The organism is Agromyces mariniharenae (assembly GCF_008122505.1).
GTDB lineage: Bacteria > Actinomycetota > Actinomycetes > Actinomycetales > Microbacteriaceae > Agromyces > Agromyces mariniharenae.
This window is the reverse complement of sequence record NZ_VSSB01000001.1, coordinates 2,780,370-2,834,498: the sequence shown is the minus strand read 5'-3', so window position 1 is coordinate 2,834,498 and position 54,129 is coordinate 2,780,370. Positions and strand designations below refer to the sequence as shown.

Annotated in this window: 59 protein-coding genes and 2 tRNA genes (1 of these 61 cut by a window edge); 33 read left to right on the top strand and 28 right to left on the bottom strand. The window is 72.5% G+C overall.

Annotated elements, in window-relative coordinates; translation table 11 throughout:
* Positions 1–176 precede the first annotated feature (176 nt).
* The 4 genes from FYC51_RS13165 to FYC51_RS13150 are packed head-to-tail and all read left to right on the top strand — an operon-like array spanning position 177 to position 4,502.
* Entirely contained in the window at positions 177–836 is a 660-nt protein-coding gene (locus FYC51_RS13165; protein WP_187432619.1) for an NADPH-dependent F420 reductase, read from the top strand.
* A 43-nt stretch (positions 837–879) separates the two neighbouring features.
* A complete protein-coding gene (locus tag FYC51_RS13160; RefSeq protein WP_148734017.1) occupies positions 880–2,283 on the top strand; it encodes a M20/M25/M40 family metallo-hydrolase in 1,404 nt (467 codons plus the stop codon).
* Between the two features lie 31 nt (positions 2,284–2,314).
* Complete coding sequence (locus tag FYC51_RS13155; RefSeq protein ID WP_148734016.1) at positions 2,315–3,763, top strand: MFS transporter; 1,449 nt, start codon at positions 2,315–2,317, stop codon at positions 3,761–3,763.
* Between the two features lie 43 nt (positions 3,764–3,806).
* Positions 3,807–4,502: a DNA alkylation repair protein gene (locus FYC51_RS13150; protein WP_148734015.1), complete on the top strand. Its 696-nt coding sequence runs from the start codon at positions 3,807–3,809 to the stop codon at positions 4,500–4,502.
* Between the two features lie 54 nt (positions 4,503–4,556).
* On the opposite strand, the gene FYC51_RS13145 is transcribed toward FYC51_RS13150, so the two are convergent.
* Positions 4,557–6,074 (bottom strand): MFS transporter, encoded by a 1,518-nt coding sequence (locus FYC51_RS13145; protein ID WP_148734014.1) that lies wholly within the window; start codon positions 6,072–6,074, stop codon positions 4,557–4,559.
* 97 nt (positions 6,075–6,171) lie between these two features.
* Between FYC51_RS13145 and FYC51_RS13140 the strand changes: the two genes are divergently transcribed.
* Both FYC51_RS13140 and FYC51_RS13135 read left to right on the top strand, forming a co-directional pair.
* Positions 6,172–7,713, top strand: a complete 1,542-nt coding sequence (locus FYC51_RS13140; protein ID WP_187432618.1) for a glycosyltransferase family 39 protein — start codon at positions 6,172–6,174, stop codon at positions 7,711–7,713.
* A 55-nt stretch (positions 7,714–7,768) separates the two neighbouring features.
* Positions 7,769–8,098 (top strand): histone-like nucleoid-structuring protein Lsr2, encoded by a 330-nt coding sequence (locus tag FYC51_RS13135; RefSeq protein WP_148734012.1) that lies wholly within the window; start codon positions 7,769–7,771, stop codon positions 8,096–8,098.
* Between the two features lie 48 nt (positions 8,099–8,146).
* Here FYC51_RS13135 and FYC51_RS13130 read toward each other — a convergent pair.
* The 4 genes from FYC51_RS13130 to galU form a co-directional block, all read right to left on the bottom strand.
* Positions 8,147–8,219, bottom strand: a tRNA-Ala gene (locus tag FYC51_RS13130).
* A gap of 91 nt (positions 8,220–8,310) precedes the next feature.
* Positions 8,311–9,354: a hypothetical protein gene (locus tag FYC51_RS13125; protein WP_148734011.1), complete on the bottom strand. Its 1,044-nt coding sequence runs from the start codon at positions 9,352–9,354 to the stop codon at positions 8,311–8,313.
* Positions 9,355–9,406: 52 nt separating this feature from the next.
* Positions 9,407–10,069 carry a GNAT family N-acetyltransferase gene (locus tag FYC51_RS13120; protein WP_148734010.1) on the bottom strand — a complete coding sequence of 221 codons (663 nt, stop codon included), beginning with the start codon at positions 10,067–10,069 and terminating at the stop codon, positions 9,407–9,409.
* A 2-nt stretch (positions 10,070–10,071) separates the two neighbouring features.
* Complete coding sequence (gene galU, locus FYC51_RS13115) at positions 10,072–10,971, bottom strand: UTP--glucose-1-phosphate uridylyltransferase GalU (protein ID WP_148734009.1); 900 nt, start codon at positions 10,969–10,971, stop codon at positions 10,072–10,074.
* A gap of 75 nt (positions 10,972–11,046) precedes the next feature.
* Between galU and FYC51_RS13110 the strand changes: the two genes are divergently transcribed.
* From FYC51_RS13110 to mscL, 3 genes are read left to right on the top strand one after another with little or no spacing between them, the layout of a single operon-like run.
* Complete coding sequence (locus FYC51_RS13110) at positions 11,047–11,625, top strand: 5-formyltetrahydrofolate cyclo-ligase (protein WP_148734008.1); 579 nt, start codon at positions 11,047–11,049, stop codon at positions 11,623–11,625.
* A gap of 34 nt (positions 11,626–11,659) precedes the next feature.
* Entirely contained in the window at positions 11,660–12,004 is a 345-nt protein-coding gene (locus tag FYC51_RS13105) for an FmdB family zinc ribbon protein (protein WP_148734007.1), read from the top strand.
* Between the two features lie 34 nt (positions 12,005–12,038).
* Positions 12,039–12,476 carry a large conductance mechanosensitive channel protein MscL gene (gene mscL, locus FYC51_RS13100; RefSeq protein ID WP_148734006.1) on the top strand — a complete coding sequence of 146 codons (438 nt, stop codon included), beginning with the start codon at positions 12,039–12,041 and terminating at the stop codon, positions 12,474–12,476.
* Positions 12,477–12,488: 12 nt separating this feature from the next.
* Here the strand turns inward: mscL and FYC51_RS13095 are convergent, their stop codons facing one another.
* Both FYC51_RS13095 and FYC51_RS13090 read right to left on the bottom strand, forming a co-directional pair.
* Complete coding sequence (locus FYC51_RS13095) at positions 12,489–12,701, bottom strand: hypothetical protein (protein WP_148734005.1); 213 nt, start codon at positions 12,699–12,701, stop codon at positions 12,489–12,491.
* Positions 12,701–16,459, bottom strand: a complete 3,759-nt coding sequence (locus FYC51_RS13090) for an AAA family ATPase (RefSeq protein WP_420797239.1) — start codon at positions 16,457–16,459, stop codon at positions 12,701–12,703. Before FYC51_RS13090 ends, FYC51_RS13095 begins: the two co-directional genes overlap by 1 nt.
* A gap of 96 nt (positions 16,460–16,555) precedes the next feature.
* Between FYC51_RS13090 and FYC51_RS13085 the strand changes: the two genes are divergently transcribed.
* The 3 genes from FYC51_RS13085 to FYC51_RS13075 are packed head-to-tail and all read left to right on the top strand — an operon-like array spanning position 16,556 to position 18,943.
* Positions 16,556–18,274, top strand: a complete 1,719-nt coding sequence (locus FYC51_RS13085; RefSeq protein ID WP_148734004.1) for an FAD-dependent oxidoreductase — start codon at positions 16,556–16,558, stop codon at positions 18,272–18,274.
* Positions 18,275–18,311: 37 nt separating this feature from the next.
* On the top strand, positions 18,312–18,629 hold the full coding sequence (locus tag FYC51_RS13080; protein ID WP_148734003.1) for a rhodanese-like domain-containing protein: 318 nt from the start codon (positions 18,312–18,314) through the stop codon (positions 18,627–18,629).
* On the top strand, positions 18,626–18,943 hold the full coding sequence (locus tag FYC51_RS13075; RefSeq protein WP_148734002.1) for a metal-sensitive transcriptional regulator: 318 nt from the start codon (positions 18,626–18,628) through the stop codon (positions 18,941–18,943). The genes FYC51_RS13080 and FYC51_RS13075 overlap by 4 nt, the downstream gene beginning before the upstream one ends.
* Before the next feature lie 78 nt (positions 18,944–19,021).
* Here FYC51_RS13075 and ald read toward each other — a convergent pair whose 3' ends face one another.
* Complete coding sequence (gene ald, locus FYC51_RS13070) at positions 19,022–20,122, bottom strand: alanine dehydrogenase (RefSeq protein WP_148734001.1); 1,101 nt, start codon at positions 20,120–20,122, stop codon at positions 19,022–19,024.
* A gap of 131 nt (positions 20,123–20,253) precedes the next feature.
* Here ald and FYC51_RS13065 point away from each other — a divergent pair, with 131 nt between their 5' ends.
* The gene (locus FYC51_RS13065) at positions 20,254–20,757 is read left to right on the top strand and encodes an Lrp/AsnC family transcriptional regulator (protein ID WP_238476326.1); all 504 of its coding nucleotides are present in this window, start codon (positions 20,254–20,256) and stop codon (positions 20,755–20,757) included.
* A gap of 3 nt (positions 20,758–20,760) precedes the next feature.
* On the opposite strand, the gene FYC51_RS13060 is transcribed toward FYC51_RS13065, so the two are convergent.
* The gene (locus tag FYC51_RS13060) at positions 20,761–21,828 is read right to left on the bottom strand and encodes an ATP-dependent DNA ligase (RefSeq protein ID WP_148734000.1); all 1,068 of its coding nucleotides are present in this window, start codon (positions 21,826–21,828) and stop codon (positions 20,761–20,763) included.
* 185 nt (positions 21,829–22,013) lie between these two features.
* Between FYC51_RS13060 and FYC51_RS19300 the strand changes: the two genes are divergently transcribed.
* The 4 genes from FYC51_RS19300 (at position 22,014) to FYC51_RS13050 (ending at position 23,633) form a co-directional block, all read left to right on the top strand.
* Positions 22,014–22,178 (top strand): hypothetical protein, encoded by a 165-nt coding sequence (locus FYC51_RS19300; RefSeq protein ID WP_187432617.1) that lies wholly within the window; start codon positions 22,014–22,016, stop codon positions 22,176–22,178.
* Positions 22,175–22,447 (top strand): hypothetical protein, encoded by a 273-nt coding sequence (locus FYC51_RS19295; protein ID WP_187432616.1) that lies wholly within the window; start codon positions 22,175–22,177, stop codon positions 22,445–22,447. The genes FYC51_RS19300 and FYC51_RS19295 overlap by 4 nt, the downstream gene beginning before the upstream one ends.
* A 59-nt stretch (positions 22,448–22,506) precedes the next feature.
* Positions 22,507–23,196 carry a TMEM175 family protein gene (locus FYC51_RS13055; protein ID WP_187432615.1) on the top strand — a complete coding sequence of 230 codons (690 nt, stop codon included), beginning with the start codon at positions 22,507–22,509 and terminating at the stop codon, positions 23,194–23,196.
* Positions 23,197–23,315: 119 nt separating this feature from the next.
* Positions 23,316–23,633: a DUF7882 family protein gene (locus FYC51_RS13050; RefSeq protein WP_148733998.1), complete on the top strand. Its 318-nt coding sequence runs from the start codon at positions 23,316–23,318 to the stop codon at positions 23,631–23,633.
* Positions 23,634–23,666: 33 nt separating this feature from the next.
* Here FYC51_RS13050 and FYC51_RS13045 read toward each other — a convergent pair whose 3' ends face one another.
* Positions 23,667–24,011 (bottom strand): ArsR/SmtB family transcription factor, encoded by a 345-nt coding sequence (locus tag FYC51_RS13045; protein ID WP_238476325.1) that lies wholly within the window; start codon positions 24,009–24,011, stop codon positions 23,667–23,669.
* A 16-nt stretch (positions 24,012–24,027) separates the two neighbouring features.
* Here FYC51_RS13045 and FYC51_RS13040 point away from each other — a divergent pair, with 16 nt between their 5' ends.
* The 3 genes from FYC51_RS13040 to FYC51_RS13030 all read left to right on the top strand — a co-directional run bounded on the left by FYC51_RS13040 (position 24,028) and on the right by FYC51_RS13030 (position 26,150).
* Positions 24,028–24,504, top strand: coding sequence for an SRPBCC domain-containing protein (locus FYC51_RS13040; protein ID WP_148733996.1), 477 nt, complete (start codon positions 24,028–24,030; stop codon positions 24,502–24,504).
* A gap of 267 nt (positions 24,505–24,771) precedes the next feature.
* Complete coding sequence (locus tag FYC51_RS13035) at positions 24,772–25,392, top strand: hypothetical protein (RefSeq protein WP_148733995.1); 621 nt, start codon at positions 24,772–24,774, stop codon at positions 25,390–25,392.
* Positions 25,389–26,150: a PspA/IM30 family protein gene (locus FYC51_RS13030; RefSeq protein ID WP_148733994.1), complete on the top strand. Its 762-nt coding sequence runs from the start codon at positions 25,389–25,391 to the stop codon at positions 26,148–26,150. The genes FYC51_RS13035 and FYC51_RS13030 overlap by 4 nt, the downstream gene beginning before the upstream one ends.
* A gap of 25 nt (positions 26,151–26,175) precedes the next feature.
* Here FYC51_RS13030 and FYC51_RS19745 read toward each other — a convergent pair whose 3' ends face one another.
* Together FYC51_RS19745 and FYC51_RS13020 are read right to left on the bottom strand one after the other, a co-directional pair.
* On the bottom strand, positions 26,176–27,399 hold the full coding sequence (locus tag FYC51_RS19745; protein WP_148733993.1) for a Fic family protein: 1,224 nt from the start codon (positions 27,397–27,399) through the stop codon (positions 26,176–26,178).
* Positions 27,400–27,520: 121 nt separating this feature from the next.
* Positions 27,521–27,592, bottom strand: a tRNA-Arg gene (locus FYC51_RS13020).
* Positions 27,593–27,679: 87 nt separating this feature from the next.
* Between FYC51_RS13020 and FYC51_RS13015 the strand changes: the two genes are divergently transcribed.
* Positions 27,680–28,720 (top strand): lactonase family protein, encoded by a 1,041-nt coding sequence (locus tag FYC51_RS13015; protein WP_148733992.1) that lies wholly within the window; start codon positions 27,680–27,682, stop codon positions 28,718–28,720.
* Positions 28,721–28,981: 261 nt separating this feature from the next.
* On the opposite strand, the gene FYC51_RS13010 is transcribed toward FYC51_RS13015, so the two are convergent.
* The 4 genes from FYC51_RS13010 to FYC51_RS12995 all read right to left on the bottom strand — a co-directional run bounded on the left by FYC51_RS13010 (position 28,982) and on the right by FYC51_RS12995 (position 32,635).
* Complete coding sequence (locus FYC51_RS13010; protein WP_187432614.1) at positions 28,982–29,902, bottom strand: CHAP domain-containing protein; 921 nt, start codon at positions 29,900–29,902, stop codon at positions 28,982–28,984.
* A gap of 132 nt (positions 29,903–30,034) precedes the next feature.
* Positions 30,035–30,532, bottom strand: a complete 498-nt coding sequence (locus tag FYC51_RS13005) for an HNH endonuclease (protein WP_148733990.1) — start codon at positions 30,530–30,532, stop codon at positions 30,035–30,037.
* 359 nt (positions 30,533–30,891) lie between these two features.
* Entirely contained in the window at positions 30,892–31,545 is a 654-nt protein-coding gene (locus FYC51_RS13000; RefSeq protein WP_148733989.1) for a C40 family peptidase, read from the bottom strand.
* Positions 31,546–31,942: 397 nt separating this feature from the next.
* Complete coding sequence (locus FYC51_RS12995) at positions 31,943–32,635, bottom strand: iron-dependent transcriptional repressor DtxR (protein WP_148733988.1); 693 nt, start codon at positions 32,633–32,635, stop codon at positions 31,943–31,945.
* 68 nt (positions 32,636–32,703) lie between these two features.
* Between FYC51_RS12995 and serC the strand changes: the two genes are divergently transcribed.
* Together serC and FYC51_RS12985 are read left to right on the top strand one after the other, a co-directional pair.
* Positions 32,704–33,819 (top strand): phosphoserine transaminase, encoded by a 1,116-nt coding sequence (gene serC, locus FYC51_RS12990; RefSeq protein WP_148733987.1) that lies wholly within the window; start codon positions 32,704–32,706, stop codon positions 33,817–33,819.
* A 5-nt stretch (positions 33,820–33,824) separates the two neighbouring features.
* Positions 33,825–34,091: a DUF2530 domain-containing protein gene (locus FYC51_RS12985; RefSeq protein ID WP_148733986.1), complete on the top strand. Its 267-nt coding sequence runs from the start codon at positions 33,825–33,827 to the stop codon at positions 34,089–34,091.
* Here FYC51_RS12985 and FYC51_RS12980 read toward each other — a convergent pair.
* Entirely contained in the window at positions 34,067–34,864 is a 798-nt protein-coding gene (locus FYC51_RS12980; RefSeq protein ID WP_148733985.1) for a DUF3027 domain-containing protein, read from the bottom strand. The two genes, FYC51_RS12985 and FYC51_RS12980, sit on opposite strands and share 25 nt — an antisense overlap.
* Complete coding sequence (locus FYC51_RS12975) at positions 34,857–35,237, bottom strand: cold-shock protein (RefSeq protein WP_148733984.1); 381 nt, start codon at positions 35,235–35,237, stop codon at positions 34,857–34,859. Before FYC51_RS12975 ends, FYC51_RS12980 begins: the two co-directional genes overlap by 8 nt.
* A 108-nt stretch (positions 35,238–35,345) precedes the next feature.
* On the opposite strand from FYC51_RS12975, the gene FYC51_RS12970 reads away from it, so the two are divergent.
* The 4 genes from FYC51_RS12970 to FYC51_RS12955 all read left to right on the top strand — a co-directional run bounded on the left by FYC51_RS12970 (position 35,346) and on the right by FYC51_RS12955 (position 39,905).
* Complete coding sequence (locus tag FYC51_RS12970) at positions 35,346–35,621, top strand: multidrug ABC transporter ATPase (RefSeq protein WP_238476324.1); 276 nt, start codon at positions 35,346–35,348, stop codon at positions 35,619–35,621.
* Positions 35,622–35,631: 10 nt separating this feature from the next.
* Positions 35,632–37,497, top strand: coding sequence for a helicase-associated domain-containing protein (locus FYC51_RS12965; protein ID WP_148733983.1), 1,866 nt, complete (start codon positions 35,632–35,634; stop codon positions 37,495–37,497).
* Between the two features lie 100 nt (positions 37,498–37,597).
* Entirely contained in the window at positions 37,598–39,238 is a 1,641-nt protein-coding gene (locus FYC51_RS12960; protein WP_148733982.1) for a DNA repair helicase XPB, read from the top strand.
* A gap of 70 nt (positions 39,239–39,308) precedes the next feature.
* The gene (locus FYC51_RS12955) at positions 39,309–39,905 is read left to right on the top strand and encodes a dihydrofolate reductase family protein (RefSeq protein ID WP_148733981.1); all 597 of its coding nucleotides are present in this window, start codon (positions 39,309–39,311) and stop codon (positions 39,903–39,905) included.
* A gap of 2 nt (positions 39,906–39,907) precedes the next feature.
* Here the strand turns inward: FYC51_RS12955 and FYC51_RS12950 are convergent, their stop codons facing one another.
* The 4 genes from FYC51_RS12950 to folE are packed head-to-tail and all read right to left on the bottom strand — an operon-like array spanning position 39,908 to position 43,443.
* Positions 39,908–40,621 carry a pyrimidine reductase family protein gene (locus FYC51_RS12950; RefSeq protein ID WP_148733980.1) on the bottom strand — a complete coding sequence of 238 codons (714 nt, stop codon included), beginning with the start codon at positions 40,619–40,621 and terminating at the stop codon, positions 39,908–39,910.
* Positions 40,618–41,538 carry a dihydropteroate synthase gene (gene folP, locus FYC51_RS12945; protein ID WP_420797238.1) on the bottom strand — a complete coding sequence of 307 codons (921 nt, stop codon included), beginning with the start codon at positions 41,536–41,538 and terminating at the stop codon, positions 40,618–40,620. Before folP ends, FYC51_RS12950 begins: the two co-directional genes overlap by 4 nt.
* A 22-nt stretch (positions 41,539–41,560) precedes the next feature.
* The gene (locus tag FYC51_RS12940) at positions 41,561–42,808 is read right to left on the bottom strand and encodes an NAD(P)/FAD-dependent oxidoreductase (protein ID WP_148733979.1); all 1,248 of its coding nucleotides are present in this window, start codon (positions 42,806–42,808) and stop codon (positions 41,561–41,563) included.
* Positions 42,805–43,443, bottom strand: a complete 639-nt coding sequence (gene folE / locus FYC51_RS12935; RefSeq protein ID WP_148733978.1) for a GTP cyclohydrolase I — start codon at positions 43,441–43,443, stop codon at positions 42,805–42,807. Before folE ends, FYC51_RS12940 begins: the two co-directional genes overlap by 4 nt.
* A gap of 118 nt (positions 43,444–43,561) precedes the next feature.
* Here folE and FYC51_RS12930 point away from each other — a divergent pair, with 118 nt between their 5' ends.
* The 4 genes from FYC51_RS12930 to FYC51_RS12915 all read left to right on the top strand — a co-directional run bounded on the left by FYC51_RS12930 (position 43,562) and on the right by FYC51_RS12915 (position 47,287).
* Positions 43,562–44,242, top strand: coding sequence for a helix-turn-helix transcriptional regulator (locus tag FYC51_RS12930; RefSeq protein ID WP_148733977.1), 681 nt, complete (start codon positions 43,562–43,564; stop codon positions 44,240–44,242).
* Positions 44,243–44,283: 41 nt separating this feature from the next.
* Positions 44,284–44,976: a response regulator transcription factor gene (locus tag FYC51_RS12925; RefSeq protein WP_148733976.1), complete on the top strand. Its 693-nt coding sequence runs from the start codon at positions 44,284–44,286 to the stop codon at positions 44,974–44,976.
* A gap of 31 nt (positions 44,977–45,007) precedes the next feature.
* Positions 45,008–46,867 (top strand): sensor histidine kinase, encoded by a 1,860-nt coding sequence (locus FYC51_RS12920; protein WP_148733975.1) that lies wholly within the window; start codon positions 45,008–45,010, stop codon positions 46,865–46,867.
* A 129-nt stretch (positions 46,868–46,996) separates the two neighbouring features.
* Complete coding sequence (locus tag FYC51_RS12915; protein ID WP_148733974.1) at positions 46,997–47,287, top strand: WXG100 family type VII secretion target; 291 nt, start codon at positions 46,997–46,999, stop codon at positions 47,285–47,287.
* A gap of 356 nt (positions 47,288–47,643) precedes the next feature.
* Here FYC51_RS12915 and groL read toward each other — a convergent pair whose 3' ends face one another.
* The 5 genes from groL to FYC51_RS12890 form a co-directional block, all read right to left on the bottom strand.
* On the bottom strand, positions 47,644–49,263 hold the full coding sequence (groL, locus tag FYC51_RS12910) for a chaperonin GroEL (RefSeq protein ID WP_148733973.1): 1,620 nt from the start codon (positions 49,261–49,263) through the stop codon (positions 47,644–47,646).
* A gap of 214 nt (positions 49,264–49,477) precedes the next feature.
* Positions 49,478–50,533 (bottom strand): DUF3048 domain-containing protein, encoded by a 1,056-nt coding sequence (locus FYC51_RS12905; RefSeq protein WP_148733972.1) that lies wholly within the window; start codon positions 50,531–50,533, stop codon positions 49,478–49,480.
* Positions 50,534–50,693: 160 nt separating this feature from the next.
* Positions 50,694–50,897: a cold-shock protein gene (locus tag FYC51_RS12900; protein ID WP_148733971.1), complete on the bottom strand. Its 204-nt coding sequence runs from the start codon at positions 50,895–50,897 to the stop codon at positions 50,694–50,696.
* Between the two features lie 207 nt (positions 50,898–51,104).
* Positions 51,105–51,650 (bottom strand): LytR C-terminal domain-containing protein, encoded by a 546-nt coding sequence (locus FYC51_RS12895; protein ID WP_148733970.1) that lies wholly within the window; start codon positions 51,648–51,650, stop codon positions 51,105–51,107.
* 29 nt (positions 51,651–51,679) lie between these two features.
* Positions 51,680–51,976, bottom strand: a complete 297-nt coding sequence (locus FYC51_RS12890; protein ID WP_148733969.1) for a DUF3263 domain-containing protein — start codon at positions 51,974–51,976, stop codon at positions 51,680–51,682.
* Positions 51,977–52,174: 198 nt separating this feature from the next.
* Here FYC51_RS12890 and msrB point away from each other — a divergent pair, with 198 nt between their 5' ends.
* On the top strand, positions 52,175–52,576 hold the full coding sequence (msrB, locus tag FYC51_RS12885) for a peptide-methionine (R)-S-oxide reductase MsrB (protein WP_148733968.1): 402 nt from the start codon (positions 52,175–52,177) through the stop codon (positions 52,574–52,576).
* Between the two features lie 2 nt (positions 52,577–52,578).
* The gene (locus FYC51_RS12880) at positions 52,579–53,133 is read left to right on the top strand and encodes a nitroreductase family protein (RefSeq protein WP_148733967.1); all 555 of its coding nucleotides are present in this window, start codon (positions 52,579–52,581) and stop codon (positions 53,131–53,133) included.
* Here the strand turns inward: FYC51_RS12880 and FYC51_RS12875 are convergent.
* Positions 53,130–54,129: the 3' portion of a DMT family transporter gene (locus FYC51_RS12875; protein ID WP_238476323.1), read on the bottom strand. 80 nt of this gene lie beyond the right edge of the window; only the last 1,000 of its 1,080 coding nucleotides appear in the window; the start codon falls outside the window, past its right edge; its stop codon occupies positions 53,130–53,132. The two genes, FYC51_RS12880 and FYC51_RS12875, sit on opposite strands and share 4 nt — an antisense overlap.

Below are 54,129 nucleotides of genomic sequence, written 5' to 3'. Positions count from 1 at the left end.
CCTGCCTCATCTCCGCGTCTCCATGCGTACGCATCCCACCGGAACCCCCGTGAGCCCGAGACTATTCCCCCGGCGCCCGCGCCGGAATGCGCGGCGGCGTGGGAATGCGCGGCGACGCCGGGGCGTTGCCGGTGGGTGTCGGCGTACGGATCCAGCGCGTCGGCGAGAATGGAGGCGTGGACGTGACGGACCGGCCGGTCATCGGCATCTTCGGTGCGGGGAAGGTGGGCACCGCGCTCGCCCGACTCCTCGTGGCATCCGGGTACGAGGTCCGCATCACGGGCTCGCCGCGGCAGACCGCGCTCGACCTGCTCGTCTCGGTGGTCGCTCCCGGCGCCCGCGTGCTCCCGCCCGCCGAGCTCGTGGCCGAGGCCGACGTCATCATCGTCGCCGTGCCGTTCGGCAAGGCCGGCACGGTGCCGTGGGAGGACTTCGGCGACAAGGTCGTCGTCGACGCCATGAACTACTGGCCGCCGGTCGACGGCCACATCGACTCGGTCGACGCCGACGAGCGCTCGACGAGCGAGATCAACGCGGCCAGGAACCCGCTGGCGCGCGTCGTGAAGTCGCTGAACCACCTCGGCTACCACGAGATGGAGGACGACAGCATGGACGCGGGGTCGCCCCTGCGCCGTGCCATCGCCGTGGTCGGCGACGACCCCGAGGCGCGTGCCGTGCTCGCGCGCATCATCGACGACATCGGCTTCGACGCCGTCGACGGCGGTCCGCTCGCCGCCGGCCGGGCGCTCGAACCGGGGCATCCGGCGTTCGGTCGCGAGCTCTCGTCGACCGAGCTCTCGGCGCTGCTCGCGCCCGCCGCGCACCTCGCGGCCTGAGCACCGCCCGCCGCCGCGGCATCCGCTCGAATATGGTGGAGCAATGCCCGACCCCGTGACCGTGCGGCCCGGCGCCGCCGAGCGCCTCTCGCGCATGGTGCAGCTGCCGACGGTGTCGGCCGAGCTCGACGAGCGCGGCCTCGCCGACTTCGACCGGTTCCGCGACCTCGTCGCCGAGCTCTACCCGCTCGTGCACGAGCGCCTCGCGTTCGAGCAGGTCACCGACGTCGGGCTGCTCTACCGCTGGCGCGGCTCGGGCGACGACGACCCCGTCGTGCTGATGGCCCACTTCGACGTCGTCCCGGCCGTCGACGACGACGGCTGGACGTTCCCGCCCTTCGAGGGGCGCATCCACGACGGCTCCGTCTGGGGCCGGGGCACCCTCGACGACAAGGGCCCGCTGCTCGTGATCCTCGAGGCCGTCGAGAACATGCTCGCCGACGGATTCGTGCCCGAGCGCGACGTGTACCTCTCGTTCGGCGGCAACGAGGAGAGCCACGGCGCCGCCGCCCGGGCCGCCGCCGACCTGTTCCAGGATCGCGGCATCATCCCGTGGCTCGTGCTCGACGAGGGCGGCGCCGTCGTCGACGCGCCGCTGCCGTTCGTGCACGTGCCGGCCGCCATGGTCGGCGTGGGCGAGAAGGGCATCGTGACGGTGCGGCTCTCGGCGCTCGGCGAGGGCGGCCACGCGTCGACGCCGCCCGCGACCACGGCCACCGCCCGCATCGCGCGCGCGGTGCACCGCCTGTCGCCGAACCCGTTCCCGAAGCGCACGCCGCGGTCGCTGCGCACGATGCTGTCGACGTTCGCGCCGCACACCCGCGGTCCGGTCCGCCTCGCGCTGCGCGTGCTCGCCGCGACGCCGTGGCTGACCGCGCGGCTGTTCGCACGCCTCGACGGCGAGCCCGCGGCGCTCGTGCGGACGACCATCGCCGCGACCATGCTCGAGGGCGGGTCGGCGCCCAACGTGCTCCCGGCACGCGCGGCGGCCACGCTCAACCTGCGGATCGCGGTGGGCGAGACGGTCGGCACCACGGCGGCCCGCGTGCGGCGCGTGGTCGGCGACCCGGCCGTCGACGTCCAGGTGGTCGAGGGCAGCGACCCGTCGCCCGAGTCCCCGACCGACACCGCGCAGTTCGCCGCGATCGCCGCCGCCGTCGACGCGTCGTATCCCGGCGCCATCACCGCGCCGTACCTCATGATGGCGGCGACCGACTCGCGGTGGTTCCACCGGTTCTCGCCGGCCGTGTTCCGTTTCGCCCCGATCGCGATGACGGCGGGCCAGCGGGCGGCGATCCACGGGGTCGACGAGCACGTGACGATCGACAGCCTCGAGCGTGGCGAGCGGTTCCACCGGGCGCTGCTCGAGTCGGTGAACGCGGTCGGTTCCGCGGCCGCGGTGCCGGGGCATCCGCGCGTGGCGGAGGCGGGGCATCCGCTGCACTAGGGTGAATCCACCCCCACCCGAAGGAGCCCCGATGACGCGCGCTGCCAGACTCGGACCGGTGGCCGCCATCGTCGGCTTCCTGGCGTTCGTCGAGTTCACGAGCGGCATCCTGCAGGGCTACTACACGCCGCTGCTCACCGACATCGCGCGGCACCTCGGCATCCACGACGCCGACGTGAACTGGCTCGAGGGCACGCAGCTCATGCTGTCGGCGCTCGTCGTGCCCGCGTTCGCCAAGCTCGGCGACATGGTCGGCCACAAGCGCATGCTCATGTGGTCGACGGCGATCACGGCGGTGGCCTCGACGGCGCTGGCGTTCACCGACCAGTTCTGGGTGTTCCTCGTCGCGTGGGCGCTGCAGGGCTTCTACGTGGTCTGGCTGCCGCTCGAAGTCGCGCTCATCTGGTCGCGCAGCCGCTCGGCCGAGCGCCCGGCCGCGATGACCCGCAAGGCGGCCGGCCTCCTCGTCGCGGCACTCGAGCTCGGAGCCATCGCCGGCGCCCTCTCGGCGGGCGCGCTGGCCGACGTGCTGCCGATGACGGTGCTCCTGCTGGTGCCCGCGATCGCGGTCGTGGCGTGCTTCTTCGTCGTGTGGTTCGGCGTGAAGGAGTCGCCCGACCTCGCGGGCGGCACGCTCGACACCGTCGGCCTCGTCCTCATCTCGCTCGCACTCCTGGCGCTCACGGGCGGCCTCAGCTTCATGCGCCTGAACGGCCCCGCCGACCTGCTCAGCTGGGCGCTCGTGGCGCTCGGCGTGCTGCTCGTCGTGCCGTTCGCGCGCTGGGAGCTGCGCCACCCCGACCCGCTCATCGACGTGCGCATGTTCCGCTCGCCGTCGCTCTGGCCGGTGTTCCTCACCGCGGGCCTCTTCGGGGTCAGCGTGCTCGGCGCGCAGGCGCCGCTCTCCACGTTCGCGCGCACGGATGCCGCGGAGGTCGGCTACGGGCTCGGCGCCACGAGCTTCCAGACCTCCCTCCTCGTCGGCGCCTACGTGCTCTCCCTCGTCGTCGGCGCCATGCTGTTCCCCCTCGTGACCCGCTGGATCACCCCGCGCATCGCGCTCATCGGCGCGAGCTCGCTCGTCGCCCTCGGCTACCTCCTGTTCCTGCCGTTCCACGACGGGTACGCCCAGGTGCTAGCGAACATGATCATCGCCGGCATCGGGTCGGGTGCGCTCGTGGCCGCCCTGCCCGCCGCGGCGGCCGCGGCGGCGCCCGCGCACCAGACCGGCGTCGCCACGGGACTCACCAACTCGGTGAAGACCGTGGGCGGCGCGATCGCGTCGTGCGTGTTCGGCATCGCGCTGCTCGGCGCGGCCGGCGAGGCGGCGACATCGACCGCCGGCTCGTTCGCCGGCTACGTCACCGTGTGGCTCGTGTGCGGCGTGACCGCGGCCGTCGCCGCCGTGCTGCTCGCCTTCGTGCCCAAGCTCGCGTTCTCCGACGCGCCCGCCGCCGAGGGCGCCGCCGTCGTACGCTGAGTCCCGGGGCCGCCGGCGGGGCGCGGCCGATCGGGGGGGCACGATGACCGATGCCGCGACACTCACCGCGACGCTCGAGGGCATGGCGACCGCCGAGGAGCGCGAGAAGTACACGCGGTACTTCGCGCCCGACCCCGACGCGCCGTTCATCGGGGTGCGGATGGGCGCCGTGTTCGACCTCGCGAAGACCGCGCTCGACCTGCCCGTCGCGGAGCTCGAGGCGCTGCTCGAGCAGCCGACGCACGAGGTGCGGGCGCTCGCGTGCAGCATCATGGGCAAGTCCGCGGCGCACCGCCGCACGTCTTCCGAACGGCGGGCCGAGCTCTACGAGCTGTACCTCCGACGGCACGACCGCATCGACCAGTGGGACCTCGTCGACCTCGCCGCGCAGCAGGTGGTCGGCGGCCACCTGCTCGATCGCGACCGGGCGCCGCTCGCCCGGCTCGCGGCATCCGGATTCTGGCCCGAGCGCCGCACCGCGCTCGTGGCGACGTTCGCGTTCCTCAAGCGCGGCGAGGTCGACGATGCGTTCGGGCTCGCCGAGACGCTCGTCGACGACCCCGAGCCGCTCGTGCAGAAGGCGCTCGGCTGGGTGCTGCGCTCCGCGGGCGACGTCGACCGCGACCGGCTCACGGCGTTCGTCGAGGGGCACGCCGCGACGATGCCGCGCGTCGCGCTGCGCGCGGCCATCGAGCACTATCCCAAGGAGGAGCGGGCGCGGATCCTGGCGATCCGCTGACGAGTGCGCCGGCGGAGCGACCCGGCGAGCCCGGGGCTCACCGGCGGCGCGTGGCTACTCGAGCTCCTCCGTCGCGCGCGACAGCGAGCGCTGCTGCCGGCGACGCGCGCCGAGGTCGAGCAGGCCCACACCGAACGCGATCGCGACGAAGAGCGCGACGGCGGTCATGCCGAAGCCGTACGCGTCGTGGTACACCGCGAGGTCCTGCGTGTCGGCCGTGCCCGTCTCGCGGTAGATCGTGGCGTAGAAGAGCGACAGCGCGACGGCCGTGCCGACCGCGGTGCCGATGCGCTGCCCGAGCTGGCCCACCGAGCCGGCCAGGCCGCCCTGCTTCACCGGGATGTCGGCGAGCGCGAGCGTCTGGTTCGGCGAGATCACGAGGCCGCCGCCGAAGCCGGCGATGACCATCGCACCGGCCATGGCCCAGGGCGTGAGGTCGGCCGGGGTGTACAGCGCCGCGAGCACGAGCAAGCCGATGCCGAGGAGCACGGTCGCGAGGCCCCAGACGACGAGCGGCCTGCCCAGCCGGTTCACGAGGTTGCCGCCGATCCAGGACGAGATGGCGCTCATGAGTGCGAAGCCGATGCTCACCATCCCGGCGAAGACGGGTGCGAGGCCGAGACCGTGCTGCAGGTAGAGCGTGGTGAGCAGGAACATCGACGGCGCGGCGGCGAAGTACGCCGACGCGAGCACCGTGCCGTTGCGATAGGAGCTCACGCCGAACAGCGAGAGCGGCACGAGCGGATGCTTGCCGGTCGCCGCGTAGTGGCGCTCCCACGCGACGAACGCGGAGGCGGCGAACACGAACACGACGAGCAGCCACCACCGCGCGGGGTTGTCGGTCGGCGAGCCCGTGGTGAAGAGGAACGGCCACATGAGCGCCACCACGGTGATGCCGAACAGCAGGAGGCCGACCGGGTCGAGCTGCAGCTTCCGCGTCGACGGGAGCCGTGTCTCGGGAAGGAGCCACAGCGCGAGCGCGATCGCGATGAGCGAGAGCGGCACGTTCATCCAGAAGATGCCGCGCCAACCGTCTTCGGGGCCGCCGATCGCGATGGCGAGGCCGCCCAGCGTCGGGCCGAACGCGGTCGCGATGCCGATGGTTGCGCCGAACAGGCCGAACGCCTTGCCGCGCTCGGGGCCCCGGAAGAGCTGCTGGATGATCCCGAGCACCTGGGGCATCTGGATGCCGGCCGCGACGCCCTGCAGGAGCCGCGCGACGAGGAGCACGATGCCGTTCGGCGCGAGGGCGCAGGCGAGGCTCGTGAGCGTGAAGAGGGTCAGGCCGATGACGAAGAGCGTGCGCCGCGATCGCTGGTCGCCGATGCGACCTGCGGGCACGAGCGTGAGGCCGAACGTCAGCACGTAGCCCGAGACGATGAGCTGCAGCTCGGTCGAGCTCGCGTCGAACGCCGACTCGATCGACGGCAGCGCGACGTTGACCTTCGAGAGGTCGAGGATCGTGAGTCCCGCGACCGCCACGCACACCCAGTAGGCGCGCCAGCGCTTGGCATCGGACAGCGGGATCGACAGCGTGGGCGGCTGCGGCGCGGGCGTTGGCGGTTGCGACATCCCGACCAGCCTATGCCCGGGTGCCGAGCCGCTCGGAAGGCCCGGTCCGTTCCGGACGACGACTGCTCGGCGTACGCTCGAACGAGGGGCGATGGCGATGGCCGAGGTGTTGACCTTCGCGACTCCGTCGGCGGAGTCGGCACGTTCCGCGGCCACGTGGAGTGACGCCCGCGTCGCCGCCGTCGTCGGCAGCGCCTCCGCCGCGGTCGCGCTCGCCGGCTCGTGGATCCCCTCACTGTGGGGCGACGAGGCCGCGAGCATCATGTCGGCGCAGCGGGACTGGCCGTCGCTCTTCGCGATGCTCGGCACGGTGGATGCCGTCCACGGGCTCTACTACGCCCTCCTGCACTTCTGGATCGACCTCGTCGGCATCTCGCCGTTCGCCCTTCGACTTCCCTCGGGGCTCGCCATCGGGACGGCTGCCGCGGGCCTCTACCTGCTCGTGCGCACGTCGGCGGGATGCTGGATCGCGGTGGTCGCGGCCGCCGTGTTCACCGTGCTGCCGCGGGTCGCCCAGGTCGCCGTCGAAGCCCGGCCGACGCCGTTCGCGGTCGCCCTCGCGGTCTGGCTGACCCTGCTGATGCTGCGCCTCGTCGACGGGCGGGCTCGGGGCGCGTGGTGGTGGGGCTACGCCGTCGGCCTCGCCGTCGGCACGTACCTCTTCCTGTACGTCATCCTCCTCGTGCCGGTGCACGTCGTCGCCGTCGTCGCCTGGACGCTCGACCGCCGCAAGCGCGAGATCCGAACGCCGCGGATCCGCTCCTTCCTCCTCGCATGGTCCTGCGCCGTGGTGCTGGCGGTGCCGATCTGCGTGATCGCCGTGCTGCAACGACGGCAGGTCGCCTTCCGTGGCCGCCAGCCCGCCGTGACCCTCGAGACGGTGCTGGTCGCGCCGTGGTTCATGCTGCCGATGCTGGCGTTCGCCGGCTGGGCCCTCATCGCGATCGGCGTCGCCGCCGCCGCCGTCCACCGGCACGACCCGTCGTGGCGCGGACGCACGCGCCTGCTCGTGCTGAGCGCGGCATGGGCGGTGATCCCCGCCGCTGCGCTGCTGCTCGTCACCGCGTTCGCGACGCCGGTGTACACCGCGCGCTATCTCGTGCTGACGGCGCCCGCTGCGGCCATCGCGATCTCCGTCGGCGTCTCCGTGCTGCCGTGGCGGCGGTCGCACGTCATCGCCGCCGCCCTGATCGCGGCGCTCGCGCTCCCGGCGATCGTCGACCAGCGCCTCCCCTACGCGAAGAACTTCGGCACCGATTGGCAGACGGTCTCCGCCGTCGTCGCGGAGCACTCGGTCGTCGGCGACGGGATCGTGTTCGACGAGAGCGTGCGACCGTCCCGCCGGCCCCGCCTCGCGATGTACACGTATCCCGAGGGCTTCCACGGTCTCGTGGACCTGGCCCTCGTCCGCTCCCATGACGAGACCGACGGGCTGTGGGACGTCACGGCGCCCCTCTCGGCGGTCGACCATCGCCTCGAGGGCGTCGATCGCGTCCTCGTCGTGCTGCGGAGCCGTCGCGGCGCGGACCCCGACGTCGCCGTGCTGCGCGAGCACGGCTTCGTCCTCACCGCGGTGCATCCGATCGAGTCGTCCCGCGTCGCCGTGTATGAGCGGGACGCAGCGGGAACGCGGGACTAGGCTCGGGACCAGCACCGGCGCCCCTGCGCCGTTCCCCGACGAAAGGACTTCCGTCGTGTCGAAGAAGACCATCGTGACGCTCGTGGACGACCTCGACGGCACCGACGCCGCTGAGACGATCGCCTTCGCGGTCGACGGCGCCGCGTACGAGATCGACTTGTCGGCCGACAACGCCGCCGCCCTGCGCGCGACGTTCGAGCCGTACGTCAAGGCCGGCCGCCGCACGAGCGCGTCCCGCCGCGGCGGACGCTCCTCGTCCGCCGGCTCGGGCGGCGCGACGCCGAAGGAGATCCGCGCGTGGGCCGCCGACAACGGCGTCGACGTGCCCGCCCGCGGCCGCATCCCGGCCGGCGTGCACGAGCAGTACCTCGCCGCGAAGCACTAGCCCGAAACAGTGCGAGGTCGGCTTCCGAAGAAGCCGACCTCGCGTCGGTGGACCCAGGGGGATTCGAACCCCCGACCTTCTCATTGCGAACGAGACGCGCTACCAACTGCGCCATGGGCCCGAGCCGTGAACGACTCTATCACCACTCGACGCACGGGAATGACCACCCGCCGGCTCGGGCCGGACGGGTCGCCCGGCCGCCGGTCCGACGCTCAGCCCGCCTGACGCCGACGGCGCAGCACGGCGTCGAGGTCGCCGAACCCGGGCGGCGCCTCCTCGACGATGCCCATGCGGGCATACGGGCTCACCGGCTCGGCCTCGGGCGCGCGCGGCGCCCCGCGACGAGCGCCGACAGGGGCAGCGGATGCCGCGGGCACCTCGCTCGGGCGGGCGGGACGTTCGATCGACGGCACCGCCGGCTCGAGCTCCTCGGCGCGGCGCGCGAGCTCCGCCTCCACGGAGGAGCGGCGCAGCTGCTCGGCCGCCTCGATCGACGCCATCGCGGCCGCCGCGATCGTGCCGCGCGAGAGGTGCAGCGGCTTGGGCAGCGGCTGCGGGGTCCACCCGTGGTCCTCCGCCTCCTCCTCGGCGAGGTCGATCGGCTCGAACGGCTCGGCCTCGGGCACGGCGATCGGGGCGGCGACGGGCACGGCGATGTGCACGCGAGCGAGCCCGACGAGGAACGTGAACGCGAGCGCCACGGCGAGCGCGCCGCCGGCCACGATGAGCAGGGACGCGCCGAACGCCGCCGCGACGAGTCCGCCGACGACGGTGAGCAGTCCGGCGAGCAGGAGCAGCGAACTCAGCCCACGGCGGCGGCGCAGGGAGCGGCGGCGATCCGCGGCATCCGTCGCGGTGACCGACGGCGCCGACGACGGCACCGACGCGACCGTCGGGATCGGCTCGGTGACGGGCGCGGCCGACGCGGCCAGCTCGCGTGCGGCCTCGGCCGCCTCCTCGGCGGCGCGCCGCTCGGCGATCGCGAGGTGCTCGGCCGCCTCGGCGGCGAGCCGGGCGGTGACCTCGTGCTCGTGCAGGATGCGCTGCTGCGTCGCGACCTCGCGCGCGGTGGCCTCGACGCGCACGGCCTCGGGCGTCTCGGCGGTCTCCGCGAGGATGCGCAGCGTCTGCTGCAGCCGAACCGCATTGCGCTCGGTCGCGAGGTACTGCCGACGGCGCAGCCAGCTCGGCAGGAGGTACGCGATCCAGAGCGCGGCGGCCGCTGCCACCAGCACGCCCCCGCCGATCACGTCCATGCGACCACGCTAGGACAACGCGGGCGGATGGGCCTGCTGGACGCGCGCGTGTTCAGCGATCGGCGACGTGCAGCGGGTACGCGGCGGCCGCACGGTCCTCCGCGCTGATGCGGGCGGCGTCCTCGGGCACGCGTCCCTCGTGCCAGCGGCGCAGCACGCCGCGCGGCACCTCCTCGGCCACGAGCGCGAACGAGAAGTGGTCGCGCCAGTCGCCGTTGATGTGGATGAACCGCCGCCGCAGGCCCTCGTAGCGGAAGCCGAGCTTCTCGACGACGCGCAGCGACGGGGCGTTCTCGGGACGGATGCAGATCTCCATGCGGTGCAGGCGCAGCGTGGAGAAGCAGTAGTCGGTCGCGAGGGCGACGGCGGTCGGCGTGATGCCGCGGCCGGCGTGGGCCTGCGACACCCAGTAGCCGATCGTCGCCGACGACAGCGAGCCGAAGGTGATCGACGACACGTTGAGCTGGCCGACGAGCTCGCCGTCGACCTCGATGACGAACGGCAGCGCGTGCCCGGTGCGGGCGTGGGCGAGCAGGTTGCGGATGCTCGCGCGCGTGTCGATCACCGTGCCGCCGCCGGGGTAGGTCGCCTCCCACTGGCGCAGCCACGAGCGGTTGTCGAGCAGCACGCGCTCGAGCACCTTGGCGTCGCGCGCGCGGATCGGCCGCAGAGTGACGTCCCCGTCACGCAGCGTGGGGATCGCGGCCGTCGCCATCGTCAGCTCCGTTCGAAGCCGGCGACGTACTCGGCGAGCCAGGGCTTCAGCTCGGGGCCGAGGTCGTCGCGATCGGCGGCGAGCTGGATGACCGCCTTGATGTAGTCGAGCTTGTCGCCGGTGTCGTAGCGGCGACCGCGGAACACCACGCCGTAGACGCCGCCCGCACCGTCGAGGTCGCCTGCCATCTCCATGAGCGCGTCGGTGAGCTGGATCTCGCCGCCCTTGCCGGGGGGCGTGCGCTCGAGGATGTCGAACACCTCGGGCTTCAGCACGTAGCGGCCGATGACCGCGAGGTTCGACGGCGCGACGTCGGCGGCGGGCTTCTCGACGAGGCCCGTGACGCGCACGACGTCGGGGTCGTCGGTCGCCTCGACCTCGGCGGCGCCGTACAGGTGGATGGAGGCCGGGTCGACCTCGAGCAGCGCGACGATCGTGGCATCCCGCTTGCCGTGCTCGGCGAGCATGCGCGTGAGCAGCGGGTCGCGGGCGTCGATGAGGTCGTCGCCGAGCAGCACGGCGAACGACTCGTCGCCGACGTGCTTGCGGGCACGCAGCACCGCGTGGCCGAGGCCCTTGGGGTCGCCCTGGCGCACGAAGTGCACGTCGGCCAGGTCGCTCGACTCCTGCACCTTCGAGAGCTTGGAGTCGTCGCCCTTCGTCTCGAGCGTGTACTCGAGCTCCGCAACGCGGTCGAAGTGGTTGGCGAGCGCGTTCTTGTTGCGCCCGATGATCATGAGGACGTCGTCGAGCCCAGCGGCGACGGCCTCCTCCACGACGTACTGGATCGCTGGCTTGTCGACGACCGGGAGCATCTCCTTCGGCATCGCCTTGGTCGCCGGGAGGAACCTCGTCCCGAGGCCCGCCGCAGGGATGACGGCCTTCGTGATCCGTTGAGTCATGCGGACAGCGTATCCGGATGTCGCGACGGGCCGCAGGGACGGGGCGTCACGTTGCGCCGCCCTAGGATGTGTGGCATGCCCGAGCATCCGGACGTCCAGAAGCGCGTGCTGCGCGCCGAGCTCCGAGAGCGCAGGCAGAACATGCCGGCGCACGAGCGGGAGCTCGCGACCGAGGGGTTCACCGCACGCCTCGAGGAGCTCGTCGGCACCACCGAGGCCGAGTCGTTGTCGTGCTACCTGTCGATGCCGACCGAACCGAATACGCGGCCGTTCGTGAACTGGGCGGAGGCCCGCGGCATCCGCGTGCTGTTCCCCGTGACCCGTGAGGACGGCCTGCTCGACTGGACCGTCGGCGAGGACGAGACCGAGTCGATCGGGCTGCACGGCGTGCCGCTGCCCGACGGCGAGCTGCTCGGGCCGATGGCCATCAACGACGTCGACCTCATCCTCGTGCCCGCCGCGGCGGTCGACCGCACGGGCATGCGGCTGGGCTGGGGCCGGGGCTTTTTCGACAAGACCCTCGGATCGATGGAAAAATGTCCTCCGGTGTACGCCGTCGTCTTCGACAGCGAGTTCGTCGACGAGGTGCCGCGAGAGGTGCACGACCAGGCCGTGAACGGGGTCGTGACGCCCACGCGCATCATCGCGTTCTGAGCGGCGCGCCACGATCCGGAAGAGTCAGACCCACATGCCCACGTACTCCTACCGCTGCACCGAGTGCGGCAACGCCTTCGACATCCACCAGGCGTTCACCGACGACGCGCTCACCGTCTGCGACGTCTGCGGCGGCCGCCTCCGCAAGCTCTTCAACACCATCGGCGTGACGTTCAACGGCTCGGGCTTCTACCGCACCGACTCGCGCGGCGAGGGCGGCACGGGAGGCCCGGGCGGCTCCGGTGGGTCGGGCGGCTCGGATGCCGCGTCGGGCGGTTCCTCGTCGAGCTCGTCCTCGAGCACGTCGGGCTCCTCCTCGTCGGGCGGCGGCTCCTCCTCGGGTTCGACCTCGTCGGGATCCTCCGCTAGCGTGGCCTGACGTGCCGTCGGAGACCGAACGTCCAGGAGGGACCGTGCTCAAGGGCTTCAAGGAATTCATCCTTCGCGGGAACGTGATCGAACTGGCCGTCGCGGTCGTCATCGGCGCCGCGTTCACGGCCGTCGTGAACTCGATCGTGGACAACCTGATCAACCCGTTGATCGGCGTCATCTTCCAGGCCGACAGCCTCGACACCGCACTCGTCATCGAGATCCCGACGCTGTCGGGCGGCGTCGCCGAGGTGCGCTTCGGCGCGGTGCTCGGCGCCATCATCGCGTTCGTCATCGTCGCGACGGTCGTCTACTTCGTGTTCGTCCTGCCCATGAACACGCTCAAGGACCGGGCCGAGGAGAAGCGCAGGTCGGGCGAGCCCGACCCGGCCGAGCCCGAGACCGAGCTCACGCTGCTGTCGGAGATCCGCGACCTGCTCGCCGCGGAGCGCGAGCGCGAGGGCGCCGGCCGGCGCGACTGACCCGGCCGCACGTCACCAGTGCGGCGGTCGCTCCCGGGTGATGCGATCGTCGTCGGGATCGGCCTTGCCATCGGGCTTCCCCTGCACCGGCCGCTCCTCGCCGTCCTCACCGGTGCCGGGCACGGGCGCCTCGGGCGTCGGATCGGTGCCCGGCGCGGGCGTCAGCCGTGCGCGTCGCGCGCGTCCGCCGGCGCGTTCGACGCGCTGGCGCTCCTCCTCGGCCATCAGCCGGCCGCGGCATCCGTGGGTCGTGCCTCGGGCTTGCCGAGCAGGGTGGCGACGCGCGTCGCGACCGCCTCGGGATTGCCGAACAGCTCGAAGCTGTGCACCCGCAGGTAGTGCCAGCCGAGCCGGCGCAGCACGTCGGGGCGCAGGCGCAGCGACTCGCGCAGGCTGAGTCCCGTGAACGCCTCGTCGGTCTCGACGACGACGGCCTTGCCGGCGTGCGCGGCGGCGAGGGCGAGCCGGCCGCGATGGCCGACGCTGACCCGGATGCCGCGACGCGACAGCCTGCGGGCGAGGTCGCCGAGCATCGACTCGCCGGCGTCCTCGTCGTCGTTCCCGGCGGCGCGCTCCTCGGCCTGGCCCAGGATCTCGGCGAGCGCGAGCACGCCGTGCGACTGCCGCTCGGCGTCGATGTCCTCGGGGCGGAACGCCGAGACGAGGTCCATCGATCGGCGCGCGCGGGTCATGCCGACCGCCAGCAGCCGGTCGCCGCCGGGCTCGCCGAGCGAGCCGAAGTTCGACAGCAGGCGCCCGTGCGGCGTGCGGCCGTAGCCGACCGAGAAGATCACGCGGTCACGACTCTGCGCCACGGCCTGCTCGAGCGTCAGCACCGTGAACGGCTCCGCGCGGTCCTTGAGGATGAAGTCCGAGAGGTCGGTCCGCTTCGCGAACGCGGCGAGCACCGCCTGGTGCACGCGCGCCGCGTGCTTCGCGCTCGCGGTGATGACCATGAGCGACTCGCGCGGGCGCTTGACGGCGTGCTCCATGACGAGCTCGACGACCTTCGCGACCTCGGGGTCGATGCTCTCGACGGTGCCGGTCACGGCGTCGGGCAGCCCGTTGCCGCGCACGTAGTGCAGGCCGAGGCTGCCGTGCCCGAGGTAGCTGCCCGCCCACGGCAGCGACTCGATCCGGCCCGCGTAGAAGCGGCGGTTGACGAGCTCGGCGAGGTCCTCGCCGCCGGCGCGGTAGCTTCGCGTGAGCGTGAGGGTCGGCAGCAGTTCGCCGAGCCGTGCGAGCGCCGAATCGGCGTGCAGCGCGTCGACGCCGTGCTCGGTCGCGCCGCCGTCGCCGTCGCCGTCGTCGAGGCCGGTCTCGAAGAGCGTAGGGGTCTGCGTCACCGGATCGCCGAACGCGACGACCTGCCGGGCGCGGCGGATGGCGCCGAGGTTCTCGGCGATGGTCGTCGACCCGGCGTCGACGAGCACCACGGTGTCGAACGCGATGTCGTCGTCGATCTCGGGCACCTCATAGGGCGACGTGAGCCAGACCGGCGCGAGCGTGCGGAACAGGTGCGGCGTCTCGTCGTGCAGCGCGGCGGAGCGCACGCGGTCGCCGCGCAGCATCCGCTTCAGCTGGTGGGCCTCGTCGGGATGGTCGACGAGCGCGACCTTCCAGTTCTCGGCCAGGTGCCACGCGAGCTGCGGGCCTGCAGCCGACGCGTGCGCCTCGTCGACGAGGCGGAAGTCGCCCTCGAGCCGATCGAGCACGGTCGTGTTCGCGCCGAGCAGCGCCTTGTCGCCTGCGAGCACGAGCTCGAGCACGGACTGCCACCAGGCGAGCTCGAGCTCGGCTGCGACGGCCCGCTCCCGCACGTGTCGCTTCGCGAGGTCGACGAGCAGCGGGTCGAGGCCCAGGTCGCGCAGCCGCGAGAGCACGGCCGTGCGCTCCTGCAGGTTGGTGAGCACCTCCGACTCGGCGGCGAGTCCGGCGAGGTTCGCCTCCAGCTCCCGCACCGGGCGCGCGGCGAGCTGCCGCGGCGTGCCCACGACGCCGAGCGGCGCGTCGAGTGCGGCGAGGTCGCTCGCGACGGTGCGGTAGGCCACGTGCACGTCGTCGATCCCGACGGGCACCGCGGGGATGGCCCCGGCCTCCGAGTACCGCTGCCAGAGCGTGCGCTGCTGCTGGATGCCGCGGAGCGCCCCGTTGAGGTCGCCCACGTGCACCCCGGGGCGCACGTACTCCTGCGCGAGGCGGCGCAGCCGGCGGCGGTTCGCGCCCGACATGCCCGGCGAGTCGCGCCGCGCGGACGTCGCCGCGATGAGCTCGCCGAGCGGCCGGTCGAACACCGAGGGCTGGAACCGGTCGAGCGTGTCGCGCACGTCGAGGAGCAGCCGCAGGAACACGCCGAGCTCCGCGACCGACTCGAACGCGCGGAGCCGGGTCTGCGCGATGAGCGCGCGGCCGCGCTCGAGGAGGCGCGGCAGCTCGGTGGTGCTGAGGCGCTTCGCGAGCTCGTGCGCGTGCGCCGCCTCCTCCGACGAGGTGAACGAGGCGCCGTACCAGGGCGAGTCCCCCGGTCCGTAGCGGAACTCGCCGAGCTCGGCCGCGCGCGCGAGGTCGCGCGCCACCTGCTCCCGGCCCGTGGCGAGTCCGACGAGCGCGGCGTGGTCGAGGCGCGCGGTCGTCGACGGCGGACGGTCGAGCACCGCGAGACGTGCGAGCTCGCCGAGGGCGTCGAGCACCGACGCCTTCAGCTCGGGGTCGCGCCGGGTGAGCGCCGAACGGTAGTCGAGCAGCACCTTGCGCAGGCGCACGAGCGCGTCGTCGACATCGGCGACCCGGGGCCGCTCGACCTTCTCGTTGCGCGAGATGGACTGGATGAGGTCTCGGCGAAGGCTCGCCGTCGTCACCGCCGCGCCGCCGAGGCCGACCTGGCCGAGCCGGTGCACGATGCCGTCGAGGCTCGCGCGCCGCGCGCCCACGACGAGGACGCGCTTGTCCTTCGCGACGAGCGCGCCGATGGCGTTCACGATGGTCTGGGTGCCTCCGGTGCCCGGCAGCGTCTTCACGACGAGCGACGTGCCGGCCTCGATCTCGGCGACGACCTGCTCCTGCTCGGAGTCGGCGTCGAGCAGCAGCGTGTCGGTCGACGGCGGTCGCTCGTCCTGCGGCACGGGCCGCACGCGCTCGCCCTGCTGCGCGATCGCGGCACGCGCCGCTTTGTTGCCCGCGACCGCGTCGATGATCGGGTGGTGGAGCCGAGCGACATCCGCGGCCATGGCCGGCCCGACCTCGGCGAACGACGAGACGACGAGCCGCGGCGCGACGTGGAACCAGGGCAGGTGCGAGGTGAGGCCGCGCAGCCGGTCGATCACGGGCTGCGGCTTGAACACGCCGTTCGTGATGGCGAGCGCCACGAACGCGTCCGCGTCGAGCGTGATCCGGAACTGCTCGCGCAGCTCGCGCGCGAGCGCCGGGTTGAGGAACGGCTGGCCCTTCAGCTTCAGCTCGAAGTCGCGGCCGTAGCGGCGGATCGCGAGCGGGCGCAGCAGCACGGGTCCGAGGAACTCCTCGCCGCCGTTGCGCCACGAGGCCAGCCCGATCGCGAGGTGCACCGATTCGATGCCGCGCACCGACCGCAGCTCGATGCCCTTCTGCGTGATCTCGGCGGCCGCGAGCCTCGCGTTGCGCAGGGCGAGCTCGTCGCGGATCAGGCTCGACAGCAGCGTCGACTTGCCCGTGATGAACTGCGGCAGGCCGCCCGGATGCGTCGTGGAGAGCTCGATGCGCGTGCGCGGGGTGTCGACGAAGCGCACCAGCGGCGAGCGTCCGCCGACCTCGGCGAGCTCGCCGTGCCAGCGTCGCCACGAGGGTTCGGCGACGTTCCCGGCGACGAGCTCGGGGTCGCCGAGGCTCACGCCGTCGGGGCTGGTGATGTCCTGTCGCATGGGTTCCGGAGTCGCTTCGTCGGCTGCGGCATCCGCCTCGGGACCGAGGAAGTCCTCCTCGTCATGGTTCCGATCGAGCCGCCACACACCGACACCATACGTGCGTTCGTGCGGATTCCCGGGAGCATCGCCGGGGTCGCGCTCGTTTTGGATACCCAGGGGGTATTGGGATACCCTCGGGGTATGCACCAGCGCTCCACCCCGCACCCCGTCGCCTCCGCACCCGTCACCGTCATCGTGGGCGGGGTCGCCGGCGGCATGTCCGCGGCCACGCGCCTGCGCCGGCTCGACGAGGACCGCGAGATCATCGTGCTCGAGCGCAGCGGCGCGGTGTCGTTCGCCAACTGCGGACTCCCCTACCACGTGTCCGGCGTCATCGCCGACCGGGCGTCCCTCGAACTGCAGGACCCCGCGCGCCTCGCCGCCCGATTCCGCATCGACGCGCGCGTGCGCAGCGAGGTCGTCGCCATCGATCGCGCGGCGCGACGCGTGACGGTGCGGCCCGCCGACGGGGTGGAGTACGAGCTCGGGTACGACGAGCTGGTGCTCTCGCCGGGCGCCGCCCCGCGCCTCCCCGACCACGTCGCGCCGGATGCCCCGATCCACGCCCTCCGCACGCTCGACGACCTCGACGCCATCATGGCGTCGCTCGATCGCCTGCCCGCCGGCGCCCGGGCCGTCGTCATCGGCGGCGGGTACATCGGCGTCGAGGTGGCCGACAACCTGCACCGTCGCGGCCTGGCGACGACGATCGTGCAGCGCTCGTCGCGCCTCATCGGCGGTCTCGATCCCGAGATGGCCGCTCCCCTGGCCGACCACGTGCTCGAGCGCGGCGTCGCCCTCCGGTTCGGGAGCGCCGTCACGGCCGTGGAGGCGCATCGCGTGGTGCTCGACGACGGCACCGCCCTGCCGGCCGACCTCGTCATCGCCGCGATGGGCGTGGTGCCCGAGTCGGGACTCGCCCGTGCTGCGGGCCTCGAGATCGGCGCGACCGGTGGCATCGTCGTGGACGCGACGCACCGCACGAGCGATCCCGCGATCTACGCGGTCGGCGACGCCGCCGAGAAGCGCGACCGCGCCGACGGATCCGCGCGGCTCGTCGCGCTCGCGGGCCTGGCGAACCGCCATGGACGCGCGGTCGCCGACGCGATCGCGGGTCGCCCGTCCACCGCCGCACCCGCCCTCGGCACCGCCGTCATCGACGTCCTGGGCCTCACCGCCGCGTCGACGGGGTGGTCGGAGGAGGTCGCGCGTGCTCGAGGCGTCGAGGTCCGGGTCATCCACTCGCACCCGCTCTCGCACGCGGGCTACTTCCCCGGCGCGCGACCGATGTCGCTGAAGCTCGTGGTCGACGCGCGCACCGACCGCATCCTCGGCGCGCAGGCCGTGGGCACCGAGGGCGTCGCGCGCCGAATCGACGTCATCGCCACCGCGATGGCGGCGGACCTCGCGGCATCCGCGCTCGCCGACCTCGAGCTGGCCTACGCGCCGCAGTACGGATCCGCGAAGGATCCCGTGAACATGCTCGGCTACATCGCCCGCAACCTCGCCGAGGGCGAGGACGCGACGATCCAGTGGCACGAGCTCGACGACGCGCTCGCCGGCGGCGCCGTCCTGCTCGACGTGCGCGCGGCAGGCCAGCTCGCCGAGGGCACGATCCCCGGCGCGACCTGGATCCCCGTCGAGCAGCTCCGCGACCGCGCGCCCGAGTTCGCCGGACGCCCGATCGTGGTCCACTGCCGCGTCGGCCAGGGTGCGCACACCGGGGCGCGACTGCTCGCGGCCCTCGGCCACGACGTCGTCAACCTCGACGGCGGCTACCTCACCTGGCGCGACGGCATGCGCGCCCGTGCGCACGAGCACGCCATGGATGCCGCGACCGCCGAGCTGCGCGCCGCCTGACCCGAATCACCCGACCCTGACACCCGGAGGACCCGACATGCAGACCATCTCCCCCACCGCGGCGCACGCCCTCGGCGACGCCTTCATCATCGACGTGCGCGAACCCGACGAAGTCGCCCGCGCACGGGTCGACGGCGCCGTGCACATCCCCCTCGGATCGCTCGTCGAGCGCCTCGACGAGGTGCCGCGCGACCGCACCGTCTACCTCATGTGCGCCCTCGGCGGCCGCAGCGCGCAGGCCACGCAGTTCCTCGCCGCGCAGGGCGTCGACGCCGTGAACATCGACGGCGGCATCACGCAATGGCACCGCGCCGGACTCCCCGTCATCACCGGAAGGGCAGGCACGATCGCATGAGCACCGTCGGCACCCAGCAGCAGGACGCCCAGCGACGCATCCTGAACCGCCTGAAGCGCGCCCGCGGCCAGCTCAACGCCGTGATCGACGCCGTCGAGGCCGGCGGCGACTGCCGCACGGTCGTGACCCAGCTCGCCGCGGTCTCGAGCGCGCTCGACCGCGCGGGCTTCGCGGTCATCTCCTCCGCGATGCGCGACTGCGCGACGGATGCCGCGACCCCCGAACGGGCCGGCGACTCGCGCCGCGGCGACGCCGAGGCATCCGAGCCGCTCACCTTCGACGAGCTCGAGAAGCTCTTCCTCTCGCTCTCCTGACGCGCGGAGTCGGCGTGACGACGGCGAAGCGCCGGCCCCGAGGTCGGGGCCGGCGCTTCGTGATGGTGCGGGTCGGCGTCAGAGCGCGGCGTGCAGCTCCAGGCCGTGCGCCTTCGCGACGCCCTCGTTCGTGAGGCGGCCGCGGGTGGCGTTGAGGCCCTTCGCGAGGGCGGCGTCCTCGGCGAGCGCGGCCTGCCAGCCGAGGTCGGCGATGCGCATCGCGTACGGCAGCGTCGCGTTCGTGAGCGCGGGCGTCGAGGTGGCCGGGACCGCGCCGGGCATGTTGGCGACGCAGTAGAAGATGGCGTCGTGCACACGGTAGGTCGGGTCGGCGTGCGTCGTCGCGTGCGAGCCCTCGAAGCATCCGCCCTGGTCGATGGCGATGTCGACGAGCACGGCGCCCGGCTTCATCTGGGCGACCATCGCGTCGGTGACGACCTTCGGCGCGGCCGCACCGGGCACGAGCACGGCGCCGACGACGAGGTCGGCGTCCTTGAGCTGGCGGGCGATCTCGTAGGGCGACGAGGCGAGCGTCTTGATGCGGTGCTCGTAGCGGGCGTCGAGCTCGCGCAGCTTCGGCAGCGAGATGTCGAACACCGTGACGTCGGCGCCCATGCCCATCGCGGTCGCGGCGGCCTGCTCGCCGGCGACGCCGCCGCCGATGACGACGACCTTCGCGGGCGCGGTGCCGGGCACGCCGGCGAGGAGCACACCGCGGCCGCCCTTCGACGCGTGCAGCGAGGCGGCGCCGACCTGCGGCGCGAGCCGGCCGGCGACCTCGCTCATGGGGGTCAGCAGCGGCAGCGACCGGTCGGGCAGCTGCACGGTCTCGTAGGCGATGGCCGTGACGCCCGAGTCGAGGATGGCCCGCGTGAGCGGGAGGTCCGCGGCGAGGTGGAGGTACGTGAAGAGGGTGAGGTCCTCGCGGAGGAAGCCGTACTCCTGCTCGATCGGCTCCTTCACCTTGAGCACCAGCTCGGCCGACCACGCCTCGGCGGCGGTGCCGACGATGGTGGCACCGGCCTCGCGGTACTCCTCGTCGGTGTACCCGGCGCCGAGCCCGGCACCGGCCTGGATGTCGACGCGGTGGCCGCGCCCGACGAGAGCGTGCACCCCCGCGGGCGTCATGGCGACGCGGAATTCGTTGTTCTTGACCTCTGCGGGCACGCCGACGTGCATGGTGATCTCCGAATGCTGTGGGGTGGGATTGCCTCCATGGTGACGCGTCGTTCGCAGAATGGGAAGCCCAGCCGCATTTCGTTCGGTAGAATGCCTCTGATTCATCCAATTGTTCGGAAGGACGCCGCGCCGTGACCGATGCACCGCAGATCAGCGCACCGGGTCGTGTCGAGCTCGACGACATCGACCGGCAGATCGTCGCGATCCTGCACGAGAACGCCCGCATCCCCAACGTGGAGCTCGCCCGGGAGGTGGGCGTCTCGCCCTCGACCTGCCTCGCGCGCGTCCGCTCGCTGCGCGAGCGCGGGGTCATCGTGCGCTACACCGCCGAGATCAACCCCGTGGCGCTCGGCTTCACCCTGCAGGCGCTCGTGAGCGTGCGCATCCGGCCCGGCGCCCGCCACCTCATGGAGCAGATCTCCGACGAGCTGCGTCGCGAGCCCGAGGTCGCCCAGCTGTTCTTCCTCGGCGGCACCGAGGACTTCCTCATCCACGTGCGCGTCCGCGACAGCGAGCACGTGCGACAGTTCGTGCTGAAGAACCTCTCGGCCAACCCGGCCGTCGCGCTCACCGAGACGAACCTCGTGTTCGAGCACCACACCGCGCTGTCCGCGGGCTTGCGTGCCGTGATCTGAGCGTCAGCCCTGCAGCGGCAGGATCTCGGAGAGCTCGAGGTCGTCGGGAGATTCGAGCTGCTCGTAGGTGCAGCTCTCGGGCGTGCGATCGGTGCGCCAGCGCCGGAACTGCGCCGTGTGCCGGAACCGGTCGCCCTCCATCTTCTCGTAGGCGACCTCGACCACGAGCTCGGGCCGCAGCGGCACGAACGAGAGGTTCTTCCCAGCGTTCCAGCGGCTGACGGCTCCCGGCATGCGGGTGCCCGCGTGCGCCTCCTGGTCGGCCCACTCGCCCCACGGATGCTGGGACAGGTCGTCGACGAGAAAGGGCTCGAGCTCGGCGACGAGCGCCGTGCGCTTCGCCATGGGGAACGACGCGGCGACGCCGACGTGGTGGAGTCGCCCGTCGTCGCCGTAGAGGCCGAGCAGCAGCGAGCCGATGATGCCGCCCGACTTGTGCCAGCGGAACCCGGCGACGACGCAGTCGGCCGTGCGCTCGTGCTTGACCTTGAACATCGTGCGCTTGTCGGGCTGGTACGTGCCGTCGAGCGGCTTCGCCACGACGCCGTCGAGCCCGGCGCCCTCGAACCGGGTGAACCAGTCGCGCGCCTCGGCGAGGTCGGCGGTGGCCGGCGTGATGAAGACCGGGTCGGATGCCGCGGCGAGTGCCTCCTCGAGCCGCGTGCGCCGCTCCACGAAGGGCCGGCCCATGAGGTCCTCGTCGCCGATCGCGAGCAGGTCGAAGCCCACGAAGGACGCGGGCGTGCGCTCGGCGAGCATCCGTACGCGGCTGTCGGCGGGGTGGATGCGCTGCTGGAGCGCATCGAAGTCGAGCCGGCCGTCGATCGCGAGGATGATCTCGCCGTCGACCACGCACCGGTCGGGCAGGTTCTCGCGCAGCGCCTCCACGAGCTCGGGGAAGTAGCGCGTCATCGGGCGCTCGTTGCGGCTGCCGAGCTCGATCTCGTCGCCGTCCTTGAACACGATCGTGCGGAATCCGTCCCACTTCGGCTCCACGTGCCCGACGTCGGGGATCTCCTTCACGGACTTCGAGAGCATCGGAGCGACGGGCGGCATCACCGGGAGGTCCATCCGTCCATCATGGTGCGGGCGGCGCCGTTCCGCACCCGCGGGACGACCGGCGAACGCGAGGCGGCCTCGGGTAGCACCGCCCCCGAACGGGGTCAATCCCCTGCCCGGGGCGACCCCCGCCGACGTACCGTCGGAAGCGGTCGATCCCGATGGGGGCGGTCGGCCGTGCGAGCGAGGAGTCCACGATGAGCGACCCGAACCCTACCGACCCGAGCGCGGCCGACGAGCTCGACGACGCGGTCGACGCCGCCGAGCGGCACCAGCAGGCCGAGGAGGACGCCGACGTCGACGAGCACGTCGTCGTGCGCGACCCCGACACCGGCCACGTGTCGGAGGAGCCGGCGCAATGAGCGCCATCGTCGACCAGCCGGCACACGACGACCGGCCGAAACCGCGGCACGGGCTCCCGCCCATCGGCATCTGGTGGCCCATGCTCGAGCGCCCGCTGCAGCGCGAGGTGCTCGAGAACCTCCACGCGCCGCTGCGCGTGTACGTCGTCCGCCGCATCTTCGAGCTCTGCGAGCTCGAGGGCGAGCCGCTCCCGCGCGGCGACCTCCGCCTCGGCTCGAACGAGCGGGCCTACATCGCCGGCTGGGTCCACGCCGTCGACTGGAGCTGACGGGCGCGCAACGGCGCGTCGGATGCCCCGCGGCCGCCGCGGCACGGCACACTCCTGTCGTGGGCACGGACGCGGGGGCATCCGCCGAGGAGTACGGGCGCGACAGCGTCGAGTTCTCGCGAGCGATCGCGTTCTTCGATGCCGTGTACGCGTTCGCGGTCACCCTGCTCGTGGTCAACATCGACCCGCCCGAGGCATCCGATTGGACGAGCTTCGAGAAGCTGATGTCGAGCGGGCTCGAGTGGCAGCTCCTCGGCTTCGGGATCAGCTTCGTCGTCATCGCCGTCTTCTGGCGGGTCAACCACCGGCTCGTCGCCGGGTTCCGCGGGTTCAGCTCGGCGACGATCGTCGCGAACCTCGTGGCCATCGCGTTCGTCGTGCTCATCCCCTTCACGACCCAGGGCATCGCGGACATCGAGACCTCGGGCGAGCCGCTCGCCATCGCGCTCTACGCCGTGAACATCTCCTGCGCGGTGCTCGCGCAGTCGGTCGTGTTCTACGTGGCCCGCCACGACGGAATGCTGGCGGATCCCCTCCCACGACGCGCCGATCACATCCGGTTCCTCAACACCCTGACCACGCCGGCCGTGTTCCTCCTGTCGATCCCCATCGCCTACGCGTGGGGTGCGGATGCCGCGCGCTGGACCTGGGCGCTGCTGCTCATCATCGGCCCCGTCGCCGGCCGGCTCTCGGAGCGGAAGGTCGCCAGGATCGTCGCGGAGGCGGCGAACAGCCCGGAACGCTCCTGATCGCGGGGCCCGAAGTCAAGACCCTCCCGCGATTCCGTCGCGACGGAGAGGATGATCCGGCCCGGCTCGCAGCGCACCACCCGCGCCCCACCCTCGCCGGCGCGCGGAACGGAGTGCCCATGGGCTCGCTGGTGTACGACGACGACCACGCGGCGGAGTTCGACGACCGAACGCTCGCCCACCTGCAGGTCATCATCGTGAACAAGCTGCGGCGCCTCGAGAGCTTCCCGTTCACCTGGCACGACGACCGGCGGACGATGACGGTCTGGCTCAGCCCGGCGACTCCGCTCGCGTTCGTGTTCCACGGCAATCGGCGGCCGCATCTCAACCGCGCCTGGCTCGAGGAGCTCGCCCTCGTGGCGAACTCGTCGGGCGGGCTCCTCGTCGTGCCCGAGCCGCCGATCCCGCACGCGGTCGAGGCGACGGAGCCGGCCTGACCGCCTGAGCGCCGGACCCGGCCCACCGGCAGCTCAGCCGCGCGACGCCGGCGCCGAGCCCTCGTCGAGGCGGTCGAGCAGCTCGACCGCGGCCCTGGCGTACTCGCTGATCCAGCGATCGTGGATGCGCTTGATGGGCAGCGGCGCGAGCGCGAGGTGGCGCTCCCGGCCCTGGCGACGCCCGACGACGAGCTCGGCGCGCTCGAGGACGCGCAGGTGCTGGAGCACGGTCGTGCGGTCGAGCTCGGGGAACCGGTCGCAGAGCTCTCCGGTCGTGAGGGGCGCGGCCTTGAGCTCGTCGAGGATCCGCCGTCGCGTGTGCGAGGCGAGCGCCTTGAACACGAGGTCGTCGGGCCCCTTGCCGACATCGGGTGACATGTTGTAAAAATACAACATGAATGAGCAGCAGCGACTCGACACGCTCGGCTTCACCGTCTCCGGTCGCATCGCCCGGCCGGTCGACGAGGTCTACGAGGCCGTCGCCGACCCCGAGCAGCTGTCGCGGTACTTCACGACCGGCGGCGCCCGCGGCCGGCTCGAGGCGGGAGCCGACGTCAGCTGGGACTTCCACGACTTCCCGGGCGCGTTCCCCGTCACGGTGGTCGAGTCCGACCCGCCACGACGCATCGTCATCGAATGGGAGGGCGAGTCGACCGCCGGCGAGCGCGGCACGACGACGACGACGTTCGAGTTCGAGCCGATCGACGACGGCGTACGCACCCTGGTGACGATCACCGAGGCGGCGTGGCGCGCCACGCCCGACGGCGCGAAGCACGCGTTCGGCAACTGCGAGGGGTGGACCGGCATGCTGGCCGCCATGAAGGCCTGGGTCGAGCACGGCATCAACCTGCGCGACGGCTTCTACGCCTGACGGCGCCTCCACGACGGCGCGCCGGGCGACGGCGCGCACGAGCGCACTCGTACGCCCCTCGCGTCACCCGTTCGAGGGCCGGTGGCATGGGAATTCGCTCCGAACGCTCGCACCCCGGGCGCCTTCGGCGTAGGTTTGCGTTATATCGCGTCATGGCGTCGCGTTATATCGCGTCCATGCTCGCGGTCACCCAAGCACAGGTGCTCACGAAGGCGGACCCATGGAGCTGAATCAGGTCGCACGGCTCACGGCGAGGAGCGGGCGGGGGTGGCCGGCGTGACCGGCCTCGAGTGGGTGCTCGCCGCGCTCGCGATCGTCATCCTGACCGGCGTCGTCTCGATCGTCGCGGTCGTCCTCGTCATCCGGGCGGTGTTCCGGCGCATCCGCCGAAGCCGGACCGTCAGCGGGGCCACCCTCAAGACCCGCGCGCAGTTCAGCCGCGGACCGCAGCGCACGATCCTCGCGCTCCGCGTGCGACTCGGCGAGCTCCTCGCCAGCGGCCAGGCGGCCGTCGACCTCGCGGCGAACGGCGCGGGGCCTCGCGGCGACCTCCCCCGGCTCTTCGCGCGCATCCGGCAGGAGGGCGTCGCCCTCGACGCGCAGCTGCGGCTGCTCGAGAGCGAGACCGACCCGGGGGTGCTCGCCGACGAGGTTCCCGCCGCCCGGCGACGGGTCGACCAGGTCGCCGTGCTCGTGCGCCACCTGCGTGCCGCCGTGGCATCCGGGCTCACCGGGCCGAGCGACGACGCCCTGACCACCCTGCGCGCCGACATGGACCGCGAGGTCGCGGCCCTGTACGCCGGCATCGAGGAGCTGCACGCGCTCACTCGGCCCGACCTCCATCGACCCATCGCCTCCACCGTCAGAGAGAAGGAGACCCCATCATGAGCAACACCGCACGGATGCGAACCATCTTCCGGAGCAAGACCTCCAAGGCCATGGACCGCATGGAGGATCCTCGCGAGACCCTCGACGACAACTACGAGCAGCAGGTGAAGCTCCTGCAGCAGGTGCGCCAGGCCGTCGCCGAGGTCGCGACCGCGAAGAAGCGCATCGAGCTGCAGGGGCAGGAGATGGGCGAGCGCTACGCACGCCTCGGCGCCCAGGCGCGCGAGGCCGTCGTGCAGGGGCGCGAGGACCTGGCGCGCGCCGCCCTCGAGCGTCGCTCCCTGCTCGAGGGGCAGGTCGCCAAGCTGCAGGACCAGTACTCCGCGCTGCAGCAGCAGACGGCGCAGCTGCAGGACCGCGAGCGCCGGCTCTCCGAGCAGATCGCCGCCTTCCGCATCGAGAAGGAGACCATCAAGGCCACCTACACGGCGTCCGAGGCGCAGGTGCGCGCGAACGAGGCGGTCGCCGGCCTCGGCGCCAGCATCCACGACGTCGGCACGAGCCTCGACCGAGCGCGCGACCGTGTCGCCCAGATGCAGGCGCGCGCGCAGGCCACCGACGAGCTGCTCGCCAGCGGGGCCCTCAAGGACCTGACGACCGCGCCCGACGCCGACATCGAGCGGCAGCTCTCGGTCATCGCCGCGCAGGCGGAGGTCGAGCGGCAGCTCGAGGCGATGCGCGGCGGCGGCTCCCCCGACGTCACGGGTTCCGAGCGACGCGGCGGCCCCGACGCGTGGCTCAGCATCGGCCAGGCGTAGGTCGCGAGGCGCGACGGCGGCTGCGCTACCGCCGCGGCGTCCGCTTCGCGCGCGCGGCGAACGCATCGAGCGCGACGAGCACCTCGCGCGCCTCGTAGGCGCGCCCGCGCTCGGCGTTCCCGATCTGGTGCAGGATGCCGTCGTCGACGAGTCGATCGATGCCGTTCTGCGCATTGCGCGCGCTGACGTGCAGCTCCTCGCCGGCGAGCCTGGCGTCGATGACGGGCTGCCGCTGCAGGACGTCGAGGAGTCGACGCCCGGCGCTCCCGGCGCGCGCGGTCGTCGCCGACTCCCACCTCGATCGCACGTCGGTGAGGTCGGCCACGAGTCGGCGACCGTTGCGGATCGCCTCGCTCGACGCCTCGGCGAGCTCGCGCACGATCGGCTCCACGTCGCCGTCGCGATAGGCGGTAAGCGCGTCGAAGTACCCGCGTGTGTCCCGCAGGAGGCCGGCCGACACCGGCACGGTGACGTTCCGGGTCACGCCGAGCCGGTGGAGCATCGCCTGGATGAGCGCCCGCCCGGTGCGGCCGTTGCCGTCGGGGAAGGGATGGATCGTCTCGAACTGGGCGTGCGCGATCGCGACCTGCGGCAGGGCCGGCAGGTCGGTGCGACGCGCGAACGCGACCAGGTCGTCCATCAGCGCGGGAACCCGGTCGTGGCGCGGCGGCACGAACGAGGCGGAGTGCGGGCTGTTCGTGTAGCCGCCGCCGATCCACACCGGCTGCTCGCGCCAGCCGCCGGTGTGCTCGGGCCGGTCGTCTCGCAGGATCTCGGCCTGCATGCGGATGATGCTCGAGGCATCCAGGTCCTCGGCCATGTCGATCGCGGCCTCCATGGCCCGGACGTTGCCGACGATCGCGCGCGAGTTCTGCCCCGCCTTCCGTCCGAGCTCGGCCAGCGCGATGCTCTTCGCGGAGGCGGTGAGCTGTTCGATCTCGGAGCTCGCCGCGCTCTCGCTGCGGAGCAGGATGGCCGAGAACGGCGCGGTGACGGCACCGACCTCCCCGTCGAATCGGCCGAGCTCGATGATCGCGTCCTCGGCGGCGGTCGCGACGTCTGCCGCGATCGGCGGCACCCGCAGCGCGGCGATCGTGGGCGGCACGGCGGCGTCGTACCGCCCCCTGGCGCGAAGGGCCGCTCGCCGGGAGATTCCGGCCGTCGTCTCCGAGCGGTCCCACTCCACGCGCTCGTACGTGATCGGCGGCCACGGCCGCGCCGGCCCGCCCCGTGTCCGATCCGTCGTCATGCCTCATTCTTACCGATGGTTATGTGGATAACCATCGGTGAGAGCCGAATGTCCGGATGCTTCGACGGTCCATGATCCCGCCTGGATTCCGGCGATCATCGACGCGGCCGCGCTCGCACGGTGCCCCTGGAGGGACTCGAACCCCCAACCCTCTCCTTAGGACGGAGCTGCTCTTCCATTGAGCTACAGAGGCTGACCGCACGAGTCTACCGGCTCGGGGTAGCGTGTTCAGCGGCGCGAGCGCGCCCGCGGATGCGGCACGGCCGCGGGAGGAGCGACCATGCCGGCATCGGAGACCACGAGGTTCTGGGTGGGCGCGTCGACGATCGGCGCGCTCGGCTCGGCGGCGCGCGGCATCCGCCCGCTCGACGTCGCCGCCGACGGCTCGGCGAGGCTCGGCGAGCCGGTCGACGTCGGGACGAACCCCATGTTCCTCGCCGTGTCGGCCGCGACGGGCGTGCTCGCGATCGTGCACGAGGTCGCCGACGGCGCCGTGTCGACGTGGACGCTCGAGGGCGACGCCGTGCTCCGCTTCGGCCCGCCGGGGTCGACGGATGCCGCGGACCCGTGCCACGTCGCGTTCGACGAGTCGGGCGCGTGGGCGTTCGCCGCGAACTACTCGGGCGGGCGGCTCACGGCGCACCCGTCGGCACCGGATGTCGCGGCGTCGGCCGTGTTCTCGATCCCCTTCGCGGGCTCGGGGCCGAACGCGGAGCGGCAGGCGTCGCCGCATCCGCACCAGGCCGTCGTGGACGGCGCGCGCGGACGGCTCCTCGTGCCCGACCTGGGCTCCGACCGGATCCGGGTGCTCGCGCTCGGCGGGCTGCCCGCCGAGCTGCCGCACGTCGAGACCGACGACATCGCGATCCACGCGGGCGCGGGGCCGCGCCACCTCGTGATCACCGGCGACGTGGCGATCGTCGCGAACGAGCTCGACCGCACCGCGAGCGTGATCGACCTCATCGCCGGCCGCGAGCTCGCGGCGTTCCCCGTCGACGAGCACGTCGCGGCGCGCGGACTCGGCCTCTCCGCGATCCGGCTCACGCGGGCGGGCACGGTGCTCGTCGGCGACCGGGACGCGGACGCCCTGGTCGCCCTGCGCTTCGACCCCGTGGCGCGCACGCTGGAGCACGCGGCATCCGTGCCGACCGGCGGGCGCCACCCGCGCGACCTGCACGTCACGCACGACGAGGGGCACGCGCTCGTGGCCGACCAGCAGTCGGACTCGATCGCGGTGGTCCGCCTGGAGGATGGCGTGCCCACGGAGATCGTCGGGACCATCGGCACGCCGGCGCCCGCGTGCCTCGCACGCGTTCCCTGAGGCCGGCGCCGCGGCGGCGCGTCAGCCGAGGACGGTGAGCGTCAGTTGTAGCCCAGGACGACGATCGCGGAGGTCGTGGGCGCGAGCTCGTCGACGAACCCGATCTCCTCGAGTCGTGCCTCGTCCAAGGGCTGCGTCATCGCCGTCACCTGCTCCTCCGTGGAATGAGGTCCCACGTTACGGGAGGCGCGCACCTGAGGTCACTGTCCGAGTCGTCCAACGTTGCGTGCCGTTTTCGCCACGGCGTCGACAAGGTCGGGGTCAGACCGGCGGGTAGAGGTAGATCGCCGACCCGTTGGGGATGGTGCGCACGTGGTAGGAGTGGTCGCTGTTCTGGTTGTACTCCTCGATCGTGACCGTGCCGTCGCCGTTCACCGACTGCACGTAGGCCACGTGGTTGTACGGGAACCAGGCGACCGAGCCCACGATCGGGTCGCTGCTCGTGGCCCAGCCGCGCCGGACCCACTCGTCGGCCCAGGCGTACGCGCTGCCCGACGCGAGGTTGCCCCAATCCCACTTCCACGGCGCGCTCGTGACGCCGGCGTCGCGGTTGAGGCGCCACGCCACGAAGTCGACGCACTCCCGGTAGTAGTACCGGAGCGGCGAGAGACCCCCGCCGTAGTCGTCGGGGGTCTCGTTCCACCAGGGATAGTCGTCGCCCTCGGCCTGCTGGGCCGGCGTGTAGTACGCCCCCGAGCGGTTGAGCTGCGCGCCGTACGTCGCGCGCTCGGCCTCGGCGGCGGCGGCGTCGATCTCGGCCTTGGTGGTGATCGAGTAGGCGTCGCTCGAGACGGGCTTGCCGCTCGCGAGCGCCGACACGTCGACGTTCTGCGCCTGTGCGCGGGTCAGGCTGAACGCACCGGATGCCTCGAACCCGCCGCCGGGGATCATCGCGTAGGCGGGCAGCGCCACGGTGCCCACGATCGCGGGAATCACGAGCACGGTCGCGAACACGCGCGCGGGCCCGTTGCGGCGGGCCGGACGGGATGCGGCGACGACGTCGCGAGCCCGACTCGCGGATGCCACGACGACACGGGTCGCGGGTGCCGCGGCCGCGGCATCCGCTCGTGCCGCTCGAGCACGTCGGCCCTGCTTCGGCGCGGTGCGACGAGCGCGGCCGCGGTCGGCCGCTCGGCGCTCGGAGCGGGTGAGCTCGGGGGCGTCGTTCTCGTCACCGTGCAACAGAGGGACCTCCGGATCCCGTCGGAGGCCGCAGTGCAGCCCGGAACGGGGTGGCTTCATCGGGCGTTCCGGAGGTCGGGTCTCCGGACTCGTACCACCATAGGGCACGAGCGCAGCGAAGTCACTTACCGTTCAGGCCGCGATCGCGAGGTACTCGTCCCACTGCGGAAGCGGCCGCTCGAACCCGCGCACCACCCAGCTGCGACCCTGCGGCATCCCCGGGGTGAAGCGCAGCTGCCAGCCCATCTCGGCCGGCGTGTGGTCGCCCTTGGTGTTGTTGCAGCGGAGGCAGCAGGCGACGAGGTTCTCCCACGTGTCCCGGCCGCCGCGCGAACGCGGCAGCACGTGGTCGATCGTCGCCGCCGACCGACCGCAGTACGCGCACCGGTGCTCGTCGCGCCGCAGCACCCCGCGTCGGCTCACCGGCACGGCGTGCACCCGGGGTGTTCGCACGTAGCGAGTGAGCAGGATGACGCTGGGACGCTCCCACGAACCGCTCGTCGCGTACACCGGATTGCCCTCCTCGTGGAGGAGCACGGTGGCCTTCTGGTTCATGACCAGGAGCAGGGCGCGCTTGAACGAGACGACGGCGAGGGGCTCATAGCCCGCGTTGAGCACGAGTGTGCGCATGGGGTGCCTTTCGATCGGTGCTGGATGGCTTCCAGCCGCGTGAACGGATCGACGACGAGCGCGCGTCATGGCGCACCGGAGGAGCGGCGATCAGGCGTCGCGGAACAGCCCGGAGACGAAGAACGGGCACCGTCGTTACGACAGTGCCCGTCGGCGTGTTCGCCCGGATCGTGCTCGGCTGACTGCTGTGCCGTTGGCGGAACTGCGCGCGCGCATCCGTGGAATGGATGCTGCGCGTCGCGACCATCGGCTTCCCCTGCCCGGTTCTCGGATCGTCAGGGTTCAAGGCTAAAGCACGAATGGCGCACCGGAACCCTCCGGCGCGCCATTCCCGCTTCGTGTCACGAGGTGTTCACATCTCAGATGCGCACGATCCAGTAGTCGCTCGTCCAGATCGGCTGGATGCGCACGACGGTTCCCTCGTAGGGCGCGTGCAGGATCTGGCCGTTGCCCGCGTAGAAGCCGATGTGCCCGGACATCACCACGAGGTCGCCGGGAACCGCCTGCGACTCGGGGATCTGCGTGCCGGCCGCACCCTGCGCGGAGGACGAGTGGGGGAGGTTGATGCCGAACTGCGCGTAGACGTACTTGACGAGGCCCGAGCAGTCGAAGCCGGCCGGCGTTGCGCCGCCGTAGACGTACGGCACGCCGAGGTACTGCTGGGCGACGGCGTAGACGCTCGACGGGTCGGCGGAGCCGTAGACCGGGTTCGCGGCGAGCTCGTCGGCGGAGAGGCCGGAATAGGCGGCGGCGTAGGAGGCCATCTCCGCCTCGGCGGCCAGTCGGGCGGCCTCGGCCTCTTCGGCAGCGCGGATCTCCTCGCCGGTGGTGACGGAGAAGGTGTCCTTGGAGGCCTGCGCGGCGACGACGTCATCGGTCACCTCGACGGACTGGGCCTGCGCCTTCGTGAGCGACGTCTCGGCGGTGGTGCCGAACTGCGGCCCCTGGGAGCCCGGCGCGAACGCGTAGGCCGGGATCGCCAGCGTGCCGACGATGCCGGCGGCGACGGTCATGACTACGATGTTCGCGACCCCGCCGCGGCGAAGGCGACGGGCGGTCGAGGGGAGCGGTGCCGCGGAGGAGGCCTTCGCGGCGAGGTCGGTGGATCTGGGGGCTGGGGCCTTGGGTGCGGCATGCGCCGTCACGAGGGCCCTGCGAGCGCCGGTACGGGTGGCGCCTCGCCGGGAGATTCGAGCCAAAACGTGTCCTCCGCCGCCCCACGACCCGGGTTGCGGTCGTCCCACCTCGTGCGCACGCGGCGCGTCACGGGTTCTGAATCGAGCGGTGGGTGCCTGGGGGCGATCTCGATCCTGTTCCGCCGACCGGCTTCGTGCCGGCGGACCCGAACGACAATACGCGAGGCAGGCCCGAATGTCACATTCCGATCACGGTGTGGCCGTGATCAGGGATTTATTCGGCGACGAAGATGTGGCCGGCGACTTCGGACGGCAGTTCGAGCCCGCCGTCGACGCCGTCGACCTCGACCAGGACGTAGGGGCCGGCGGAGCTGAAGACCGCCTTCGCGCCGGGCACGATGCCCGCCTGCTTGAGCTGCGAGAGCAGCTCGGGGTCGAACTGCACGGGCTCCCCGAGGCGGCGGACGACGCCCCGCACGGGCTCGTCGCTCGCCGTCACCGCGTCGAGCACGCGGACGACGCCCGACATGAACGGATCGGCCGCGGGGACGCCGAGCTCCTCCAGCCCCGGGATGGGGTTGCCGTACGGCGACTCGCGCGGCTGGCCGAGCAGCTCGATGAGCCGGCGCTCGACCTGCTCGCTCATCACGTGCTCCCAGCGGCATGCCTCGTCGTGGACGTATTCCCAGTCGAGGCCGATGACGTCGGCGAGGAGCCGCTCGGCGAGGCGATGCTTGCGCATGACGTGCACGGCCTTGCTGCGGCCGGCGGGCGTGAGCTCGAGGTGGCGGTCGCCCGAGACGACCACGAGGCCGTCGCGCTCCATGCGCGCGACCGTCTGCGACACGGTGGGGCCGGAGTGGCCGAGGCGCTCGGAGATCCGGGCGCGCAGCGGCACGATGTTCTCCTCCTCGAGGTCGAGGATCGTGCGGAGGTACATCTCCGTCGTGTCGATGAGATCGGTCACCGGAAGCCCTCCCTGTCGCAGCCCGTCATCAAGCCTAGCGGCCACCACCCCCTCGCTAGACTCGTCGCATGCCGAGCCTCGTCATCCCCAGCGACCTCCTGCCCGCCGACGGACGATTCGGCTGCGGGCCCTCGAAGGTCCGCCCCGAGCAGCTCGCGCACCTCGCGGCCGAGGGTCCCCGCCTCCTCGGCACGTCGCACCGCCAGGCTCCCGTGAAGGGCCTCGTCGGCCGCGTCCGCACCGGCATCGCCGACCTCTTCTCGCTGCCCGATGGCTACGAGGTCGTGCTCGGAAACGGCGGGTCCACCGCCTTCTGGGACGCCGCGGCATCCGGGCTCATCGACCGCCGGGCGCAGCTCTGCTCGTTCGGCGAGTTCGGCGCGAAGTTCGCCGCGGCCGCGGGTGCGCCGTGGCTCGAGGCGCCCGACGTGCGCAAGGCGGACGCGGGCACGCGGTCGGACCCCGAGCCCGTCGAGGGCGTCGACGTCTACGCGTGGCCGCACAACGAGACCTCCACGGGCGTCATGGCGCCCGTGCGCCGGGTCGCCGGCGACCCGGGCGCGCTCACGGTCGTCGACGCGACGAGCGCCGCGGGCGGCGTCGCGGTCGACCCCGCCGAGTTCGACGTCTACTACTTCGCGCCGCAGAAGAACTTCGCCTCCGACGGCGGCCTGTGGTTCGCCCTGTTCTCCCCCGCCGCGATCGAGCGCGTCGAGCGCCTCGCCGCGAGCGACCGCTACATCCCCGAGTTCCTCTCCCTGAAGAACGCGATCGACAACTCGCGGCTGAACCAGACGCTGAACACGCCGGCGCTCGCGACCCTGCTCCTGCTCGAGAGCCAGCTCGACTGGATGAACGGGTCGGGCGGCCTCGCCTGGGCCGACGCCCGCACGCGCGAGTCGTCGTCGGTGCTCTACGACTGGGCGGGGCGCACGCCGGTCGCGACGCCCTTCGTCACGGATGCCGCGGACCGCTCGCAGGTCGTCGTCACCATCGACTTCGACGAGTCGACGGATGCCGCGCGCATCGCGTCGATCCTCAGGGAGAACGGCGTCGTCGACACCGAGCCCTACCGCAAGCTCGGCCGCAACCAGCTGCGCGTCGCGACCTTCACGGCGATCGAGCCCGACGACGTGCGCGCGCTCACCGCATCGATCGACTACGTGCTCGAGCGGATGGACTGAGCCCCGTGCGCCTCTGGCTGAGCGAGTCGGAGCGACGTCCCGATCCGGCGCCGGCACGGGCCGACGCCCGCAAGGCGGTGCTCGTCGGCACCGTCGCGTGGCTCGTCGCGCTCGTCGCGTCGCTCGTCTTCCGAGCCCAGCTCGAGGCCGCCGGGCTCGGCTGGCTGCTGTGGGCGGCCGTCACCGGGCTCGCCCTCGGCGTGATCGGGCTCGTCGTGGTGCAGCTGATCCGCCGACGCGCCGCGCGTCAGGAGGCCGGGTCGGCCGGCTGATCCTCGGACTCGTCCGCGTCGGCCGAGTCGTCGAGCGCGTCGATGTCGATCCCGTCGAACTCGTCGTGCCCGTCGTCGTGTCCGAACGCGGCGTCGAGCTCGACGTCGTCGTCGAGGTCGGACTCGTCGTCCTCGTCCTCGTCGTCGTCGAGGTCGTCCTCGTCGTCCTCGTCGTCGTCGTCGTCCTCGTCGTCGTCATCGGACTCGTCGTCGAGGTCGGACTCGTCGACCCCGTCCTCGTCCTCGTCCTCGTCGGACTCGCCCTCGGGCTCCCCGTCGTCCTCGCCCGCTGCCTCAGCAGCGGCTGCGGCGGCCGCCTCCTGGGCCGCGCGGTACTCGGCGAGGCGCTCCGACCACGGGATCCACTCGGGCGCGAGCAGTGCGGCGTCGCCGGGCATGAGCTCGGTCTCGAGCACGGTCGGCTCGGCGTCGTCCACCCGGGCGATCGTGACGCTCCAGCGCCAGCCGGGGTAGCCGGCGAGGTCGGCGGCGAAGAGCAGCGTGAGCACGTGCTCGTCCTCGACGAGGTGGCCGACGACCGATCCGACCGTCTCGGGCGCGGTCACCTCGAGGAGCGCGCGCCGAGCGAGGTCGACCGCGTCGAGGAGCACCGCGTCGGGCTCGAACACCGGGGCCGGCACGGCCCGTGCCGCGGCATCCGACTCGGCCGCGCCCGCGGCATCCGTCGACTCGGCCGCGTCCGCGGCATCCGTCGCCTCGGATGCCTCGACCGCCTCGGCCGGCGCCTCGGTCTGCTCGGTCGGCTCAGGCATCCAGATCGTCTGCCACCTTGCGCAGCACCGCTGCGACCGTGCGCGCCTTGGACTTGTCGGGGTAGCGGCCGCGGCGCAGGTCGGCGCCGATGCCGTCGAGCACCTTCACGACGTCCTCGACGATGATCGCCATGTCGTCGGCTGGCTTGCGGTTGATCTTGGTGAGGCTCACCGGCGCGTCGAGCACGCGCACCGAGAGGGCCTGCGCGCCGCGCTTGCCCTCGGCGACGCCGAACTCGAGGCGGGTGCCGCTGCGCACGGTCGCGCCGGCGGGGAGGGCGGACGCGTGGAGGAAGACCTCCTGGCCGTCATCGGAGCTGATGAAGCCGAACCCCTTCTCCTCGTCGTAGAACTTGACCTTGCCGGTGGGCATCGTGTGAACCTCGCTCGCGTCGGAGGGCGCGCTGGACCGCGTCGCCGTGCTCCATCCAGTCTAGGAGTCCTCGACCCCGAGGACGGCCGCCTGCCCTATTCTGGGAAAGTGAGCGATTCCGGTCCCGTGACCCAGCACCGCGCCGAGCGCATCCTCGCGTACATGTTCGTCGCGATCGTGGGGCTCTCGATCCTCGCGTTCATCGCGGTCATGATCGGCACGGCCGTCGGAGCCGGGGCGAACGACGGCTTCAGCCAGGGCGTCTGGCCCATCGTGCTCACGCTCCCGTTGTTCGGGCTGCCCATCGCGTTCCTCCTCCTCATCGCGCTCCTCATCGTCAACGGCGTCCGTCGAGCCCGCGCCGGCCGGGCCGGATCGAGCTGACCGGCGGCCGATGCTCGAGCTCGCCGCACGACTCAGGGGGCTGCCGCGACCCGGACTCGCGTCGGCACTGCAGGCGCGCGAGTTCGACGCCTCCGGCGTGCGCGACCTCTTCGACCTCGCCGAGGTGCTGCTCGCACCCGACTCCGTCGACCACGCGCTGAGCCGGCTCGACCGCCGCCACCTCGCCGTGCTCGCCGCGGCATCCGACGTGGCCGACGAGCACGGCGACACCACGCTCGAGGCCGTCCACGGCAGGCTGCAGGAGCTCGGGGCCACCGACGAGCTGGCGGATGCCGCGCCCGCCCTCGTCGATGAGCTCGCCGCGCTCCTGATGGTGGTGGACTCCGACGACCATGTGCACGTGCCCACCGCGATCACGGGCCGCATCGGGGTGCACACGCCGCGCGACATCCCGCCGGCCGACGAGCTCGCCGCCCCCGCTCCGCCCGTGCTCGTCGGCGTCGACGACGTCGACCGCAGCCTGCTCGAGCGACGCGCGGCCGAGACCGCGTACGCGACCGTCGCGGCGACCGCGGAGCTGCTCGCGGAGCTCGGCAACCAGCCCGCCCGCGAGCTCGCGAAGGGCGGCCTCGCGCTGCCCGACTCGAAGCGACTCGCCGAGGTGAGCGGCGTCGCGCTCGAGTCGCTCCCACGGCTGTTCCACCGCGCCGACGAGGCCGGCCTCGTGGTGCGCGACGGCGCCTTCTGGCTCGAGTCCGACCTCGGCGCGGAGTGGACGCAGCAGAGCGCAGCCCGGCGCTGGCGGCGCCTCGCCGAGTGCTGGCGCGACCGCGTGCCGGCGCCGCTGCGCGAACTCGTCGCCCGGCGCAGCGAGAACCTCACGGCCACCGACCTGCGCGACGACGTGCACTGGTTCTACCCGGCGGGCGGCCGCTGGATCGAGGACGGGCTCGACCGGCTCGTCGCCGAGGCCGAGGCGCTGGGGCTCGCGGTGGCGGGCGAGCCCATCGAGCCGGGCCGCCTCGTGCTCGCCGGCGACATCGACCGCGCCGCGCGGACGCTCGCCGCGCACTTCCCGGCGCAGGTCGACAAGGTGTACCTGCAGCACGACCTCACGGTCGTCTCCCCCGGTCCGCTCGAGCCCGCGCTCGACGGCAGGCTGCGCGGGTTCGCGGACGTCGAGGGGCGCGACCTCGCATCGACCTATCGCATCAACGCGGCATCCGTGAACCGCGGCCTGGCCGCCGGCGAGTCGGCCGAGTCGATCCTCGAGTTCCTCGGCGGGCTGTCGCTGACGGGCATCCCGCAGCCGCTCGAGTACCTCGTGGCCGAGGCGTCGACGCGGTTCGGCTCGGTGCGGGTCGCCGCGGCCGACGAGGCGGATGCCCCGGCGCGCGCGTCCATCCGCTCCGACGACGAGCAGCTCGTGCGCACGCTCGCGGTCGACCAGTCGCTCACCTCGCTCGGGCTCCGGCAGACGGGCCCGCACCGCCTGCTCTCGCGGTTCACGCCCGACGTGGTGTTCTGGGCGCTCTCCGACGCGAAGTACCCCGTGGCCGCCGAGGACGCGAACGGCGACATCATCCGTCTGAAGCGCCACCGACTCGCGCCCGCGCCCGCTCCGCCGCCGAAGACCGACCCGATCGCCGCGATGCTCGACCGCGTGCTCGCCACCGGCGACGAGGGCGCGACCGAGCAGGCGTGGCTCGCACGCCAGCTCGAGGCGGCGGCCCGCGCCAAGGAGACGCTCACGGTCACCGTGCGCATGCCCGGCGGCCAGACCGCCGACTACCTGCTGGCGCCCGCGAGCGTCGCGAACGGCCGCCTGCGTGCCCGCGATCGCAAGGCCGACATCGAGCGAACGCTGCCGCTGTCGGCCATCGCCGCGGTGTCGCCGGCGCCCACGAACGTCTGAGCCGCGTGCACGGGTTTCGAGACGCGTCCGGCTCCGCCCGGCGCTCCTCGACCCGCGACGTCGGCCGTCACGTCACGAAGCAGGCGTAGACTCGACGGTTATGTCAGACGGCCCCCTCATCGTGCAGAGCGACCGGACCGTGCTCCTCGAGGTCGCGCATCCCCTCGCCGAGGACGCGCGGCACGACCTCGCGGTCTTCGCCGAGCTCGAGCGCGCACCCGAGCACGTGCACACCTACCGCATCACGCGGCTCGGCCTGTGGAACGCGCGGGCGGCGGGGCACGACGCCGACGACATGCTCGGCACGCTCGAGCGGTACGCGAAGTTCCCGGTCCCGCAGACGGTGTCCGTCGACATGCGCGAGACCGTCGCGCGCTACGGCCGGCTCGTCGTCGACCGCACCGACGACGGCGCGCTGCGCCTGCACAGCGACGACATCGCGGTGCTCACCGAGGTGGCCAACGCGAAGCGGATCGCGCCGCTCCTGACCGAGCGCCTCGACGACTCGAGCTTCCTCGTGGAGGCGTGGGCGCGCGGCCAGCTCAAGCAGGAGCTCGTGAAGCTCGGCTGGCCCGCCGAGGACCTCGCCGGCTACACGCCGGGCACGCCGCACGAGATCGACCTCGACCAGCACGACTGGCACCTGCGCGACTACCAGCAGAAGGCCGTCGACAACTTCTTCGACGGCGGTTCGGGCGTGGTCGTGCTGCCGTGCGGCGCGGGCAAGACGCTCGTGGGCGCGGGTGCGATGGCGACCGCCAAGACCACGACCCTCATCCTCGTCACGAACACCGTCTCCGCCCGGCAGTGGCGCGACGAGCTCCTCAAGCGCACGAGCCTCACCGCCGAGGAGATCGGCGAGTACTCGGGGCAGGTGAAGGAGGTGAAGCCCGTCACGATCGCGACGTACCAGATCCTCACCGCCAAGCGGAAGGGCGAGTACGCCCACCTGGCGCTCCTCGACGCGCTCGACTGGGGCCTCGTGGTCTACGACGAGGTGCACCTGCTGCCCGCGCCCGTGTTCAAGCTGACCGCCGAGCTCCAGGCCCGCCGCCGGCTCGGCCTGACCGCGACGCTCGTGCGCGAGGACGGCCGCGAGGGCGACGTGTTCTCGCTCATCGGCCCCAAGCGGTTCGACGCCCCGTGGAAGGAGATCGAGGCGCAGGGCTTCATCTCGCCCGCGGCCTGCTACGAGGTGCGCATCGACCTGCCCCAGTCCGAGCGGCTCGCGTACGCGGCATCCGCCGACGACGAGCGCTACCGGCTCGCCGCCACCGCGCCGGCGAAGCTCGACGTGGTGCGACAGCTCGTCGCGCGGCACGAGGGCGAGCGGATCCTCGTGATCGGCCAGTACCTCGACCAGATCGACGAGCTCGCCGAGGCGCTCGACGCCCCCCAGCTCACCGGTGCGACGCCGGTCGACGAGCGGGAGCGGCTGTTCCAGGAGTTCCGCGACGGCCGTACGCCCGTGCTGGTCGTGTCGAAGGTCGCGAACTTCTCGGTCGACCTCCCTGAGGCGACCGTCGCCATCCAGGTGTCGGGCTCGTTCGGTTCGCGCCAGGAGGAGGCGCAGCGCCTCGGCCGCCTGCTCCGCCCCAAGGAGTCGGGCCTCTCGGCGAACTTCTACACGCTCGTCGCCCGCGACACGGTCGACCAGGACTTCGCGCAGAACCGCCAGCGGTTCCTCGCAGAGCAGGGCTACAGCTACACGATCCTCGACGCGCACGCCATCGCGGCCTGATCGCCGGCGTCGGCGGTTCCTCGTAGGCTCGCACCAGTTGCGACCGTGGACTCGTTCGAGGAGGAACACCATGCCCATCGTCACGTGCGACATCTCCGTCTCCATGGACGGCTACTCAGCCGGGATCGACCAGAGCCTCGAGCAGCCGCTCGGCGACATCGACGAGGGCTGGCTGCACGCCTGGATGTTCGACGCGGCCGACGAGAACCGGGCCGAGGTCGACGCCATCGTCGACGCGGGCGCGTTCATCATGGGCCGCAACATGTTCGGACCCGACCGCGGCGAGTGGGACCTCGACTGGAAGGGGTGGTGGGGCGACGAGCCGCCGTACCACGGACCCGTGTTCGTGCTCGGGCATCGGGAGCGCGAGCCGGTCCCCATGGAGGGCGGCACCACGTTCCACTTCGTGACCGATGGCATCCACGCGGCGCTCGAGCGGGCACGCGCGGCGGCGGGCGAGCGCAACGTCGCGGTCGCGGGCGGCGCGTCGACCGTGAACCAGTTCCTCGCCGCCGGCCTCATCGACGAGCTGCGCGTGCACGTCTCGCCGGCCGTCCTCGGCGCCGGCGAGCGCCTCTTCGAGGGCGTCCCGCGGCAGCGGTTCGAGCAGGTGTCGGCACGCGGCACGTCGCTCGTGACGCACCTCGTGTACCGGCCGGTGCGCTGAGCTCAGCGCCGGCGCGAATACCGCAGCAGCAGCAGGTCCCCCGCCGGGATCGCGTGCACGAGCCGCATCGCCCGCTCGACCTCTGGCGCGCCGCGCACGATCCGCCCCGCCGCACCCGCGACGAGCAGCGGACTGAGGCTCAGGCACAGCTCGTCGACGCGGTCGGCCTCGATGAGCGAGCCGAACAGGTGCGGTCCGCCCTCGCACAGCACCTGTGGCAGCCCGGCCTCGGCGAGCGCGTCGACCATCTCGCGCACGTCGACGGATGCCGCGCCGCCGACGAGCACGTCGGCGACCTCGGCGAGCGCCTCGCGCCGATCCGCGGGCGCCGCGGCGTGGGTCACCACGATCGGACGCTCGACCGCGTCCGCGAAGAACGGATGCCCGGGCGAGAGGTCGAGACGCGACGACACCACGGCGACCCTGGGCTGCGCGGCGAGTCCGTTCGCGCGCCGCCACGCGGCATCCGCCTCGCCGACCTGCAGCCCGCCGTAGCCCTCGACGCGCACCGTGCCGGCGCCGATCAGCACCACGTCGGCGAGCGTGCGCAGCACCTGCATCGCGAGCCGGTCGTGCTCGTCGCCCAGGCCGCCGCTGCGACCCTCGAGCGTGACGGCCCCGTCGAGGCTCATCACGAAGTTCATGCGCACGGCGGGCGTTGCCCGGTCGTCGATCGCGTAGGCCTCGAGCAGCTGCTCCCGCGTCGGTGCGCTCATGACTCCTCGTTCGGTCCGTCGACAACGTTGTGCTTCAGGTGCGCGGGCTCGCGCCAGCCCATGATCGCCTCGACCATGCGTGCCGCGTCGACCGACTCGGGCACGTTGTGCATGCGCAGGATGCGCGCACCCTGGGTCGCGCAGAACACCGCCGCCGCGAGCGAGCCCGCCAGCCGCTCCTCGCGCGGGCGGCCAAGCGCCTCGCCGACGAAGTCCTTGTTCGAGACGGCCGCCACGAGCGGGAACCCGAGCCGGGTGAGTTCGCCGAAGCGGCGCGTGAGCTCGAGGCTGTGCCGGGTGTTCTTGTTGAGGTCGTGGCCCGGATCGAGCACGATGCGCTCCTCGGGCACCCCGTGCGCCACGGCGAGCGCGGTGCGCTCCTCGAGGAACGCGGCGACCTCGGCGACCACGTCGTCGTACTCGGGCCGCGGGAACCACTGCCGCGGCTCGGCCCGGCTGTGCGTGATCACGAGCGTCGCATCGGATGCCGCGACGACATCGGCGAGCGCCGGGTCGTGCAGGCCCGTGGTGTCGTTGATCACGTGCGCTCCGGCGGCGATCGCCGCCGCCGCGACCTCGGCGTGGAACGTGTCGACCGAGAGCGCCGCGCCCGCACCGGCGAGCGCCTCGACGACGGGCACCACGCGGTCGATCTCCTCCTCGACGGGGATCGCCGGGCCGGGGCCGAACCTCGCGCCGCCGATGTCGATCCACGCGGCGCCCTGCTCGACGGCGCGGCGGCCCGCGGCGACCGCCGCGTCGAGCCCGAACGTCGCGCCGCGGTCGTAGAACGAGTCGGGCGTGCGGTTCACGACGGCCATGACCGCGATCGTCCGCCGGAAGTCGACGTCACGTCCGGCGATGCGGCGCACCGGGTGCGCGTACTCGGGCTCGACCCAGCCGAGCGGGCGGCTCACGCCGCGGCCCAGGAGGAACGGCTCATGCGGTGGCCTCGCGGAGCACGACCTCGAGCGGGATCGCCGGGTCGACCAGCCGGTCGACGTCGACGCGGGCACGCGAGCGGATGAACTCCTGCACCTGCTCGTTCACGTCCCACACGTTGACGTTCATGCCCGCCACGACCCGGTGGTCGGCGAGCCAGAAGGCGATGAACTCGCGCCCGGGCACGTCGCCCCGGAACACGGGCTCGACGCCCGCCATGAGGGGCCCGTAGCCCGAGTACTCCATGCCGAGATCGTACTGGTCGGTGTAGAAGTAGGGCGGCTCGTCGTACTCGACCGCCTCGCCCGCCATGGAGCGTCCGGCGGCGGGGCCCTGGTTCTCGGCGGTCGCCCAGTGCTCGGTGCGCAGGTGCTCGCCGAGGAACGGCTGGAAGACGCTCGCGACGTCGCCCACGGCGTAGACGTCGTCGGCACTCGTGCGGAACGCGGCATCCGTCACGACGCCGTTGTCGACCTCGATGCCGGCCTCCTCGGCGAGCCCCGTGAGCGGCACGGCGCCGATGCCGACGACGACCGCGTCGGCGGGCACGACCTCGCCGCCCTCGAGCGCGACCCCGGTCACGCGTCCGTCGGCGCCGACGATCCCGTCGACCTTCGTGGACATGCGCAGGTCGACGCCGTGCTCGCGGTGCAGTCGCGCGAACACCTCGCCCGCTGCGGGCCCGATCGCGGCCTCGAGCGGCACCGCCTCGGGCGCCACGACCGTGACCTCGTTGCCGTATCCGCGCGCGGCGGCCGCGACCTCGAGCCCGATCCAGCCCGCCCCGATGAGCACGATGCGACGACCGCCCGGCGAGAGCAGGTCGCGCAGCGCGATCGAGTCGCCGATCGTGCGCAGCACGTGCACGCCCTCGAGGTCGGCGCCGGCGCCCGGCCAGTGCCGCGGCGCCGAGCCCGTCGCGAGCAGCAGCCGGTCGTAGTCGAGGTGGCGTCCGTCGTCGAGCCGCACGCGATGCTCCGGCAGGCCGAGCCCGGTCGCACGGATGCCGCGGAGCACCTGGACGCGGTGCTCGTCGTACCACTCGGCGGGGTGCACGTCGACGGACTCGCGGGTGGCGGCGCCGTTCAGGAACTCCTTCGAGAGCGGGGGTCGGATGTAGGGCATGGCGTCCTCGCCCGCGACGATGCGTACGGGCCCGTCGTAGCCCGCGGCACGCGCTCCCTCGGCCGCCCGCGCGCCCGCCAGGCCGCCGCCGACGATGACGATGCCGTGCTCGCTGCTCATCTCGTGCGCTCCATTCCCTGCGCGTCGCACCGCGACTCGAACTCGCGGCGGAGGCGTTCGTCGTCTCGGAGGAGCCCGGTGAAGCTCCTGGTCGTGGTCACGCTGCCCACGATACGTGGCCCTCGCAGCGACATGCAGAGATGCTCGGCCTCGAGCACGACGCCGGTGCCGCGCGGTGCGAGCTCGCGCTCGAGCCACTCCGCGAGCTGCCGCGTCATCCGCTCCTGCACCTGGAGCGACCGCGAGGACTGCTCGACGATGCGCGCCAGCTTCGAGAGGCCGACGAGCCGGTCGCCGGGCAGGTACCCGACGTGGGCGACGCCGCGGAACGGCAGCAGGTGGTGCTCGCAGAGCGAGTGGAACGGGATGCCGGCGACGACCACGAGGTCGTCGCACCCCTCGTCGTTGGGGAACGTCGTGGCGCGGAACGGCTCGGGGGTGAGGAGCTCGATGAGCGCGTCGGCGGCGCGCCGCGGCGTCTCCGCGAGGTGCGGCGAGTCGAGGTCCTGCCCGAGGGCGATGAGCAGGTCGGCGACGGCGGCCCGCGCGCGGTCGCGGTCGATGGCGGGACGCGCCCGTTCGTCGTCGGTCACGGCGTGCAGCGACACGATCGCCGGCGTTCCCTCCGGGCTCATCCCGCACCTCCTCCGGGCGTCCGCCTCGGCCGTTGCGCCCTCGACACCCTGTGCGATCGACGCTAGGTCGGTCCCCGATTTCTGTCAACGGATCCTGTTTTTAGAGTAGAGTCGCGTCATGGCATCCGACGGCGGACCCGAGGCCGGCGGCCGCTGGTCGGCCGCCGCCCTGCTCGCCGACCCCCTGCGGCGGCGCGTCTACGCCGCAGTGGTCGAGCACGACGAGGGTGTCACTCGCGAGGCCGTCGCGCACGAGCTCGACCTCCCGCGGTCCACCGCCGCCTTCCACCTCGAGCGCCTCGCCGCGGCCGGCCTGCTGGCCGTGGAGTTCCGGCGCCTGAACGGCCGCTCGGGCCCCGGCGCCGGGCGACCGGCGAAGCTCTACCGCCGCGGCGATTCCGAGTTCGCGCTGAGCGTGCCGCGGCGCCTCTACGCCGTGGCGGGCAGCGTCATGGCCGAGGCGATCGAGCACGCCGCCGCGGGCGCCTCGCCGAAGGCCGCGCTCCGCGACGCCGCGAGCCGTGCGGGGCATCGACTTGCCTCCGGGGCCGCCGATCTCGAGGTCGCGCTCCTGCGCGAGGGCTTCGAGCCCCGCGCCGAGGGCGACGACACGGTGCTCGGCACGTGCCCGTTCCACAAGCTGGCGCAGCAGCATCCGGGCGTCGTCTGCGACCTCAACCACGCGCTCGTGTGCGCAATGGCCGATGAGGTCGGCGCGGCATCCGATCGAGTGCTGCTCGACCCGGGCGCCGGCGGATGCTGCCTGCGCATCGCCGGCGCATTCGATTCATCCAACTGACTCTCAGGCAGATCACAGCGAACTTCAAGAGAATGGGATCCATGAGCGATGGACCCCGCATTCTCATCGTCGACGACGAGCCCAACATCCGCGACCTCCTCACGACGAGCCTCCGGTTCGCCGGGTTCGCGGTGCGCGCCGTGGGCAACGGCGCGCAGACCATCAGCGCAGTCCTCGAGGAGGAGCCCGACCTCATCATCCTCGACGTCATGCTTCCCGACATGAACGGCTTCGGCGTGACCAAGCGCCTCCGGTCGGCCGGGTATACGGCGCCGATCCTCTTCCTCACCGCGAAGGACGACACCGAGGACAAGATCACGGGCCTCACCGTCGGCGGCGACGACTACGTCACCAAGCCGTTCAGCCTCGACGAGATCGTCGCGCGCATCAAGGCGATCCTGCGCCGCACGATGCACGCCGAGGAGGACGCCGTCATCCGCACGGGCGAGCTCACGATGGACCAGGACACGCACGAGGTGCTCGTCGGCGACGTGCCCGTCGAGCTCTCCCCCACCGAGTTCAAGCTGCTGCGCTACCTCATGCTGAACCCCAACCGCGTGCTGTCGAAGGCGCAGATCCTCGACCACGTGTGGGAGTACGACTTCAACGGCGACGCCGGCATCGTCGAGAGCTACATCTCCTACCTGCGTCGCAAGCTCGACCAGCACTCCAGTGAGCCGCTCATCCAGACGAAGCGGGGATTCGGCTACATGCTGAAGTCCTCCAAGCCCTGACTCAGGCTTCGCCGCCTAGACTCGGCCCGCCATGCACCAGACGATCTCCGAGCGGTGGAACCGCATCTCCCTGCGCACCAAGATCACCGGGGTGACGGTGCTGATGCTGACCCTCGGACTGCTCGTCTCGGGCATCGGCACAGCGGCCATGCTGCGCTCGTACGTCGAGGACCAGATGGCCTCGAAGCTCGACACCATCGCCGCCGGCGACCTGAACAAGTACTTCGAGGTCGAGAACGCGCCCGGCGCGAGGGCCGACCTCGGCGACCTCTCGTTCGCGTCGTCCGACGAGGTGTTCGTCGCGGTCTACGACCCGGCGACGGCCGAGCTCCTCGACCACAATTGGGAGCAGCGCGACAGCGAGACGTACCCCGAGATCCCGTCGAGCCTCACGGTCGCCGAGGTCAACGTCACCAACGAGCGCAGCACGAGCGGCAAGTACACCGTGTACCCGCTCGAGGACGCGAGCGGCCAGCCCACCTTCCGGGCCGTGAGCGCGGTCATGACGGTCGACAAGCACGGCAACTACGCGCCGATCATCATCGCGATCTCGTCGAAGGACACCGAGCGGCTGCTCGCCGTGTACCTCACGATCTTCCTCGGCTTCGGCCTCGGCGTCGTGCTCGTCGGCGCCCTCCTCACGCGCATGCTCGTGACGTCGACTTTCACCCCGCTGCGCGAGGTCGAGCGCACGGCCGCGGCCATCGCCGACGGCGACTTCGGCCAGCGCCTCGGCGGCGCGACCCCGAACACCGAGGTCGGACGCCTCAACCGCTCCCTCAACACCATGCTCAACCGCATCGACCGGGCGTTCCGCGACCGCGCGCGCACCATCGAGCAGATGCGCCGGTTCGTCGGCGACGCGTCGCACGAGCTGCGCACGCCGCTCGTGTCGGTGCGCGGCTACGCCGAGCTCTACCGCATGGGCGCGCTGCAGAGCCCCGACGAGGTCGCGCAGGCCATGGACCGCATCGAGAAGGAGGCCATCCGCATGGGCGGCCTCGTCGAGGACCTGCTGGCCCTCGCCCGACTCGACGAGGCCAAGCCGCTCGAGCTCGCCGAGGTCGACCTCGTGCCGCTCGCCCGCGACGCCGCGCTCGACGCCATGGCCGCGAACCCGGGCCGCACGGTCACCGTCATCGCGCCCGAAGAGCTCGGCGGTGCGGATGCCGCAGGCGGGGCGACGCCCGAGCTCGAGGTGGAGCTGGAGCCCGAGCGGCCGCCGACCGGAGCGATCTCCTTCGCGGGCGCCACGCTCGCGCGACTGCGCGGACGACGTCCCCGCGGCGACTCGCCGGCGTCGGGCGCCGGGAGGCGCGGGTCGGGCCAGCGCGCGGGCGCCGGGGCATCCGGATCGCGTCGCGGGCAGTCGTCGCGGGCGCGCGTCTCGAGCGCCGACGCGCGCATCACGACGTACCCCGCCGCCGAGCCGCAGGCCGACCAGCAGCAGTCCGTCACGACGACGACCGCCGGCATGGTCACCGCGCCCGTGCGACGCGCGGTGGTGCTCGCCGAGGAGAACAAGATCCGCCAGGTCATCACGAACCTCATGGCGAACGCGATCCGGTTCACGACCGACGACAGCCCGATCGAGATCCGGGTGTCGGTCGACGACACGGCGGAGCGCGCCATGATCGAGGTCGTCGACCACGGCGAGGGCATCCCGCCCCAGATCCGCGAGAAGATCTTCCAGCGCTTCTGGCGCGCCGACACCTCGCGCACCCGCGAGACGGGCGGCTCGGGCCTCGGGCTCGCGATCGTGTCGTCGATCATCGCGGCGCACAACGGCTCCGTCGACGTCGTCGAGACGCCGGGCGGCGGCGCGACCTTCCGGGTGTCGCTTCCGCTCGCAGGCTCGTCGGCCGCGCCCCAGTCGGTCACGAGCGCCTGAGCTCACGTCCGCACTCGTCCTCGACAACGAGTGGTCGAGCGGATGCCGCGTGCCGCATGTCGCCGGCGTGAGGTCGGGCAGCGGCCGTCGGCCTACCGTGGGGTCCCACCCATCGATGAAGGGATCACCATGACCAGCTACCACGTCGACGCCGCGCAGGTGTCCGCCGCCACCCAGTCGGTGCAGGGCACGATCGGCCGCATCCAGTCGGAGGTGGGGTCGCTCGTCGCGCAGCTCACCGGCCTGCAGTCGTCGTGGACGGGTCAGGCCGCCACCGCCTTCCAGGGCGCGGTCGCCGACTGGCGCGCGACGCAGCTGCATGTGGAGCAGAGCCTGGCACAGCTCAGCCACGCCCTCGGCGTCGCGGCGACGCAGTACGCCGAGGCCGAGCAGGCGAACGCGCGGCTGTTCCTGCGGTAGCGCCCGGTGGCATCGCCTCGGCGAGGCGGCGGGGCACCGGAGCGCCTTCGCCCCGCAGCCAGCCGGCGACCGTCCCACCCGTGCACTCGGTTCCCGAGTTCCGACGTTCCGAAGTTCCGAAGTTGCGAAGGTCCGAAGTCACGAAGGTCCGGAGTTCCGGAGTTCCGACGTGCCGGGGCTCCCGAGTTCCGAGGTTTCGAAGTGCTCGTGTACCCGAGTGCCCGAGTATCCGAGTACCCGAGTGCCCAGACCCGAGCACGACGAAGGGAGCCCCCGACTCGCCCCCGACACGACGATGGGCGCCTCCCGGAGGAGACGCCCATCGCGTTCGGGCACGAGGCCCTGAGGTGTGCGGACTAGAAGTCCATGCCGCCCGTCGGGTCGCCGACCGGAGCCGGGTTCTTCTCGGGCTTGTCGGCGACGACGGCCTCGGTGGTGAGGAAGAGGCCGGCGATCGACGCGGCGTTCTGCAGCGCCGAGCGGGTCACCTTGGCGGGGTCGATGATGCCCTGCGCGACGAGGTCGCCGTACTCGCCGGTCGCGGCGTTGAGGCCGTGACCCGCGGGGAGCTCCGCGACCTTGGCCGCGACGACGCCCGGCTCGAGGCCCGCGTTGAGGGCGATCTGCTTGAGCGGCGCCTCGATGGCGACCTTCACGATGTTGGCGCCGGTCGCCTCGTCGCCGTCGAGCTCGAGGTTGCCGAAGGCCTTCTGGCCGGCCTGGATGAGGGCGACGCCACCACCGGCGACGATGCCCTCCTCGACGGCGGCCTTCGCGTTGCGGACGGCGTCCTCGATGCGGTGCTTGCGCTCCTTGAGCTCGACCTCGGTGGCCGCGCCCGCCTTGATGACGGCCACGCCGCCGGCGAGCTTCGCGAGGCGCTCCTGGAGCTTCTCGCGGTCGTAGTCGGAGTCGGTGTTCTCGATCTCCGAGCGGATCTGGGCCACGCGGCCGGCGATCTGCTCGGGGTCGCCCGCGCCCTCGACGATGGTCGTCTCGTCCTTGGTGATGACGACCTTGCGCGCCTGGCCGAGCAGGTCGAGGGTGACGTTCTCGAGCTTGAGGCCGACCTCCTCGGAGATGACCTGGCCGCCGGTGAGGATCGCGATGTCCTGGAGCTGCGCCTTGCGACGGTCGCCGAAGCCGGGGGCCTTGACGGCGACCGACTTGAAGATGCCGCGGATCTTGTTCACGATCAGGGTCGCGAGCGCCTCGCCGTCGACGTCCTCGGCGATGATGAGCAGCTGCTTGCCGGTCTGGATCACCTTGTCGACGATGGGCAGCAGGTCCTTGATGTTCGAGACCTTGCTGTTGACGATCAGGATGTACGGGTCCTCGAAGACCGCCTCCTGGCGCTCGGGGTCGGTGACGAAGTACGCCGACAGGTAGCCCTTGTCGAAGCGCATGCCCTCGGTGAGCTCGAGCTCGGTGCCGAAGGTGTTCGACTCCTCGACGGTGACGACGCCCTCCTTGCCGACCTTGTCGATCGCCTCGGCGATGATCTCGCCGATCTGGGGGTCTGCGGCCGAGATCGACGCGGTGGCGGCGATCTCCTCCTTGGTCTCGACCTCCTTGGCGGCGGCGAGGAGCTCCTCGGAGACGGCCGAGACGGCCTTCTCGATGCCGCGCTTCAGCGAGATGGGGTCGGCGCCTGCGGCGACGTTGCGGAGGCCCTCGCGCACGAGCGCCTGGGCGAGCACGACCGAGGTGGTGGTGCCGTCACCGGCGACGTCGTCGGTCTTCTTCGCGACCTCCTTGACGAGCTCGGCGCCGATCTTCTCGTACGGGTCGTCGAGCTCGATCTCCTTGGCGATCGACACGCCGTCGTTCGTGATGGTGGGGGCGCCCCACTTCTTCTCGAGCACGACGTTGCGACCGCGCGGGCCGAGGGTCACCTTGACCGCGTCGGCGAGCGTGTTGAGGCCACGCTCGAGACCGCGGCGGGCCTCCTCGTTGAAAGCAATGATCTTTGCCATGTGTGTCTCTCGTCCCTTCCCGGACGTCCAAGAATCTTGGGGTTTAGCACTCGAATCGAGTGAGTGCTAAAGACGATTCTGGCACTCGACCGTCACGAGTGCAAGCGAGCCGGATGCCGCGCGGCGGCGTCTCGGGCCGTGTTCGCCGTGCGCGTGACGCGGCGTCGCGGCATCCGTCGTCGCATCGGCGCTGAGAAGGACGGTGAAGGGCGGATCAGGGCGCGAACGCCGCGGACCCCTCGTTCGGCACGAGCTCGATCCAGGTGTTGCCGGGCGCGAGCCGGAGCGTGGAGCCGTCGTCGGCCGTGAGCGTGATCGGCGCGCCGGCGTCGGGCTTCGTCCACGTGCCGTGCGCGGTCCGCCCACCGGCCGACACCCACGCCTCCCCGGTTCCGGTGAGCGCCGTGAGCGGCACCTCTTCATAGGGCCACTCGATCGCGACGCGCAGGGTCACCACGTTCGTCGCCCGGATGCGCTCCCCCGACGCCTCGAGGTCGGGTGTGCCGTCCTGCGCCCGCAGCCAGGCGTACGTCGTCGGGTCCCACTCCCACGACGGGCTGCTCGACTCCGAGAACACGAGCTCGATGCGGGACGTCGGCGTCGCCGCGAGCGACGGCGCGGCGAGCGGGTCGGCCGTGCCGTAGGCGAACTGCACCGGCGGCGGCGCGAGCCCGGCGTTCGCGGCGACGACGTCGGCTGCCGCGAGGACGAGGTCGTGCGGACCGGGCCGGTCGTCCGCGCGCTCGAACAGCGTCCCGTCGTCCTCGTCGGCGACGACGTTGAGCAGCGGCGTCGCGTGCATGAGGTCGACGAAGTACTGCTGTCCGCCCGAGTAGGCGATGATGCCGCCGAGCGGACTGGCGATGAGCGGGTCCATCGGCCGCACGGAGCGCACCGGGCCCACCTGGTCGGGCACGTCGGAGTGCCAGACCGCGACGTACCGGGTCAGCCCGCCCTCGACGAGCTCCTCGTAGACGAGGTCGGTGCGGTTCAACGCGATCTGCGGGCGCGCGTCCCAGTGGTTGTCGATCTTCACGGCGAGCGACGGATGCCGCAGCGCGGCGGCGTCCGCGGGCGTGCCGCTCAGCGGGGCGAACGCGATCCCGACGGGCGCGGCCTCGGCCGCGGGCCGCGCCTCATGCGTCGGCGTCGCGGTCGGGATGAGGTCGACGGATGCCGCGTCGCAGGCGCACAGGAGGAGTGCCGATGCCGCGACGGCGGCCAGCGGCACACCCCTCCGCCCCAGGACCGGGCGGGCACGCCGTGCCATGGCGCCATGCTAGCCATCGAGGGGTACCCCCGGGAGGTTCGGCGCACCGATCGATGGCCCCGGCGCACCCCCAGAACCGGGCACACGGATGCGCGCGGCATCCGCCCCCGGATGCACGAACGCGCCGCCGGCGAACCGGCGGCGCGTCCAAGCTCGTGGATCAGGCGGGGCGGACGGCCTCGGCCTGGGGCCCCTTGGCACCCGTGCCGACCTCGAAGACGACCTGCTGGCCCTCTTCGAGGACCTTGTAGCCCGCCATGTCGATCGCGGAGTAGTGGACGAACACGTCCTGGCCCCCGCCGTCGACCGTGATGAACCCGTATCCCTTTTCAGCGTTGAACCACTTGACGGTTCCGTTCGCCATGCGTTGCTCCCATGTTGCCGTGTGTCGATCAGCACGTGCCTGTCGCCTGTACCGGGCCCCCTCGTTCGTGCTGACGAGGCACCTCGTTCGGCACCGGGCGTTTCACACGGGATAGAGCGACCAATTCCAGATACTAACGACGTGACGTCGCGGCACAAGAGGTCGGACGCAAGGAAATGTCGCAGAATGGCAACGATTCGGTCGCGATCAACCGCCGGTGGCCGCTGCGTAGTCGGATCCCACCACGAGCACGAGCGGAGTGCCCACCTCGGCGAACTTCGCGTCGAGGCGCACGTCGGCCTCGGGGATCGCGGCGGCGACGCCTCGCGCGGCTCCCTCGAGGTCGGGCGTCGCATAGTAGACGACCGTCTCGGTGAGGTCCTGCTCGCTCGCGTTCGCGGTGGTGCCGACGGGGATGCCGGCCGCGGTGAGCGTCTCGGCGGCCCGCGCGGCGAGACCGGACGTCGTGGTGCCGTTCAGGACGGTCACCGGGATGTCGGGCGCGACGGTCGGCGCCGCCGTCACGACGGGCGTCGGCGTCGGCGTGGCCACGCCCGTGTCGCCGAAGTTCAGGCGGTCGTTGAACACGATCACGGCGCCGATCCCCACGGCGACGAGCACGACGGTCGCGAGCGCGGCCCAGCCGAACGCCACCCAGCGCGCACCGCGACGTGCCGGCGCGCGATGGGCCCCGACCCGCTCGATGCCGTGCGGGATGGAGTCGAATCGATCGCGAGGGAACTTCTGCGCCATGGGGTCCAGTCGGGGGTCGGGGCCGTCGCTCAGTCGAGCGGTCGGCCGATCGAGAGCGAGCGACGCGCGCGCGTCGCCGCGCGCGCCTCGCGCATCCGCTGCAGGCGCTTGATCAGCATGGGGTCGTGCCGGAGCGCCGCAGGCGAATCGATGAGCTCGCCGAGGATCCGATAGTAACGGGCGGCCGAGATCCCGAACTCCTCGCGGATCGCCTCCGCCTTGAGCCCGGCCTGCTGCCACGCCCGGCCCTCGAACGCGAGCACGCGTCTCGCGCGCTCGTCGAGTCCGGTCCCGTCGTCGGGGGCGGGCACGCGCTCGGCGCTCATGCGTCCTCCCGTCCCAGGCGGACCGTCGCCGCCTGCTGCACATCCTAGGGACCCGTCGCCGGGTGTCCGCCGAGCGGCGCGGCGTGTGCGGCGGCGGCGCACGGAACACGGGGCATCCGTCGCGCGTTGCACCCGCTTGCAGGAAGACCTGCGACCATGGATGCCGGCCATCACGGCACCCGATCGGAAGGAGCGCCCGTGGCGTATCGCGTGGAGAAGAGCGACGAGGAGTGGCGCGCCGAGCTCGGCGGCGAGCAGTACGCGGTGCTGCGCCAGGCGGCGACCGAGCGTCCGTGGACGGGCGAGCTCCTCGATGAGGAGCGCTCCGGCGTCTACGCCTGTGCGGCGTGCGGCGCCGAGCTCTTCAAGAGCGGCACCAAGTTCGACTCGGGCTGCGGCTGGCCGAGCTTCTACGAGTCGGTCCGCCCCGAGGCCGTCGAGCTCATCGAGGACGCGTCGCTCGGCATGGTGCGCACCGAGGTGCGCTGCGCGAACTGCGGCTCGCACCTCGGCCACGTGTTCCCCGACGGCTTCGGCACGCCCACGGGCGACCGCTACTGCATGAACTCGATCGCCCTCGACTTCACCCCGGAGTCCTAGGCGTGGGCTCCGCGCTCGAGGCGGCGCTCGCCCGGCGCTCCGCCTCGAAGGTGACGGATGCCGCACCCGACGACGCGGCCCTGCTCGAGCTGCTCGAGGCCGCGTCGCGCGTCGCCGACCACGCGTCGCTGCGGCCGTGGCGCGTGGTCGCGCTGCGCGGCGCCGCCCGGGAGCGGCTCGGCGCCGCACTCGCGGCCGCAGCGGGCGGGGAGGGCGATGCCGCCGCGAAGCTCGCGGGCAAGCCGCTGCGGGCGCCGCTGCTGCTCGCGGTCGTCGCGGTCACGATCCCCGACCACGAGAAGGTCCCCGTGTGGGAGCAGGAGGCGTCGGCGGCCGGCGTCGCCCACGTGCTGAGCCTGCTGCTCGACGAGGCGGGCTGGGGCGTGATGTGGCGCACGGGCCCGTTCACGCGGCATCCGCTCGTCGCCGAGGTGCACGGCCTCGCCGCGAACGAGCACCTGCTCGGCTGGCTCTACGTCGGCGGCCTGCCCGACGGCCGCCGCACCGACCGCCGGAGCGACCCCATCGCGGCGAGCCGGCTCACGGTGCTCGACTAGCGACCCGACTCGTCGCTGCCGACGACCGGGATCGCACCCGTGCGCGGGGGCGGCGGGATCGCGTGCCGGCGACGCGTCCAGCCGAGGCTCGCGATGACGACCGCGACGAGGGCGAGCACCGTGCCGCCGATGGTGGCGAAGTCGACCGGCCGGTCGGCCGTGGGCAGCAGCAGGTCGAGCGAGAGGGCCGCCGCGAGCTGTCCTGCGACGCCGCACAGCGCGAGCACGAGCACGCCGACGATGCGCACGAGCACGGCCTGCCCGGCGATGAAGACGCAGCCGATGGCACCGCCCGCGTAGAGCCACCACTCGGTGGGCATCGCCTGGGGCCAGCCGGCGGATGCCGCGTGCACGAGCATCACGACCACGAGCGCCGTGGTGCCGACGCCGAAGTTGAACACCGTGGCGGTGAGGGCGCTCTCGGCGGCGCTGCGCACCCGGCCGTTGACCGCCTGCTGCCAGGCCGCGCCGATGCCGGCGACGAACGGCAGGAGCATCAGGAGGATCGGCACGTCGTGCACGAGCTGCGCCGACACCGTCCATCCGATCGCGGCCAGCGCGAGCACGGCGCCGATCACGCGCGTGGGCGTGATCGGGCGTCGCCCGCCCGGTCCGAGGCCGACGAGGTCGAACACGATCCCGCCGAGGGTCTGCCCGGCGACGATCGCCACCGTGAAGAGCGCGACGCCCACGACGCCGGCCGAGAGGCCCTGCGTGATCACGAACCACGCACCGGCGAGCCCACCGAGCACCATCCACCACGCGAGCCGTCGTTCGCGCAGCGCCTGCGCGACGCGGCCGAAGCCCAGGCGGCCCGGGCGCCACGCGGCCAGCACGACCAGCAGGATGACGAGCCCGCTGCCGAACGAGATCGCCGCGGCGGTGAAGGGGTCGTCGATCGCATGTGCGAGCTGCCCGTTGATGCGCGACTGCAACGCGGTCAGCGCGCCGCAGGCGAGCGCGAACACGATCGCGAGCCACATCGGGAGGCGGGTG

Excerpts from the sequence above, each read along its gene's own strand:
- FYC51_RS13160 (WP_148734017.1), top strand. The coding sequence starts at position 880 with ATGCCCGACCCCGTGACCGTGCGGCCCGGCGCCGCCGAGCGCCTCTCG.
- FYC51_RS13155 (WP_148734016.1), top strand. The coding sequence starts at position 2,315 with ATGACGCGCGCTGCCAGACTCGGACCGGTGGCCGCCATCGTCGGCTTC.
- FYC51_RS13150 (WP_148734015.1), top strand. The coding sequence starts at position 3,807 with ATGACCGATGCCGCGACACTCACCGCGACGCTCGAGGGCATGGCGACC.
- FYC51_RS13145 (WP_148734014.1), bottom strand. The coding sequence starts at position 6,074 with ATGTCGCAACCGCCAACGCCCGCGCCGCAGCCGCCCACGCTGTCGATC.
- FYC51_RS13140 (WP_187432618.1), top strand. The coding sequence starts at position 6,172 with ATGGCCGAGGTGTTGACCTTCGCGACTCCGTCGGCGGAGTCGGCACGT.
- FYC51_RS13125 (WP_148734011.1), bottom strand. The coding sequence starts at position 9,354 with ATGGACGTGATCGGCGGGGGCGTGCTGGTGGCAGCGGCCGCCGCGCTC.
- FYC51_RS13120 (WP_148734010.1), bottom strand. The coding sequence starts at position 10,069 with ATGGCGACGGCCGCGATCCCCACGCTGCGTGACGGGGACGTCACTCTG.
- galU (WP_148734009.1), bottom strand. The coding sequence starts at position 10,971 with ATGACTCAACGGATCACGAAGGCCGTCATCCCTGCGGCGGGCCTCGGG.
- FYC51_RS13110 (WP_148734008.1), top strand. The coding sequence starts at position 11,047 with ATGCCCGAGCATCCGGACGTCCAGAAGCGCGTGCTGCGCGCCGAGCTC.
- FYC51_RS13105 (WP_148734007.1), top strand. The coding sequence starts at position 11,660 with ATGCCCACGTACTCCTACCGCTGCACCGAGTGCGGCAACGCCTTCGAC.
- FYC51_RS13095 (WP_148734005.1), bottom strand. The coding sequence starts at position 12,701 with ATGGCCGAGGAGGAGCGCCAGCGCGTCGAACGCGCCGGCGGACGCGCG.
- FYC51_RS13085 (WP_148734004.1), top strand. The coding sequence starts at position 16,556 with ATGCACCAGCGCTCCACCCCGCACCCCGTCGCCTCCGCACCCGTCACC.
- FYC51_RS13080 (WP_148734003.1), top strand. The coding sequence starts at position 18,312 with ATGCAGACCATCTCCCCCACCGCGGCGCACGCCCTCGGCGACGCCTTC.
- FYC51_RS13075 (WP_148734002.1), top strand. The coding sequence starts at position 18,626 with ATGAGCACCGTCGGCACCCAGCAGCAGGACGCCCAGCGACGCATCCTG.
- ald (WP_148734001.1), bottom strand. The coding sequence starts at position 20,122 with ATGCACGTCGGCGTGCCCGCAGAGGTCAAGAACAACGAATTCCGCGTC.
- FYC51_RS13060 (WP_148734000.1), bottom strand. The coding sequence starts at position 21,828 with ATGGACCTCCCGGTGATGCCGCCCGTCGCTCCGATGCTCTCGAAGTCC.
- FYC51_RS19300 (WP_187432617.1), top strand. The coding sequence starts at position 22,014 with ATGAGCGACCCGAACCCTACCGACCCGAGCGCGGCCGACGAGCTCGAC.
- FYC51_RS19295 (WP_187432616.1), top strand. The coding sequence starts at position 22,175 with ATGAGCGCCATCGTCGACCAGCCGGCACACGACGACCGGCCGAAACCG.
- FYC51_RS13050 (WP_148733998.1), top strand. The coding sequence starts at position 23,316 with ATGGGCTCGCTGGTGTACGACGACGACCACGCGGCGGAGTTCGACGAC.
- FYC51_RS13045 (WP_238476325.1), bottom strand. The coding sequence starts at position 24,011 with ATGTCACCCGATGTCGGCAAGGGGCCCGACGACCTCGTGTTCAAGGCG.
- FYC51_RS13040 (WP_148733996.1), top strand. The coding sequence starts at position 24,028 with ATGAATGAGCAGCAGCGACTCGACACGCTCGGCTTCACCGTCTCCGGT.
- FYC51_RS13030 (WP_148733994.1), top strand. The coding sequence starts at position 25,389 with ATGAGCAACACCGCACGGATGCGAACCATCTTCCGGAGCAAGACCTCC.
- FYC51_RS19745 (WP_148733993.1), bottom strand. The coding sequence starts at position 27,399 with ATGACGACGGATCGGACACGGGGCGGGCCGGCGCGGCCGTGGCCGCCG.
- FYC51_RS13015 (WP_148733992.1), top strand. The coding sequence starts at position 27,680 with ATGCCGGCATCGGAGACCACGAGGTTCTGGGTGGGCGCGTCGACGATC.
- FYC51_RS13005 (WP_148733990.1), bottom strand. The coding sequence starts at position 30,532 with ATGCGCACACTCGTGCTCAACGCGGGCTATGAGCCCCTCGCCGTCGTC.
- FYC51_RS13000 (WP_148733989.1), bottom strand. The coding sequence starts at position 31,545 with ATGACCGTCGCCGCCGGCATCGTCGGCACGCTGGCGATCCCGGCCTAC.
- serC (WP_148733987.1), top strand. The coding sequence starts at position 32,704 with ATGCCGAGCCTCGTCATCCCCAGCGACCTCCTGCCCGCCGACGGACGA.
- FYC51_RS12980 (WP_148733985.1), bottom strand. The coding sequence starts at position 34,864 with ATGCCTGAGCCGACCGAGCAGACCGAGGCGCCGGCCGAGGCGGTCGAG.
- FYC51_RS12975 (WP_148733984.1), bottom strand. The coding sequence starts at position 35,237 with ATGCCCACCGGCAAGGTCAAGTTCTACGACGAGGAGAAGGGGTTCGGC.
- FYC51_RS12965 (WP_148733983.1), top strand. The coding sequence starts at position 35,632 with ATGCTCGAGCTCGCCGCACGACTCAGGGGGCTGCCGCGACCCGGACTC.
- FYC51_RS12960 (WP_148733982.1), top strand. The coding sequence starts at position 37,598 with ATGTCAGACGGCCCCCTCATCGTGCAGAGCGACCGGACCGTGCTCCTC.
- FYC51_RS12955 (WP_148733981.1), top strand. The coding sequence starts at position 39,309 with ATGCCCATCGTCACGTGCGACATCTCCGTCTCCATGGACGGCTACTCA.
- FYC51_RS12950 (WP_148733980.1), bottom strand. The coding sequence starts at position 40,621 with ATGAGCGCACCGACGCGGGAGCAGCTGCTCGAGGCCTACGCGATCGAC.
- FYC51_RS12940 (WP_148733979.1), bottom strand. The coding sequence starts at position 42,808 with ATGAGCAGCGAGCACGGCATCGTCATCGTCGGCGGCGGCCTGGCGGGC.
- folE (WP_148733978.1), bottom strand. The coding sequence starts at position 43,443 with ATGAGCCCGGAGGGAACGCCGGCGATCGTGTCGCTGCACGCCGTGACC.
- FYC51_RS12930 (WP_148733977.1), top strand. The coding sequence starts at position 43,562 with ATGGCATCCGACGGCGGACCCGAGGCCGGCGGCCGCTGGTCGGCCGCC.
- FYC51_RS12925 (WP_148733976.1), top strand. The coding sequence starts at position 44,284 with ATGAGCGATGGACCCCGCATTCTCATCGTCGACGACGAGCCCAACATC.
- FYC51_RS12920 (WP_148733975.1), top strand. The coding sequence starts at position 45,008 with ATGCACCAGACGATCTCCGAGCGGTGGAACCGCATCTCCCTGCGCACC.
- FYC51_RS12915 (WP_148733974.1), top strand. The coding sequence starts at position 46,997 with ATGACCAGCTACCACGTCGACGCCGCGCAGGTGTCCGCCGCCACCCAG.
- groL (WP_148733973.1), bottom strand. The coding sequence starts at position 49,263 with ATGGCAAAGATCATTGCTTTCAACGAGGAGGCCCGCCGCGGTCTCGAG.
- FYC51_RS12905 (WP_148733972.1), bottom strand. The coding sequence starts at position 50,533 with ATGGCACGGCGTGCCCGCCCGGTCCTGGGGCGGAGGGGTGTGCCGCTG.
- FYC51_RS12900 (WP_148733971.1), bottom strand. The coding sequence starts at position 50,897 with ATGGCGAACGGAACCGTCAAGTGGTTCAACGCTGAAAAGGGATACGGG.
- FYC51_RS12895 (WP_148733970.1), bottom strand. The coding sequence starts at position 51,650 with ATGGCGCAGAAGTTCCCTCGCGATCGATTCGACTCCATCCCGCACGGC.
- FYC51_RS12890 (WP_148733969.1), bottom strand. The coding sequence starts at position 51,976 with ATGAGCGCCGAGCGCGTGCCCGCCCCCGACGACGGGACCGGACTCGAC.